40 protein-coding genes and 1 pseudogene (2 of these 41 cut by a window edge) are annotated in these 42,054 nt (G+C 61.5%); 26 read left to right on the top strand and 15 right to left on the bottom strand.

The features are described 5' to 3' along the window. On the top strand, nucleotides 1-198 hold the 3' portion of the coding sequence (locus ACZ89E_RS01850; RefSeq protein ID WP_011335220.1) for a hypothetical protein. It extends 84 nt beyond the left edge of the window; only the last 198 of its 282 coding nucleotides appear in the window; its start codon lies off the left edge, out of view; it ends in the stop codon at nucleotides 196-198. Here the strand turns inward: ACZ89E_RS01850 and ACZ89E_RS01845 are convergent. Continuing rightward, complete coding sequence (locus tag ACZ89E_RS01845) at nucleotides 185-763, bottom strand: TetR/AcrR family transcriptional regulator (RefSeq protein WP_476254709.1); 579 nt, start codon at nucleotides 761-763, stop codon at nucleotides 185-187. The two genes, ACZ89E_RS01850 and ACZ89E_RS01845, sit on opposite strands and share 14 nt — an antisense overlap. Before the next feature lie 92 nt (nucleotides 764-855). Here ACZ89E_RS01845 and ACZ89E_RS01840 point away from each other — a divergent pair, with 92 nt between their 5' ends. Together ACZ89E_RS01840 and ACZ89E_RS01835 are read left to right on the top strand one after the other, a co-directional pair. Then, nucleotides 856-1,584, top strand: coding sequence for an SDR family oxidoreductase (locus ACZ89E_RS01840; protein ID WP_149661770.1), 729 nt, complete (start codon nucleotides 856-858; stop codon nucleotides 1,582-1,584). 39 nt (nucleotides 1,585-1,623) lie between these two features. After that, nucleotides 1,624-2,214 (top strand): 2-hydroxychromene-2-carboxylate isomerase, encoded by a 591-nt coding sequence (locus tag ACZ89E_RS01835; protein ID WP_476254708.1) that lies wholly within the window; start codon nucleotides 1,624-1,626, stop codon nucleotides 2,212-2,214. Nucleotides 2,215-2,259: 45 nt separating this feature from the next. On the opposite strand, the gene ACZ89E_RS01830 is transcribed toward ACZ89E_RS01835, so the two are convergent. The 4 genes from ACZ89E_RS01830 to ACZ89E_RS01815 form a co-directional block, all read right to left on the bottom strand. Beyond that, nucleotides 2,260-4,068, bottom strand: a complete 1,809-nt coding sequence (locus ACZ89E_RS01830) for an aminopeptidase P family protein (protein WP_476254707.1) — start codon at nucleotides 4,066-4,068, stop codon at nucleotides 2,260-2,262. Between the two features lie 65 nt (nucleotides 4,069-4,133). After that, nucleotides 4,134-5,291, bottom strand: coding sequence for a cysteine desulfurase family protein (locus ACZ89E_RS01825; RefSeq protein WP_476254706.1), 1,158 nt, complete (start codon nucleotides 5,289-5,291; stop codon nucleotides 4,134-4,136). Nucleotides 5,292-5,454: 163 nt separating this feature from the next. Further along, on the bottom strand, nucleotides 5,455-6,069 hold the full coding sequence (locus ACZ89E_RS01820) for a LysE family translocator (protein ID WP_149661774.1): 615 nt from the start codon (nucleotides 6,067-6,069) through the stop codon (nucleotides 5,455-5,457). A gap of 101 nt (nucleotides 6,070-6,170) precedes the next feature. Continuing rightward, nucleotides 6,171-6,440 (bottom strand): hypothetical protein, encoded by a 270-nt coding sequence (locus tag ACZ89E_RS01815; RefSeq protein ID WP_476254705.1) that lies wholly within the window; start codon nucleotides 6,438-6,440, stop codon nucleotides 6,171-6,173. Between the two features lie 389 nt (nucleotides 6,441-6,829). Here ACZ89E_RS01815 and msuE point away from each other — a divergent pair, with 389 nt between their 5' ends. The 4 genes from msuE (at nucleotide 6,830) to ACZ89E_RS01795 (ending at nucleotide 11,003) form a co-directional block, all read left to right on the top strand. Next, nucleotides 6,830-7,393 carry an FMN reductase gene (gene msuE / locus ACZ89E_RS01810; protein ID WP_169373807.1) on the top strand — a complete coding sequence of 188 codons (564 nt, stop codon included), beginning with the start codon at nucleotides 6,830-6,832 and terminating at the stop codon, nucleotides 7,391-7,393. A 10-nt stretch (nucleotides 7,394-7,403) separates the two neighbouring features. Further along, nucleotides 7,404-8,549 (top strand): FMNH2-dependent alkanesulfonate monooxygenase, encoded by a 1,146-nt coding sequence (gene ssuD / locus ACZ89E_RS01805; RefSeq protein WP_123409526.1) that lies wholly within the window; start codon nucleotides 7,404-7,406, stop codon nucleotides 8,547-8,549. Between the two features lie 140 nt (nucleotides 8,550-8,689). Then, a complete protein-coding gene (locus tag ACZ89E_RS01800; RefSeq protein ID WP_476254704.1) occupies nucleotides 8,690-9,877 on the top strand; it encodes an acyl-CoA dehydrogenase family protein in 1,188 nt (395 codons plus the stop codon). Nucleotides 9,878-9,899: 22 nt separating this feature from the next. Then, nucleotides 9,900-11,003: a sigma-54 interaction domain-containing protein gene (locus ACZ89E_RS01795; protein WP_123409524.1), complete on the top strand. Its 1,104-nt coding sequence runs from the start codon at nucleotides 9,900-9,902 to the stop codon at nucleotides 11,001-11,003. On the opposite strand, the gene ACZ89E_RS01790 is transcribed toward ACZ89E_RS01795, so the two are convergent. Further along, nucleotides 11,000-11,365: an antibiotic biosynthesis monooxygenase gene (locus ACZ89E_RS01790; protein WP_133840633.1), complete on the bottom strand. Its 366-nt coding sequence runs from the start codon at nucleotides 11,363-11,365 to the stop codon at nucleotides 11,000-11,002. The two genes, ACZ89E_RS01795 and ACZ89E_RS01790, sit on opposite strands and share 4 nt — an antisense overlap. 95 nt (nucleotides 11,366-11,460) lie before the next feature. Between ACZ89E_RS01790 and soxR the strand changes: the two genes are divergently transcribed. The 5 genes from soxR (at nucleotide 11,461) to ACZ89E_RS01765 (ending at nucleotide 16,218) form a co-directional block, all read left to right on the top strand. Then, nucleotides 11,461-11,910, top strand: coding sequence for a redox-sensitive transcriptional activator SoxR (gene soxR, locus ACZ89E_RS01785; RefSeq protein ID WP_149661778.1), 450 nt, complete (start codon nucleotides 11,461-11,463; stop codon nucleotides 11,908-11,910). A gap of 322 nt (nucleotides 11,911-12,232) precedes the next feature. Next, nucleotides 12,233-12,691, top strand: a complete 459-nt coding sequence (locus ACZ89E_RS01780; protein WP_149661779.1) for a VOC family protein — start codon at nucleotides 12,233-12,235, stop codon at nucleotides 12,689-12,691. A gap of 284 nt (nucleotides 12,692-12,975) precedes the next feature. Then, complete coding sequence (locus ACZ89E_RS01775; RefSeq protein ID WP_476254703.1) at nucleotides 12,976-13,851, top strand: alpha/beta fold hydrolase; 876 nt, start codon at nucleotides 12,976-12,978, stop codon at nucleotides 13,849-13,851. Between the two features lie 97 nt (nucleotides 13,852-13,948). After that, nucleotides 13,949-15,247, top strand: coding sequence for a C4-dicarboxylate transporter DctA (dctA, locus tag ACZ89E_RS01770; protein WP_476254702.1), 1,299 nt, complete (start codon nucleotides 13,949-13,951; stop codon nucleotides 15,245-15,247). A gap of 20 nt (nucleotides 15,248-15,267) precedes the next feature. After that, entirely contained in the window at nucleotides 15,268-16,218 is a 951-nt protein-coding gene (locus tag ACZ89E_RS01765; protein WP_149661783.1) for a LysR substrate-binding domain-containing protein, read from the top strand. A gap of 95 nt (nucleotides 16,219-16,313) precedes the next feature. Here ACZ89E_RS01765 and leuD read toward each other — a convergent pair whose 3' ends face one another. Together leuD and leuC are read right to left on the bottom strand one after the other, a co-directional pair. Continuing rightward, nucleotides 16,314-16,928, bottom strand: a complete 615-nt coding sequence (leuD, locus tag ACZ89E_RS01760) for a 3-isopropylmalate dehydratase small subunit (protein WP_476254701.1) — start codon at nucleotides 16,926-16,928, stop codon at nucleotides 16,314-16,316. Then, nucleotides 16,925-18,346 (bottom strand): 3-isopropylmalate dehydratase large subunit, encoded by a 1,422-nt coding sequence (gene leuC, locus ACZ89E_RS01755; protein ID WP_476254700.1) that lies wholly within the window; start codon nucleotides 18,344-18,346, stop codon nucleotides 16,925-16,927. Before leuC ends, leuD begins: the two co-directional genes overlap by 4 nt. A 318-nt stretch (nucleotides 18,347-18,664) precedes the next feature. On the opposite strand from leuC, the gene ACZ89E_RS01750 reads away from it, so the two are divergent. From ACZ89E_RS01750 to ACZ89E_RS01715, 8 genes are read left to right on the top strand one after another with little or no spacing between them, the layout of a single operon-like run. Beyond that, complete coding sequence (locus ACZ89E_RS01750; RefSeq protein WP_476254699.1) at nucleotides 18,665-19,861, top strand: PepSY-associated TM helix domain-containing protein; 1,197 nt, start codon at nucleotides 18,665-18,667, stop codon at nucleotides 19,859-19,861. Beyond that, the gene (locus ACZ89E_RS01745) at nucleotides 19,858-20,400 is read left to right on the top strand and encodes a thiamine pyrophosphate-binding protein (RefSeq protein WP_476254698.1); all 543 of its coding nucleotides are present in this window, start codon (nucleotides 19,858-19,860) and stop codon (nucleotides 20,398-20,400) included. Before ACZ89E_RS01750 ends, ACZ89E_RS01745 begins: the two co-directional genes overlap by 4 nt. Then, complete coding sequence (locus ACZ89E_RS01740; protein ID WP_149661788.1) at nucleotides 20,397-20,726, top strand: hypothetical protein; 330 nt, start codon at nucleotides 20,397-20,399, stop codon at nucleotides 20,724-20,726. Before ACZ89E_RS01745 ends, ACZ89E_RS01740 begins: the two co-directional genes overlap by 4 nt. Before the next feature lie 2 nt (nucleotides 20,727-20,728). Then, the gene (locus tag ACZ89E_RS01735; RefSeq protein WP_149661789.1) at nucleotides 20,729-21,301 is read left to right on the top strand and encodes a DUF6162 family protein; all 573 of its coding nucleotides are present in this window, start codon (nucleotides 20,729-20,731) and stop codon (nucleotides 21,299-21,301) included. 35 nt (nucleotides 21,302-21,336) lie between these two features. Next, nucleotides 21,337-22,263 (top strand): metal ABC transporter substrate-binding protein, encoded by a 927-nt coding sequence (locus tag ACZ89E_RS01730; RefSeq protein WP_149661790.1) that lies wholly within the window; start codon nucleotides 21,337-21,339, stop codon nucleotides 22,261-22,263. Then, the gene (locus tag ACZ89E_RS01725) at nucleotides 22,260-23,003 is read left to right on the top strand and encodes a metal ABC transporter ATP-binding protein (protein WP_149661791.1); all 744 of its coding nucleotides are present in this window, start codon (nucleotides 22,260-22,262) and stop codon (nucleotides 23,001-23,003) included. Before ACZ89E_RS01730 ends, ACZ89E_RS01725 begins: the two co-directional genes overlap by 4 nt. Then, entirely contained in the window at nucleotides 23,003-23,902 is a 900-nt protein-coding gene (locus ACZ89E_RS01720; protein ID WP_133838194.1) for a metal ABC transporter permease, read from the top strand. The genes ACZ89E_RS01725 and ACZ89E_RS01720 overlap by 1 nt, the downstream gene beginning before the upstream one ends. Further along, nucleotides 23,903-24,805 (top strand): metal ABC transporter substrate-binding protein, encoded by a 903-nt coding sequence (locus ACZ89E_RS01715; RefSeq protein WP_476254697.1) that lies wholly within the window; start codon nucleotides 23,903-23,905, stop codon nucleotides 24,803-24,805. Between the two features lie 792 nt (nucleotides 24,806-25,597). On the opposite strand, the gene ACZ89E_RS01710 is transcribed toward ACZ89E_RS01715, so the two are convergent. From ACZ89E_RS01710 to ACZ89E_RS01690, 5 genes are all read right to left on the bottom strand, one after another. Beyond that, nucleotides 25,598-25,825: an MbtH family protein gene (locus ACZ89E_RS01710; protein ID WP_057713869.1), complete on the bottom strand. Its 228-nt coding sequence runs from the start codon at nucleotides 25,823-25,825 to the stop codon at nucleotides 25,598-25,600. A gap of 82 nt (nucleotides 25,826-25,907) precedes the next feature. Further along, nucleotides 25,908-27,320, bottom strand: a complete 1,413-nt coding sequence (locus ACZ89E_RS01705) for a diaminobutyrate--2-oxoglutarate transaminase (RefSeq protein ID WP_476254696.1) — start codon at nucleotides 27,318-27,320, stop codon at nucleotides 25,908-25,910. 143 nt (nucleotides 27,321-27,463) lie between these two features. Beyond that, nucleotides 27,464-27,949, bottom strand: coding sequence for a GNAT family N-acetyltransferase (locus tag ACZ89E_RS01700; protein WP_476254695.1), 486 nt, complete (start codon nucleotides 27,947-27,949; stop codon nucleotides 27,464-27,466). Nucleotides 27,950-28,161: 212 nt separating this feature from the next. Beyond that, the gene (locus tag ACZ89E_RS01695; RefSeq protein ID WP_149661795.1) at nucleotides 28,162-29,487 is read right to left on the bottom strand and encodes an ATP-binding protein; all 1,326 of its coding nucleotides are present in this window, start codon (nucleotides 29,485-29,487) and stop codon (nucleotides 28,162-28,164) included. Beyond that, nucleotides 29,484-30,164: a response regulator gene (locus tag ACZ89E_RS01690; protein ID WP_133838200.1), complete on the bottom strand. Its 681-nt coding sequence runs from the start codon at nucleotides 30,162-30,164 to the stop codon at nucleotides 29,484-29,486. Before ACZ89E_RS01690 ends, ACZ89E_RS01695 begins: the two co-directional genes overlap by 4 nt. A gap of 56 nt (nucleotides 30,165-30,220) precedes the next feature. Between ACZ89E_RS01690 and ACZ89E_RS01685 the strand changes: the two genes are divergently transcribed. The 6 genes from ACZ89E_RS01685 (at nucleotide 30,221) to dsbG (ending at nucleotide 36,382) form a co-directional block, all read left to right on the top strand. Continuing rightward, a complete protein-coding gene (locus ACZ89E_RS01685; protein ID WP_463258053.1) occupies nucleotides 30,221-31,141 on the top strand; it encodes a hypothetical protein in 921 nt (306 codons plus the stop codon). Between the two features lie 32 nt (nucleotides 31,142-31,173). Further along, complete coding sequence (locus ACZ89E_RS01680; protein WP_476254694.1) at nucleotides 31,174-31,890, top strand: hypothetical protein; 717 nt, start codon at nucleotides 31,174-31,176, stop codon at nucleotides 31,888-31,890. 96 nt (nucleotides 31,891-31,986) lie between these two features. Next, nucleotides 31,987-32,928, top strand: a complete 942-nt coding sequence (locus ACZ89E_RS01675) for a tetratricopeptide repeat protein (RefSeq protein ID WP_149661797.1) — start codon at nucleotides 31,987-31,989, stop codon at nucleotides 32,926-32,928. Nucleotides 32,929-33,054: 126 nt separating this feature from the next. Beyond that, complete coding sequence (dsbD, locus tag ACZ89E_RS01670) at nucleotides 33,055-34,785, top strand: protein-disulfide reductase DsbD (protein ID WP_476254693.1); 1,731 nt, start codon at nucleotides 33,055-33,057, stop codon at nucleotides 34,783-34,785. Continuing rightward, on the top strand, nucleotides 34,785-35,636 hold the full coding sequence (locus tag ACZ89E_RS01665) for a TlpA disulfide reductase family protein (protein ID WP_149661799.1): 852 nt from the start codon (nucleotides 34,785-34,787) through the stop codon (nucleotides 35,634-35,636). The genes dsbD and ACZ89E_RS01665 overlap by 1 nt, the downstream gene beginning before the upstream one ends. Next, nucleotides 35,612-36,382 carry a thiol:disulfide interchange protein DsbG gene (gene dsbG / locus ACZ89E_RS01660; protein WP_149661800.1) on the top strand — a complete coding sequence of 257 codons (771 nt, stop codon included), beginning with the start codon at nucleotides 35,612-35,614 and terminating at the stop codon, nucleotides 36,380-36,382. Before ACZ89E_RS01665 ends, dsbG begins: the two co-directional genes overlap by 25 nt. 178 nt (nucleotides 36,383-36,560) lie before the next feature. On the opposite strand, the gene ACZ89E_RS01655 is transcribed toward dsbG, so the two are convergent. Both ACZ89E_RS01655 and ACZ89E_RS01650 read right to left on the bottom strand, forming a co-directional pair. Continuing rightward, the gene (locus ACZ89E_RS01655; protein ID WP_476254692.1) at nucleotides 36,561-37,370 is read right to left on the bottom strand and encodes an alpha/beta fold hydrolase; all 810 of its coding nucleotides are present in this window, start codon (nucleotides 37,368-37,370) and stop codon (nucleotides 36,561-36,563) included. Nucleotides 37,371-37,566: 196 nt separating this feature from the next. Further along, a pseudogene (locus ACZ89E_RS01650) lies at nucleotides 37,567-42,054 on the bottom strand (non-ribosomal peptide synthetase); it runs 8,498 nt beyond the window's last position.

Genomic DNA, 42,054 nt, shown 5'->3' with positions numbered 1-42,054 from the left:
AAAGGGCTGCATATCAACTGTTCAGGGCTCTCGTCCTCTTGGGACAAGTGCTACACCAGCGCCGCCAATTCGTGTGCGCCAAAAGGTTACAAGGTCATCGCCAAATCCGGGGACGCCGTGGAAGAGCCCGGTGACTATCCGTTCGGCCTCAACCCCGCCGGTTACACCAGTCGCAGTATGATCGTCATTTGCAAGTAGCTTGATGCCGCCCGGCAATCTGGCGGCCAATCTCGTCTTGACTGGACTGCAGCACGGTTCGCTGTATATCCGCAGTGGCCAACATTCGCGCCACGACCAGTGCACCGATGCATTGCGACAGAATCGCCCACGCCAGGCTGTCGCTGTCCAGGATCCGTGCCCAAACCTCCTGAAGCCGACAAATCCAGATCTCTGCCTGCTGGCGTACCGCAAGGTCTGAGCGGGCAATCTCCGCCCCCAGCGCCGGCAAAGCACACCCGGACTCAGGCTGCTCGACATGGGCCATGCTCAAGTAATGCTTGAGGCAGCGTTCAAGCCTGGCGTGATCCTGCTCACCATTGCCGCCCAACCGCGCCAGACTTTGGCACAGCTCTCGTTCGACGATCGCTGCGAACAACTCGTCCTTCGACGAAAAGTGACTGTAGAACGCCCCGCCGCTCAAGCCGATCGCCTTCATCAAACTGTCGACGCCGACCATGGCAAAACCAGACTTCTTGGCTGACACCGCACTGCTTTCCAGCAGTTTTTCTTTGGTTTCCAGCTTGTGATTGGGCGAGTAGCGCATTGCCTTGTCCTCGGGATTGATCGCCTTGACGTTCGCCGGATCGTAGCATAACGTTCGTTCAGTTAACGATCGTTTACCAAAGGGATCTACCTATGAATAACAAGAAGGTCGTACTGGTTGTCGGCGCCGGAGATGCTACCGGCGGCGCCATCGCTAAACGTTTTGCCCAGGAAGGCTTCATTGCTTGCGTCACCCGTCGCAGCGCCGACAAACTCCAACCGCTGGTGGATGCCATCAAGGCCAGCGGTGGCGAGGCTCACGGTTTTGCCTGTGACGCACGCAAGGAAGAGGATGTGATTGCACTGGTCGAGCAGATCGAAACCCAGATCGGCCCGATCGAAGCATTCGTCTTCAATATCGGCGCCAACGTGCCGTGCAGCATCCTCGAAGAAACCGCCCGCAAGTATTTCAAGATTTGGGAAATGGCCTGCTTCTCCGGGTTCCTTAACGCTCGGGAAGTGGCCAAGCGCATGGCGAAACGCCAACAAGGGACGATCCTGTTTACTGGTGCCACCGCTGGCCTGCGTGGTGCGGCAGGGTTTGCCGCATTCGCCGGTGCCAAGCACGGCATACGCGCCCTCGCCCAAAGCATGGCCCGGGAACTGGGGCCGATGAACATCCATGTCGCCCACGTCGTGGTCGACGGCGCCATCGACACCGACTTCATCCGCGACAGTTTCCCGGAAAAGTACGCGACCAAGGATCAGGATGGCATTCTCAACCCCGAGCACATCGCCGAAAACTACTGGTACTTGCACAGCCAGCCGAGGGACGCCTGGACGTTCGAACTCGACCTGCGCCCGTGGAACGAACGCTGGTAAGTCCTCCCCCACAACAACAATAAGCAGAGTGCATCAACCATGAGCAAAACCGTGGAGTTCTATTTCGACCTGGGTAGCCCCGCCACCTACCTGGCCTACACCCAACTGCCGAAGATCTGCGCGCAGACCGACAGCCGGCTGACCTACATCCCCATCCTGCTGGGCGGCGTTTTCAAAGCCACCGGCAATGCCTCACCCGCGACCATCCCGGCCAAGGGTCGCTATATGTTTGAGGATCTGGACCGCTACGCCAAACGCTATGGTGTGCCGCTGAAATTCAACCCGCATTTCCCAATCAATACGCTGATGCTGATGCGCGCCGTCATGGGCATGCAACTGCGGCATCCGCAGCGTTTCCAGGCATTTATTGATTGTCTGTTCACTGCGCTGTGGGTCGAAGGTCAGAGCCTCGATGACCCGGCGACCGTCGCGGCCGTGCTGACGCAGAAGGGTTTTGATCCGAACGAGGTGCTGGCCCTGACCGCCGACGAGGAAGTCAAAGCCGCCCTCAAGGACAATACCGAGAAGGCGGTGCAACGCGGCGTGTTCGGTGCGCCGAGCATGTTTATCGATAATCAGCTGTTCTTCGGCCAGGACCGGCTGGACTTCGTCGCTGAAGCCCTGAGCTGAATGGCATGAGCCAGGCGCTCGTTGGAGCGCCTGAACTCACTCCGCTCAGATGGCCGCAGTCCGCGTGTTCAACCACTCCAGCGCGGTACCGTCGAGCAACGGGCTCAAGCGTTCGCGCACTTCAGCGTGATAGGCGTTGAACCACTGTTTCTCGTCCTCGGTCAGCAGCGACGGCTCCAGGCAACGGGTGTCGATCGGGCACAGGGTCAGGGTTTCGAATTTCAGGAATTCACCGAACTCGCTTGTTCCCGCCTCACGGTTCAACACCAGGTTTTCAATCCGCACGCCCCAGCGCCCTGGACGATACGTCCCCGGCTCGATAGAAGTGATCATTCCTGGTTGCATCGCGGTTTGTGGCGCGGCCGCGGCTTGATAGGCAATCACTTGCGGGCCTTCGTGAACGTTGAGGAAGTAGCCGACGCCATGCCCGGTGCCGTGACCATAATCGACGCTTTCCGCCCAGATCGGCGCACGAGCGATGGCGTCCAGCAACGGCGACAAAATCCCTTTTGGAAACTGCGCCCGGGACAAGGCGATCACGCCCTTGAGCACCCGCGTGCAATCGCGTTTCTGCTCGTCGGTTGGCGTACCGACCGGCACCATCCGCGTAATGTCGGTGGTGCCGCCCAGGTATTGGCCGCCGGAGTCGATCAGCAACAGACCGTCGCCCTCGATCACCGCGTGTTCTTCTTCAGTGGCGTGGTAGTGCGGCATCGCGCCATTGGCGTTAAACGCGGCGATGGTGTTGAAACTCAGCGACACATAATCCGGGCGCCGCATACGCGCTGCGGTCAGATGCTCGTCGATGGTCAGTTCGGTGATGCGTTCACGGCCCCAGGCCGACTCCAGCCAGGTGAAGAATTCGCACAGCGCCGCGCCGTCCTGCTCCATGGCCTGGCGGATGTGTTTGGCGTCATCCAGGCTTTTTTTGGATTTGGCCAGGGTGGTCGGGTTCAGCCCTTCCAGCAGCTTCACGCCGCTGTTCAGGTTTTCCAGCAGCCCGGCGGTGACGCGGGCCGGGTCGACCTGCAGGCTCGCCCCGCTTGGCACGGCGCGCAATGCGTCGGCCACTTCGCTGTAATCGCGCAGGGTCACGCCGTCTTGTTCCAGGATTGCGCGCAGTTCGGCGCTGACTTTGCTCAAGGCGACGAACAGGGTGGCCTGCTCCTGGCTAATCAAGGCGAAGGAGACAAACACCGGGTTGAACGACACATCGCCGCCGCGCAAGTTAAACAGCCACGCGATGTCATCCAGGGTGGCAATGAAATGCCAATCGGCACCGCGCTCTTTTAAAACCTCGCGCAACTTGCCGAGTTTCTCGCCACGGCTGACCGTCGCTTGCGGCGGCAAATGTTGATAAATCGGTTCGTTCGGCAGGCTTGGCCGGTCACTCCAGACTTCGCTCAGCAGGTCGATGTCAGTGCGCAGGCGAGCACCGCGCTCTTCGAGCTTGCTCCCCAGCGTACGCGCCGAAGCCACGGCCATCACCGCACCATCAACGGCAACGACGCCACCTTCAGGGGTTTGTTCGGCCAACCAGTCCAGTGGGCTCGGTTGACCCGGTTGCAGCTTGACCAGTTCGATACCGCTGCCCTTGAGCTCCTTGCTCGCTTGCTCCCAGTAACGGCTGTCGGCCCAGACGCCGGCGAAATCCGGCGTAACAATCAGGGTGCCCACCGAGCCGTGAAAGCCCGACAGCCATTGCCGTCCTTGCCAGTAACCCGGCAGGTATTCGGACAAGTGCGGGTCGGCCGACGGCACCAGCAGGGCGTGAATGCCCTCCCGGCTCATCAGCTCACGGGTTTGCGCCAGGCGCTGGGGTACCAATCCATTGGTCAAAGGCTGCGTACTCATCATGTCTCCTGCTAACCACTTCATCATTATTGTTGAGTGCCGATCTGAGTCGGCGCTTTAACGGCTTATTGCCAGAACGCCGGCGCGCTGGCACAGGCCGCTTTAATCAGTTGAACCGCTTGGTCGATATCCTGCTCGGTGGTGAACCGCCCCAGGCTTAAGCGGATGGTGCGACCGGCCGAACGGGCGTCGTGCCCCAAGGCTAGCAGCACATGGGAAGGCGTATTGCTCGCGGAGTTGCAGGCCGAGGTCGCGGAAAACGCGATCGAATGGCCCAGCGTCGCGGCATTGAACTCGCCTTCGCCGAAGGTCAGGCTCAAGGTGTGAGGAATACGCTGGGCCGCGCTGCCGTTAAGGCGCACGCCGGGAATACTCAATAGGTGTTCGAGCAAGCGCTCGCGCAGATGAACGATGGTGGCTTTCTCGTCATCGAACAAGCTCGCCGCCAACGCAAACGCTTCGCCCATGGCCACGATCTGATGCGTGGCCAGGGTGCCGGAACGCAACCCGCCCTCGTGACCGCCGCCGTGGATCTGCGCCTGCAAGCGCTGTTGCGCCCGCGGGCCGACATACAGCGCGCCGATGCCTTTGGGGCCGTAGATCTTGTGCGCGGAAAACGACATCAGGTCCACCGGCCACTCGGCCAGATCGATCACGACTTTACCCGCACCCTGGGCGGCGTCGACGTGAAACAACGCGTCGCGATTACGCACCACCTGACCGATGGCCGGGATGTCGTTGACCGTTCCCAATTCGTTATTGACCAGCATCAGCGACACCAGGAAGGTGTCGTCGCGCATGGCTTCGCTGACCGCTTGCGGAGTAATCAGGCCATCGGCGTCCGGCACCAGATAGGTCACCGCCACACCGGCGTCCTGCAATTGTTTCGCGGTGTCGAGAATCGCCTTGTGTTCAATCTGGCTGGTGATGATGTGACCGCCGGACACACCCCGGGCCTGGGCGACGCCCTTCAACGCCAGGTTATTCGATTCGGTGGCACCGGAAGTCCAGACGATCTGATCGGCCTGGGCACCGACCAGTTCGGCGACTTGCTGGCGCGCTTGCTCGACCGATTGCCGGGCCTGTTGGCCAAACGCATGGGAGCTGGACGCCGGGTTGCCGAAATTGCCGTTGAAACCCAGACACTCGACCATGACCTTGATGACCCGTTCATCCACCGGCGTGGTGGCGGCGTAGTCGAAATACAACGGACGTTTATTCATAAAAAGGCTCGCAGAGCGTGTTCCGGGATCAGGTATGCGGGGTAAGGACACCAGCAATACCTGATCGGATGCTGTTAAAGAAATACGACTTCATTTCAAAGTGCGTAGGAACGCTCCTGAAGTCGAGCTTAACAGGCATCGGGCAACCGGTTGAAGCAATGCGTCAGCTAAAGCTTTCGATCAACAACGGATACAGCGAAGCCACCAGCAGCAAGGCCATGCCCCAGTTGAAGACGCGCAACCAGCGACGATCCTTCAATACATTGCGCAACAACGTGCCGCAACCGGCCCAGACGCCGACGCTCGGCAGGTTGATCAAGGCAAAAACCGCGGCAATCACGATCACATTGGTGAAATAACCCTGCATCGGCGTGTAGGTGCTGATGGCGCCAATGGCCATGATCCAGGCCTTGGGATTGACCCACTGAAACGCCGCGGCGCTGAGGTAACTGATCGGTTTGCTCTCACCCTTATCGCTGTCGGAAACCGGCCCGGAGTGGGCGATTTTCCAGGCCAGGTACAGCAAGTACGCCGCGCCGACGTAACGCAGGACGGTGTAGAGCAACGGATAGGTCTTAAACACCGCGCCCAGGCCAAAACCCACCGCGACCACCAGGACAAAGAAGCCGCAGGTGATGCCAAGCATATGGGGGATGGTGCGGTTAAAGCCGAAGTTCACGCCCGATGCCAACAACATGGTGTTGTTTGGGCCTGGGGTGATGGAGGTCACGAGGGCAAACAGGGCGAAGCCCAGCAGCAGATCGAACGAGAGCGTCATCGGTGGCAGTCCGTCAGGGTCAGTCAGGTATTGACCCTATCGCACACCTACCGGGAAACCCACGGACAGTTGCGTAAAAGTTCGAGCGGTACAGTCGCGGCTTAGCTTGGACGACCGTGCAGGTGTACGGCACGTTCGGCGTTCATCTCGCCCTGGCTATCGAAACCGAATGACTTCTGTGGCTGGCCGAGCAGCGCGGCTTTTTTCGCGTGGTATTCGTCGAAGGACAACCCTTGGCGGTTCAAGGTTTCCAGCGCCAATTCCTTGGTTTCTTCAGCGGTATAGGGCCGCAATTCCGGTGAAACATGGCTGGCACATCCGGCGAGAACAGAAACGGCGAGGAGCAAGGAAACAGTGAGTAAGCGGTTCATGGGGAGCGTCCTGACAAAGTTGTGTTTGGCGATGGGTGAAGGCTACGCCCGGCCAGGGTCTGGCAGAAATCAACGCTCTCGATAGTGGGTATCAGGATCAAACGCCCGCATCTCACATATTCAATAAAGATCTATAAATATCTTTTAATGATCTTTTACGGAATAACAGAGAGCCTTTATAACAACAACATCGCTGCACCCACTGTTGCCCACGCAACTGTTTGCCTGGCAACAGTCATTCAACAAACAGCCCTGCCAATCGCACAGTTTGCGTCGATCACGGCGCTCAAAGCCCCGGAAAACGGGGCTCCGAAGGATTGGTACAGGTCTTGCTCAAGCCCAGTGACTCTTCACTGCTCCCTGAGCAACTGTTTAAAAAGGAACTGATCATGTCGCGTCCATTGAAAGTCGTTGCCCTCTCCGGCGGTACCTGGCGTCCGTCCCGCACCCTGGTGCTGACCCAAGCGCTGTTGGCCGAACTCGGTGAACAGTTGCCGATCGAGAGCAAGCTGATCGAACTGGGCGACATCGCCCGACCACTGGGTGCGGCGCTGGCCCGTCAGGAACTGAGCGCCGAGGTCGAAGCCGAGCTGCAAGCCATCGAAAGCGCTGATTTGCTGATCGTCGCCGCGCCGGTTTACCGCGGTTCCTACCCCGGCCTGCTCAAGCACCTGTTCGACCTCATCGACCTGAATGCGCTGATCAACACCCCGGTGCTGTTGGCGGCTACCGGTGGCAGCGAACGTCACGCGCTGGTGCTCGATCATCAACTGCGTCCGCTGTTCAGTTTCTTCCAGGCCCTGACCTTGCCGATTGGCGTCTACGCCACCGAAGCCGATTTCTCGAATTACCAAATAACCAGTGAGCCCTTGAAGGCCCGCATTCGTCTTGCTGCAGAACGCGCCGCGCCGCTGTTTGGTGTGCACCCCAAAAATCTGCTGAAAATCGCTTAAGGATCTCTTCATGGATGTTTTCTGGTTTCTGCCGACCCACGGCGACGGCCATTACCTGGGCACCACCCAGGGCGCCCGCCCGGTGACGCTCAACTATTTGAAACAAGTGGCCCAGGCCGCCGACAGTCTTGGCTACCACGGTGTACTGATTCCCACCGGCCGCTCCTGCGAAGACTCGTGGGTGATTGCCTCGGCGTTGGTGCCGTTGACTGAACGTCTGAAATATCTAGTGGCGATCCGTCCCGGGATTATCTCGCCGACGGTATCGGCGCGCATGGCTGCCACCCTGGATCGACTGTCCAACGGCCGTTTGCTGATCAACGTGGTGACCGGCGGCGATCCGGATGAAAACCGGGGCGATGGGATCTTCCTCGATCACAGCGAACGCTACGAAGTCACCGATGAGTTCCTGCAGATCTGGCGTCGCGTGCTGCAAGGCGAGTCGGTGGATTTCGAAGGCAAACACCTGCAAGTGCAGAACGCCAAGGCGTTGTATCCGCCGGTGCAGAAGCCTTATCCGCCGCTGTACTTCGGCGGTTCGTCGGAAGCGGCCCATGAACTCGCCGCCGAGCAGGTGGACGTGTACCTGACCTGGGGCGAGCCACCGGCCGCCGTGGCGGAAAAACTCGCCGATGTGCGTGAACGTGCCGCACGCAATGGGCGCACGGTGAAGTTCGGGATTCGCCTGCATGTGATCGTGCGCGAGACCGCCGAAGAGGCATGGAAAGCCGCGGACAAACTGATCGAGCACATCAGCGACGAGACTATCGCCGCCGCGCAGAAATCGTTCTCGCGCTTTGATTCCGAAGGTCAGCGACGCATGGCGGCGTTGCACGACGGGCGTCGCGACAACCTGGAAATCGCGCCCAACCTGTGGGCCGGTGTCGGCCTGGTGCGCGGCGGCGCCGGGACCGCGTTGGTGGGCGATCCGCAGCAAGTGGCGGCGCGGATCAAGGAGTACGCGGACCTGGGGATCGAGAGTTTTATCTTCTCCGGCTATCCACACCTTGAAGAGGCGTATCGCTTTGCCGAGCTGGTGTTCCCGCTGTTGCCGGAACCGTACGCGAGCCTGGCCGGACGCGGTGTGACCAACCTCACCGGGCCGTTTGGCGAAATGATTGCCAATGATGTGCTGCCGACCAAAGCCACGGCCTGACCGCCACGCCTGATCGTTCCCACGCTCTGCGTGGGAATGCAGCCCGTGACGCTCCGCGTCACTGGACGCGGAGCGTCCCCAGAGGCATTCCCACGCAGAGCGTAGGAACGATCGGTCTCCAGAAATAAGGAATCCCCCGCGTGACGGCCAAACCACAAAGCGCCCTGCTCTCCCCCTTGCACACCGCTCGCCAACTGGCAGCTGAGTTTGCCCTGACCGCCGTTGAGCGCGACGAACGTGGCGGCACGCCCAAAGCCGAGCGTGATGCCCTGCGCCACAGCGGTCTGCTCGCGCTGAGCATTCCCACCCAGTACGGCGGCCTCGGCGCCAGCTGGAGTGAAACCCTGACCATCGTGCGCGAGTTCGCCAAGGTCGACAGCTCCATCGCGCATGTCTTCGGTTTTCATCACCTGATGCTCGCCACCGTCCGGCTGTTCGCCAAGCCCGAACAGTGGCAGCCGTGGTTCGAACAAACGGCGCGCAAGAACTGGTTCTGGGGCAACGCCCTCAACCCGCTGGACACCCGCACCGTGGTGAAAAACCTCGGCGGCTGGCGCGAGTTTTCCGGCAAGAAAAGCTTCTGCTCCGGCGCCAGCGATTCACAAATGCTGATCGCCTCGGCGGTGGATGAAAGTGCCGGCGGCAAGCTGTTGATCGCCGCAATCCCCAGCGGTCGCAGCGGCATCACCCTGCACAACGACTGGAACAACATGGGCCAGCGCCAGACCGACAGCGGCAGCGCGACTTTCGAACGGGTGCGGGTCGAAGAGTCGGAATTGCTCCTCGATCCCGGCCCATTGAGCACGCCGTTCGCCTGCCTGCGGCCATTAATCGCCCAGCTGACTTTCACCCATTTGTTCCTCGGCATCGCCGAAGGTGCCTTCGAAGAAGCGCGGCAATACACCCTGACCGAAACCCGGCCCTGGCATAAATCCAGCGCCCAGGATGTGCGCGAAGACCCGTATGTGCTCGCCCATTACGGCGAATTCTGGGTCGCCCTTGAAGGCGTCCGCCTGTTGGTGGAACGCGCCGCCGACCTGCTCGACAAGGCCTGGGCCAAAGGCCCCAATCTCAGCGCCGAAGAGCGCGGGCATCTGGCAACCGCCATCGCCACGGCCAAGGTCGCCGCCACCCGCAATGGCCTGGAACTGTGCAGCCGTCTGTTCGAAGTGACCGGCGCGCGCTCGACTCACGCCTCGCTGCGCCTGGATCGCCACTGGCGCAACCTGCGCACGCAAACCCTGCACGACCCGGTGGATTACAAACTCCATGAACTGGGTGATTGGGCGCTGAACCAGTCCCTGCCGATTCCGACTTTCTATTCCTGACCTTCTCTTCATGGAGCCTGCCATGCAACTGCTGACCCTACCGCCCTCGCCCGCCCTCGCCACGTCGATCCGCGCCACCGCGCAGGTGTTCGAAGACCCGAAATCCCAGGCCTTGCTCGCGCATTTGCAACAGGTCGCACCGAGTGAAGCCAGCGTGCTGATCATCGGTGAAACCGGCACCGGCAAGGAGTTGGTGGCGCGGCATATCCACAACCTCAGCGCCCGGCGCAACCGGCCATTCGTGGCGGTGAACTGCGGTGCGTTCTCCGAATCTCTGGTGGAAGCCGAGTTGTTCGGCCACGAAAAAGGTGCCTTCACCGGAGCCCTGAGTGCCAAGGCTGGATGGTTTGAAGAGGCCGACGGCGGCACCTTGTTCCTCGATGAAATCGGCGATTTGCCGATGGCGATCCAGGTCAAGTTGCTGCGGGTGTTGCAGGAGCGGGAAGTGGTGCGCCTGGGCTCGCGCAAGAGCATTCCCATCGACGTGCGGGTGCTGGCGGCGACCAATGTGCAACTGGAGAAAGCCATCAACGCCGGGCATTTCCGCGAAGACCTGTATTACCGCCTCGACGTGGTCAGCCTGGAGTTGAGCCCCTTGCGCGACCGCCCCGGCGACATCCTGCCCCTGACCCGGCATTTCGTCGAAGCCTACAGCCAGCGCCTCGGCTACGGCACCATCACCATCAGCAAAGAGGCCGAGCTGAAACTGCGCAGCTACAGTTGGCCGGGCAACATCCGCGAACTGGAAAACGTCATTCACCACACCCTGCTGATCTGCCGTAACGGCGTTATCGAACGGGATGACTTGCGCCTGTCGAACATGCGCATCGAGCGTCAGGACGATCACCACGGCACGGTCGACGATTCACCGGAAGCCTTGCTCGACCGGGCGTTTCAAAAGCTTTTCGAGGAACAGGCCGGGGCGCTGCACGAAAAGGTCGAAGACGCCCTGCTGCGCGCGGCGTATCGCTTCAGCCATTACAACCAGGTGCACACCGCCGCATTGTTGGGATTGAGCCGCAACGTGACCCGCACGCGCTTGATCAAGATCGGCGAACTGGCGGTGAACAAGCGCCGCCCCACGGAGAACGTGCAGGGCGAGCGCTTGATGCAGTTGTCGATCTAACTCACTAGGTTGCAGTGCAGCGCGTCGTCATGGCTGCGCTCCAGGCTGTGCAACACCTGGAATGAGCCGAAGGTCACGGTTTTCGCCTGATGGGCGCGGATCAGGTGCCAGAAATCCTGCTCGCCGCTTTCAAAGCGCTGGAACGCGGCTTCCCCGGCCTCCCGGGATTGCCATTGCAAGTAATTGAGCACCCGCCGGCCGTCGTCGCTGGCCTGGATGCTCGCGCTCAAGAAGCCGCTGAAATCCTGGGCCAGGCGCTCGGTCTGAGCGGACAGCGCCGACACCAGCGCGGGTTGTTGATGCGGCTCGATCTCGAATTCGATCAGTTGGGTGAAACTGCGGTTTTTCGCTGACGTTGGCATGAATAGTCCCCACTCACCTTGTAACCGGATCTTGCGATCCGAAGGCCTGCAGGGTAAAACCTCTAGTTAACTAGAGGTCAAGAGGCTTTTTTTAAATGGTTACCCCGGAAAACCTGCACAAGGAACTGACCGTCGGCCAAGTCGCCACCCGCAGCGGCGTGGCCGTGACCGCCCTGCACTTCTATGAAACCAAGGGCTTGATCAAAAGCCATCGCAACCAGGGCAACCAGCGCCGCTATCCGCGGGAAGTGTTGCGCCGAGTGGCGTTGATCAAGGTCGCGCAACGGCTGGGGATTCCGTTGGCGGAGATTGCCGAAGCGCTGCAATCATTGCCGGACAACCGCGCGCCGACGGCGGCGGACTGGCAGGTGTTGTCGGCGCGGTGGAGCCGGGATCTGGATCAGCGGATTCAGCAATTGACCTTGTTGCGGGACCGGCTCAATGGCTGCATTGGCTGTGGGTGTCTGTCGATGGAAGCGTGTCCGTTGCGCAACTTTGGCGATGTGCTCGGGGAGCAAGGACCTGGGGCGCAGCTGCTGGAGTGATCGTTCCCACGCTCCGCGTGGGAATGCAGCCCGGAACGCTCTGCGTCCCTTGAGGCATTCCCACGCAGGCCATGGAAACGATCATTTAGAACCCCGGCGCAATCTGCCCTTTATAGCGGGTCAGAATGAACTGCCGTTCCGGGAGGTTAAACGGCGTTAAAGGTGGCAAACCCTGGCAATCTGCTGCTTCGCTGTTGATGGCTGAACAGTGGCGCTGCTGCTCGTCGGGCACTCGGTATCGGCGGTAGCCCTGACCTATAGTTATCCGACCGGAAACCGGCGAAGGAACACCTTCAACTCACAACAACAAGGGAGAACCGTTATGAGCGTCCAACCCATTCCAGAGGGTTATCACAGCATCACCCCCTACCTCGGCATCCAGAAAGCCGCCGAGGCCATCGAGTTCTACAAAAAAGCCTTCAACGCCATTGAAGTGATGCGCCTGAGCATGCCCGACGGCGGTATCGGCCACGCCGAACTGCGCATCGGCGACTGCCCGATCATGCTCGGCACGCCGTGCGATCAAGGACCGCTGAGCAACCCGGACAGATCACCGTCCGTGGGGCTGCACCTGTATGTGACCGATGTCGACAAGTCCTACAAACAGGCGATTGCCGCCGGGGGCACGGTGGTGTCCGAGGTCAAGGATCAGTTTTATGGCGACCGCTCGGGGACCTTGAAGGATCCCTATGGGCACTTGTGGTTCCTGGCGACGCGCAAGGAGGATCTGACCCAGGAGCAGATTGAGCAACGGGCCAAGGAGATGTTTCAGCAGGGTTGAGCACCATGATCGTTCCCACGCTCTGCGTGGGAATGCCTCCACGGACGCTCCGCGTTCGGCTTTGGAGGGACGCGGAGCGTCCCGGGCTGCATTCCCACGCAGAGCGTGAGAACGATCAACGCATTCGCAGATTTCAGGGCCGCTTCGCAACCCAACGGGGGCAAGCCCCCCCCCGCCACAGGTGGTTCTACACACTTCATGAACAACCGCCCCACGCTTTGCGCCTTGCCGTAGCCGCCGAACAATTTCAGGATGCAGGCAACTACAACAAGGAGTCATTCCCCATGTTCGCCGGATTCCTGAAAGACCAGCGCCACGTCAACGGCGTGGACATCGCCTACCGCATCGGCGGCACCGGCCCGGGCTTGCTGTTGCTGCACGGGCACCCGCAGACCCACGTCATCTGGCACAAGATCGCCGAGCAACTGGCCGAGCATTTCACCGTGGTCGCCGTCGACCTGCGGGGCTACGGCGACAGCGGCAAACCGCCGGCCAACGACCACCACACTAACTATTCCAAACGGGAAATGGCCAAGGACGGCGTCGAACTGATGAAGTCCCTGGGCTTCGAGCAGTTCTCGGTGCTGGCCCACGACCGTGGCGCCCGGGTTGCCCATCGCCTGGCGCTGGATCACCCCGCCGTCGTGCAACGCATGGTGCTGCTGGATATCGCGCCGACCCTATCGATGTACGCCCAAACCAACGAAGCCTTCGCCCGCGCCTACTGGCATTGGTTCTTCCTGATCCGCCCGGCGCCGTTGCCGGAAACCCTGATCGAGGCTGATCCCGAATCCTACCTGCGCAGCGTGATGGGCAGCCGCAGCGCCGGGCTCAAGCCGTTCACCGCCGAGGCGTTCGGCGAATACCTGCGCTGCCTGAAGTTGCCCGGCACCGCCCGGGGGATCTGCGAGGACTACCGCGCCAGCGCCGGCATCGACCTTGATCATGACCGCGCCGACCTCGACGCCGGCCGTCATTTGAACCTGCCCTTGCTGGTGCTGTGGGGCGCCGAAGGCACCGTCGGCCGTGGCTTCGAGCCGCTGAAGGAATGGCAACTCGTCGCCACCGACGTGCGCGGTAAAGCGCTGCCCGCCGGCCATTACATCGCCGAAGAAGCCCCCGAACTGTTGCTCGCCGAGGTCCTGCCTTTCCTGCGCTGACACCCGCCACAGCCTGACCTGAATCCACCTCCCATCGCGGGCCTTAACGGGCCCGCGCGGGATCGTCATGCCCAAAAACCGTCTCGAGATAATAAAAATGACAATCAGAAAACTGCTGGGAACCCTCTATGTGCAGGTGCTTATCGCCATCGCGATGGGCATTGTGATCGGGCATTACTGGCCGCAGATCGGCATCGACCTCAAGCCGTTGGGCGACGGTTTTATCAAGCTGATCAAGATGATCATCGGCCCGATCATCTTCTGCACCGTGGTCTCCGGGATCACCAGCATGCACGACGTGAAACAGGTGGGTCGGGTCGGCGGCAAGGCGCTGTTGTATTTCGAAGTGGTGTCCAGCATCGCGTTGTTGATCGGCTTGCTCGCCGCCCATGCGTTGCATCCGGGCGCGGGTTTCAACATCGACGTGAAGACCCTCGACACCTCGGCCATTGCCGGTTTTGTTGGCCAGGCGCAACACGGCGAAGGCGTGACCGGGTTTCTGCTGCATGTGATTCCCACCACGTTTTTCGAGGCGTTCTCCCAAGGGGAAATCCTGCCAGTGCTGTTCGTTTCGGTGCTGTTCGGCATTGCCCTGGTGATGGTCGGGGAAAAGGCTCGGCCGCTGGTGGGCATCATCAATCAGGCCAGCGAGGTGTTTTTCCGCATCGTCGGCATCATCAGCCGCGTCGCGCCCATCGGTGCATTTGGTGCGATTGCGTTCACCATCGGCAAGTACGGTCTCGGCTCGCTGCTGCCGTTGCTGAAGCTGATCGGCACCTTCTATCTCACCGCGTTTATCTTCGTCGTCTGTGTGCTGGGCAGCATCGCTCGTTATGCCGGGTTCAGCATTTTCAAGTTGCTGGCATACATCAAGGCTGAGTTGTTGATTGTGCTCGGCACCAGTTCTTCGGAATCGGCGCTGCCGCAGTTGATCCAGAAACTGGAAAGCCTCGGTGCGTCGAAAGGCGTGGTGGGGATCGTCGTACCGACCGGCTACACCTTCAACCTCGACGGCACCAACATCTATATGACCCTGGCGGTGTTGTTCCTCGCTCAAGCGACCAATATCGACCTGACGCTGGAGCAGCAACTGACCTTGCTGGCGGTGGCGATGCTCACTTCCAAAGGCGCGGGCGCAGTGGTCGGTGCCGGTTTTGTTGCATTGGCGGCGAGCCTGGCGGTGGTGCCAACGGTACCGGTGGCGGCGATGGTGCTGATCCTCGGCGTGGACCGCTTCATGGCGGAATGCCGATCCCTGACCAACATCATCGGCAACGCCGTGGCAGCCTTGGTGGTCGCCGCGTGGGAAGGTGAACTGGACCGCAGCAAAATGACGCCGATTGCCCTCAAGCGTGGGCGACATGCCCGGGCGGCCGCCAACGTTACCGCTGAATAAATCCTGCAAACGGCGATGCTATGCTGGCGGCTCATGCCGCCAGTGCTCGTTCTGCCATGACCCTCAAGAAAGACACCGTGCCCCTACCCGAAGACCTGCGAGTCCTGCTCACCGTCATCCGCAAAAACGGTTTCGCCGCAGCCGCCGATGAGCTGGGGCTGTCCCCTGCTTATGTCAGCAAGCGCATCCAGATTCTCGAAACCACCCTCGGCACCCGCCTGCTGCATCGCACCAGCCGGCGCATTGCGCTGACCGAGGACGGCGAGCGGGTGCAGCGCTGGGCCTTGCGCATTCTCGATGACTTCCAGCAACTGCAAGACGAACTCTCCGACGCCCACGACAGCCCTCGTGGGCGCCTGCATGTGTGCAGCAGTTTCGGTTTCGGCCGTAACCATGTGGCGCCGGCCGTGTCGCTGTTGGCCGAGCGTTATCCGGAACTGGAGATTCGCCTGGACCTGTTCGACCGGGTGGTGGACATCGTCAGCGAAGGTTTCGACCTGGAGATCCGCGTCGGCGATGACATTCCCGGCCAGCACATCGGTCGGCGGCTGGTGAGCAACCGGCGCGTGTTGTGCGCGGCCCCCGGTTACCTGCAACGCCACGGCACACCGCAGACCCTGGCGGATCTGGAGCAGCATCATTGCCTGGTGATCAAGGAGCGCGACAACGCGTTCGGCATCTGGAACCTGGAGCGCGACGGGGTCCAGGAAAGCGTGCGGGTCAGCGGGCCGTTGTCGTCCAACAACGGCGAGATTGTCTTGCAGTGGGCACTGGATGGGCGCGGGGTGTTGTTGCGCTCATTGTGGGATGTGAAGCCGTTGCTGGAGCAAGGCCGGCTGGTGCAGGTGCTGGCGGATTACACCCAGAGTGCGAATGTGTGGGCGGTGTACCCGACGCGGTTGGCGTATTCCGGGAAGTTACGCGCGTGTGTGGAGTTTTTGCAGGCGCATTTCAAAGAGCTGTCGGTTTGAAGTGCGGTGAATGGGCGGGCCTCTTCGCGGGCAAGCCTCGCTCCAACGGTTCAACGTGGACCGTGTAGGAGCGAGGCTTGCCCGCGAAAACGATGTCAGCCCAACCAGGGATTCGCAGCCAGATGCTCACGCTCAAAGGCTTTGATTTGCTCGCTGCGCTGAAGGGTACTGCCAATGGCATCAAGCCCCAGCAACAACGCGGTCTTGCGCAAGGTATCGATTTCGAACGGGATGACCTGGCCATCGCTCAAGCGAATCTGCTGCGCCTCCAGCTCGATGCTGATTTGCGCACTGTCCGGCTGGCTAACAACCCGCCCCAGCCGCTGCACCACCGCCTCGTCCACGGTAATCAGCAACACCCCGTTGCGCTGGCAATTGTCATAAAAGATCCCGGCAAAGCTTGAGCCGATCAGCGCGCGAATGCCCATCTGTTTCAACCCCCAGACCGCGTGTTCCCGGCTCGATCCGCAGCCGAAATTCGGCCCGACCACCATAAAACTCGCGCCCTGCCACGCCGGCTGGTTCAACACGAACTCAGGATTAGGCGATCCGTCCGGCAAAAACCGCAGGTCGAAAAACAACCCACGATCCAGCCCTGCGCGGTCGATGCCCTTGAGGAATTGCTTGGGCATGATCACGTCGGTGTCGATGTTGGCTGCGAGCATCGGCGCGGCTTTGCCGCTGACGTGGGTGAAGGGTTGCTGGCTCATGTGCGATCTCCAAAATGACGGATGTCGGTCAGGCGCCCGGTGATCGCGGCGGCGGCGACCATCGCCGGGCTCATCAGGTGGGTGCGGGCTCCGGCGCCCTGGCGGCCTTCGAAATTGCGGTTGGTGCTGGAGGCGCAGCGGTCGCCGGGTGCCAGCACGTCGTCGTTCATTGCCAGGCACATCGAGCAACCGGACTGGCGCCATTCGAACCCGGCCTCGATAAAGATCGCCGCCAGCCCTTCAGCTTCGGCCTGATCGCGCACTTCGGTGGAACCGGGCACGATCATCGCCCGCACATGCTCGGCCACGTGTTTGCCGCGCACCACGCTGGCGGCATCGCGCAGATCTTCGATGCGCGCGTTGGTGCAGGAACCGATAAACGCATGGCTGATGACGATCTCGCTCAGGGGCATGCCGGCTTCCAGGCCCATGTAGGTAAGGGCGCGGCGCATGTCCTGGCGCAGGATCAGGTCGCTGACATCCTGCGGGTCCGGGACGCGAGCGCCGATGGGTGAGGCCTGGTCCGGGCTGGTGCCCCAGGTGACCATGGGTTCCAGAGAACTGGCATCGACTGAAACTTCACGGTCGAACTGCGCATCTGCATCGCTGTGCAGGCTTCGCCATTGCTCGACGGCGCGATCCCACAACTCGCCTTTTGGGGCGCGAGGTTTGTCCTTGAGGTAGGCGAAGACTTTTTCGTCCGGGGCCATGAATGCGCCTCGGGCACCCGCCTCTACCGCCATGTTGCAGATGGTCATCCGCGCTTCGACGCTCAAGGCATCGATGGTCGAGCCGCGAAATTCGATGGCGTAGCCGGTGGCACCCGATGCGCCGATCTGGCCGATGAGCGCCATGATCACGTCCTTTGAGGTCAGCCCGGTACCCAATTCGCCTTCGACGCTCACGCGCATGCTTTTCAGGCGTTTGTAGACCAGGGTCTGGGACGCCAGCAGGTGTTCGATCTCCGAGGTGCCGATGCCGAAACCGAAGGCCCCGAGAGCGCCATAGGTGGTGGTGTGGCTGTCGCCGGCGGCGATGACCATGCCCGGCAGGATGAAGCCCTGCTCCGGGGCGATCACGTGCTCGATGCCCTGGCGTTTGTCGAGGATGTCCAGCAACTCGATGCCGAAGTCCCGGCAGTTTTCCGCCAGGTACGACACCTGCCGCGCCCCGCCGGCATCCGGCATCGCAGCGACGCGTACCGGGGCCGTGGGGTTGACGTGATCGACCACGGCCAGCGCGGTGTCCGGGCGCCACACAGCGCGCTTGGCTTCGCGCAAACCGCTGAAGGCTTGGGGGCTGGTGTATTCGTTGATGACCTGGCGATCGATGTACAACAGGACATGGCCCTGGTCATCGAGGCGGCACACCGTGTGGGCGTCGATGTGTTTGTCGTAGAGGGTTCTGGCTCGGGTCATGGAGGTGCTCGCTCGGGGGACGTCTGGGTTCCATCTTAAGGAGCGGGGGTTGGGCATCAATGGCCGCAGAGTGATGGCTTGGAACATGGATCGTGTTGGATGAAGGAGGGCTGCGATCTTTTCCCACGGTCTACCCCACTCCCAAACTGCAATACGAAACATTTACTTTCATATCACCCTTCGGGATTTCCGTTGCTCATCCGTCTTATGTAGATGCAGTCAGGCCGCGTAGGCAAAAGCCACGGCCTGGCCTTTCAGGGGTCACCGTGCGACGAAGCCCGTGGCAGAGGCCCTCTCATCGAAACAAGACCTTTAATCATGTCGAAGAAATCCCGTTCCAAACTCTGGTTTCTGGTGCATAGCTGGCTGGCGCTGCCGATCTGGTTTTTCGTGCTGATCGTCTGCGTGACCGGCACCCTGGCCGTCGTCAGCCAGGAAATCGTCTGGCTGGCCAACCCGCAAATGCGCGCCAGCCCACCGTCGGACGATGCGCCGCTGCTCAGCTACGACCAGATTCTGGCGGCCATGAAAAAAGCCGAGCCGCAAACCCTGGTCCAGGCCATCAGCCGTCCCGATGAATCGCATTTTGCCCTCGACGTTGACGTCAGCTACCCCGACGGGCGCTCGGTGACGGTGTACGTCAACCCGTACAGCGGCGTGATCCAGGGTGTCGCGCCGGAGTTCAACTTCAAGGCCTTCACCCGCGCCTTGCATGGCTGGTGGCTGGTGCCGTTCACCAATGGCTACAGTTGGGGCTGGTACCTGGTGTCGTTCCTCGGCTTGCCGCTGCTGGTTTCACTGATTACGGGGCTGGTGGTCTACAAGAAGTTCTGGAAGGGTTTCCTGCGCCCGACGTTACGCATTCGTCACGGCGCGCGGATTTTCTGGGGCGACTTTCACCGCCTCAGCGGGATCTGGTCGATCTGGTTCATCGCCGTCATTTCCATCACCGGCACCTGGTTCCTGATTGAGGCCATGCTGTTCGACAACCAGGTGTCCATTTCCAGCGCACAAATCATTCCCGCCATGGCCCGTGAAGCCGTGCCGCTCTCGCCGGACGGTACGCCACCCGCGCAGATCGACATTGATCGCGCGATTGAAATCGCCATGCAGAAAATACCGGGGCTGGAGGCCAGTTTTGTCAGCCTGCCGGGCAACGCCTATAGCCACCTGGATGTGGGGGGACGTGGTTGGTATCCGCTGATGTTCCAGACCGCGACCATCAACCCGTACAACGGTGAAATCGCCGCCTCGCGGTTGATCTCGGACCGCAGCACGCTGGAGTTCGTCACCGAATCCATGCGCCCGTTGCACACCGGGGATTTCGGCGGCCTGTGGATCAAGCTGATCTGGTTTTTCTTCGGTCTGGTGCTGAGCATGATGGTGCTCAGCGGCCTGCTGATCTGGACCAAGCGCACCGCCCTCGCTACCGCCAATGCGCTCAAGCGCAGCCACAAGAAACAGCGCAGCGCCACGGCGCCAGTCAACCGCGAAACGTCGGAGGCCAGCCTGTGAGCAAAATCACTGCAGCCCCAACACCCTCGCGCCTGAGCGTGCTGTGGCACAAATGGCGTTTCCACTTGAACATCCTGTTGCTGCTGATCCCGCTGGGTTTCATGCCCAAGTACTTCAGTGACGCCGCGTTGTTTCGCGGTGACAGCGGCCTCGGCGAACGGGAAATCGGCGAAATCCAGGTCGGCCCCTGGAGCCTGCGCCTGGCCGAGTTGCGCAATGAAGCGCCGCGCCGCGATGGCCCGGCCGGCTACATGAAAGGCTTCAATGCCGCGCTGTGCGATGCCTGTATCGAGCCGGTCAAGGCCACCTACCTGCGCATCGGCAAACCCCGCAGCCTGCGCGCCGCCGGGGTGATTTTCTTCGGCACGCCATACCGCATGGGCGCCTCGGTGCCGGTGCCGGAAAAAACCAAAGCCGACGCCGAGCTGTGGATCACCATGGAAGGCTGGGACGGCAGCATGCACCAGGCCTCGATCCCCCTGAGCCAGGCATCCCTGGCCACCATCGCCTGGCTGAACCAACAAGGAGGCAAACCATGATCAACCTTTTTCGACCTCTACGCGTCGCACTGCTGGTACTCGGTGCCGGTTTCAGCGCCCATGCCCTGGCCCACAACCCGATGTGCGAGTGCAAGGCCATCGACGCCGAGCAGATCAAGTGCACCGGCGGTTTCTCCGACGGCAGCGGTGCGCCGGGGGTGACGCTGGATGTGATCGGCTACGACGAAACCATTCTCGTGCCGGGCAAGCTCGGTGCCGATTCGACCGTGGTCTTCAAGAAACCCGCCGCCGAGTTCTACGTGCTGTTCGACGCCGGCCCCGGCCACGTGGTCGAGATCGACCAAGCCGACATTGAGGCACCGTGAACATGAGTACGCCCACCACCCAACTCGTGCGCCCGGCCGGTGCCGGTCATGAAACCCTCTACGTGTTGCTGTTGTGCCTGATGATCCTTGGGGTTGCCGGCTCGGTGGTTGCCTGGCGCCACGAGTCCCAGGAAACGAGCAGCGTCAGCAGCCATCAACTGGATGCGCGCCGCGACCTGAGCGCCTCCGAACAAGGCATCTACGCCGACCTGCGAGTGACCCTGGACGAGATTCACCTGCTGCGCCAGGAGCAAACCACGCTGCCTACTCCCGAAGCCCTGGCCGATGAAGGTTTTGCGCCGTTTGCCCAGGACGCCAGTTCGGTCAGTCGCGGCGGACATGCCTGGCAGTTGCTCGATGCCAAGGCGTATTTCGGCCAGAGCCAGACGCCGACCGTGGCCGGTTCATTCCTGATGCGCCTGACCGCTGACGATGATGCGCCGGACGTCTGGCTCAATCGCGGCGAAGCCCTCACGACGCCGACCGACCTGACTGACGCCGCGCTGGAAAGCGCCGGCTGGCAGCAGATCGTCGCGCAATTCGATGCCGGCGTGACCCGCCAGCACCGGCACTGACCCCTCGCCATCACCCGAGAGAAGACCGCTTTCCCATGCCTATTTCATCGCTTCGTTCTTTCTCGCGCCTGATCGTGGTTGGCGTGCTGGCTTGCCTGCTGACGCCACTGGCCAGCGCCGATCAGGCCAAGCGCCTGCGCATCGGCATCACCCTGCACCCTTATTACAGCTACGTGGCCAATATCGTCGGCGACAAGGCCGAAGTGGTGCCGCTGATTCCGGCCGGTTTCAATCCCCACGCCTACGAACCCCGGGCCGAAGACATCAAGCGCATCAGCGGGCTCGACGTGATCGTGCTCAACGGCGTGGGCCATGACGACTTCGCCGACCGCATGATCGCCGCCAGCGAAACCCCGAACATCCCGGTGATCGAAGCCAACGAAAACGTGCCGCTGCTGGCCGCCACCGGCACCGCCGCCCGGGGTGCCGGCAAGGTAGTCAACCCGCACACCTTCCTGTCGATCAGCGCCTCGATTGCCCAGGTCAACAACATCGCCCGGGAACTGGGCAAGCTCGACCCGGACAACGCCAAGACCTACACCCAGAACGCCCGCGCCTACGGCAAACGCCTGCGGCAGATGCGCGCCGACGCCCTGGCCAAACTGACCCAGGCGCCGAACGCCGAACTGCGAGTGGCCACGGTCCACGCGGCCTACGACTACCTGCTGCGCGAGTTTGGCCTGGAAGTCACCGCCGTGGTCGAGCCGGCCCACGGCATCGAACCGAGCCCGAGCCAGTTGAAAAAGACCATCGATCAACTGCGTGAACTGGACGTGAAGGTGATCTTCTCCGAGATGGATTTCCCCTCCACCTACGTCGAGACCATCCAGCGTGAATCCGGGGTGAAACTGTATCCGCTGTCGCACATTTCCTACGGCGAATACACCGCCGACAAATACGAAAAGGAAATGACCGGCAACCTCAACACCGTGGTACGGGCGATTCAGGAGTCCGGCGCATGACCGCTCAAGAAAACCTGGCGCTACAAAGCGCCGGCCCGACCCTGGATTTCGCCGACGTCAGCCTGACCCTCGGGCGCACGACGATCCTCGACCAGGTGACCTTCCAGGTCCAGCCCGGCAGCGTGCATGCGCTGGTCGGCCCCAACGGCGGCGGCAAGAGCTCGCTGATCAAGACCTTGCTCGGGCAAATGCCCCATCAGGGTCGCTTGAGCCTGCAGTGGCCCGACGCGCCCGGCACCATCGGCTACGTGCCGCAAGCGCTGGAGTTCGACCGGGGCTTGCCGATGACCGTCGACGATTTCATGGCCGCCATGTGTCAGCGGCGCCCGGCATTTCTCGGCTTGAGCAAGCATTACGCGGCAGCGATTGGCGAAGCGCTGGAGCGGGTCGGCATGCAGGACAAACGCAAGCGGCGCATGGGCGCGTTGTCCGGCGGTGAGCGCCAGCGCGTGTTGCTGGCCCAGGGGCTGATCCCGGCGCCGCAATTGCTGGTGCTCGACGAACCGATGTCGGCGCTGGATGAAGCCGGGATTCAGGTGTTTGAACGGCTGCTGGGCGACTGGCGCCAGAGCGGCATCACGGTGCTGTGGATCGAGCACGATCTGGAAGCAGTCGGGCGTCTGGCGGATCGGGTCACCGGGCTCAATCGCCGGGTGCTGTTCGACGCCACGCCGAAACAGGCACTGACCCCGGAGCGTTTGCTGACCCTGTTTTCGACCCATCCACGGAGCGCGGCCTGATGAGTTATGAAGCCTTTCGCTTGATGGTCCAGGGCTGGGCCTCTGCGGGTTATCTGCCGGAGGCGCTGGCCTATGGATTTGTGGTCAACGCGCTGCTCGCCGGGCTGTTGATCGGCCCGGTGCTCGGTGGTCTGGGTACGCTGGTGGTGGTCAAGCGCTTCGCGTTTTTCTCTGAGGCGGTGGGTCACGCGGCGCTGACCGGCGTGGCCATCGGCATCCTGCTCGGCGAACCCTACACCGGGCCGTATGGCAGCCTGTTCGGTTATTGCCTGTTGTTCGGCATCCTGCTCAATTACCTGCGCAACCGTACCGGCCTGGCGCCGGACACGCTGATCGGGGTGTTCCTGTCCGTATCCCTGGCGTTGGGCGCGAGCCTGTTGTTGATTCTGGCGGGCAAGATCAACGTGCACATTCTGGAGAACGTACTGTTCGGTTCGGTGCTGACGGTCAACGGCAATGATTTGCTGGTGCTGGCGATTGTCGGTTCGCTGGTGATGGCCCTGGCCCTGCCGCTGTACAACCGCATCATGCTCGCCAGTTTCAACCCGCAACTGGCGGCGGTGCGTGGGGTGGCGGTCAAGACCCTGGATTACCTGTTCGTGATTCTGGTGACGTTGATCACCGTCGCGGCGGTGAAGGTAATCGGCGCGATTCTGGTCGGTGCGTTGTTGGTGATCCCGGCAGCGGCGGCGCGGTTGCTCAGTCAGTCGTTGAAGGGTTTCTTCTGGTGTTCGGTGGCGATCGCCACGGTCAGCACGTTGTGCGGGATTCTGGCGCCGATTGTGTTCGACCTGCCCATCCCGTCCGGCGCCGCAATCATTCTGGTGGCCGGTATCGCCTTCGCCCTGTCCGCCATTGCGCGCGGCGTCGTTCCAAGCCTGAAAGGGAATCTCGGATAAATGACTTTTAATCTGCGTCAACTGACCCTGGCCATGGCCCTGTGCGGCGTGGTCCACACCGCTTTTTCGGCGGACAGCGCCAAACCGTTGCGGGTGCTGGCGTCCTTGCCAATCACTTACGGCTTGGGCGAAGTCTTGCTCAAAGGCACCGACGTCAGCCTCGAACGGGCCGCACCGGACAATCTGCCCGGCAGCCGCCAGACCGCTTACTTCACCGGACGCGGCGCCCCGGCGCTGGCCAAACTGGCGACCGACGCGGATGCGGTGATCGGCCTGCGCTCGCTGTGGGCGGATGACCCGCTCTACCCCATCGCCCGGCGCAGCAATATCCGCATCGTCGAAGTCGACGCCGCGCGCCCGGTGGACGGTGCCCTGCCCGGCATCGCCGTACAACCGGGTAACAAGGTCGATGGCTTGAACAGTCAGCCATGGTTTTCCAGCAACAACATGGGGCGCATGGCGGACGTGATGGCGGCGGATCTGGTGCGTCTGGCGCCGACGGCCAAACCGAAAATCGAAGCCAACCTCGCCACGCTCAAGCAGCGTTTGCTCAAGCTCAGCGCCGACAGCGAAGCGCGCCTGGCCAGTGCCGATAACCTGACGGTGCTGAGCTTGAGCGATCACGTCAGCTACCTGATCGGCGGGCTCAATCTGGAACTGGTCGGCCTCGATGCCCGGCCGGATGCCGAGTGGACACCCGAAGCGCTCAAGCAACTGGGCGCAACGCTCAAGGGCAATGATGTGGCGGTGGTGTTGCATCATCGCCAACCGTCAGAGGCGTTGAAAGCGGTGATCAGCGAGGCCGGGAGTCGGTTGGTGGTGTTAAGTACCGATGGGGTCGATCCAGTGGCCGAACTGGAAGGGAATGTGGATTTGGTGATCAAAGGATTGAGCGGCGCATAACCCTGCAGGAGCGAGGCTTGCCCGAGAAGGCGGCTTCACAGACAACACAAATCCCGAACCTGAAAAACGGACGCTCCGCGTTCGGCTTTGAAGGGACGCGGAGCGTCCCGGGCTGCATTCCCACGCAGACCATGGGAACGATCATGCGTCCTTCTGTAGGAGCGAGGCTTGCCCGCGAAGGCGGCCTCACAGACAACACAAATCCCGAACCTGAAAATGCCCGCTGACCTTCTCGGTCCAGCGGGCTTCTCGTTCCCACGCTCTGCGTGGGAATGCCTCAACGGACGCTCCGCGTTCGGCTTTGAAGGGACGCGGAGCGTCCCGGGCTGCATTCCCACGCAGAGCGTGGGAACGATCATGCGTCCTTCTGTAGGAGCGAGGCTTGCCCGCGAAGGCGACCTCACAGTCAACATAAATCCCGAACCTGGAAAAGCCCGCTGACCTTCCCGGTCCAGCGGGCTTCTCGTTCCCACGCTCTGCGGGGGAATGCCTCAACGGACGCTCCGCGTTCGGCTTTGAAGGGACGCGGAGCGTCCCGGGCTGCATTCCCACGCAGAGCGTGGGAACGATCATGCGTCCTTCTTTAGGAGCATGGGAACGATCATGCGTCCTTCTGTAGGAGCGAGGCTTGCCCGCGAAGACGGCCTCAAAGACAACACAAATCCCGAACCTGAAAAAGCCCGCTGATCTTCTCGGTCCAGCAGGCTTCTCGTTCCCACGCCGAGCATGGGAACGATCACAAAAAAAACCGCTGACCGTTACCGGTTCAGCGGTTTTTTATGCGCAGTGACTTTAGTGAGCCACAGCCGCTTGCTCATCCATCTTCTGGCGCAAGCTCAGCGGACGCATGTCGGTCCAGGTCTCTTCAATGTAGGCCAGGCACTCTTTCTTCAAACCGCTCTTGCCCACGGTACGCCAGCCTTGTGGCACGGCTTTGTAGTCGGGCCAGATCGAGTATTGCTCTTCGTGGTTGACCACGACCTGAAAGAGGATGTCCTCGCGGTCGAATACTGACGTCATGGTGTGTCTCCATCGCTGTAGGGGTGGGCTGCACGGCGTGTGCAGCCGGTATGTAGAAGGAACGTTCGGGGCCGCGGAAAATTTAGAGCGTGGCGGTGGCCGCCGCCAACGCACGGCCGAAAATCTCTGCGACGCGGTCGATTTCGGCAGCGGTGATCACCAGCGGCGGCAAGAAACGCACCACCGCCCCGTGGCGACCGCCCAGCTCCAGGATCAAGCCGCGCTTGAGGCATTCGCGCTGCACCAGCGGTGCCAGACGCCCGAACGCCGGCGGATGGCCTTGCACGTCCGGGATGCCGCTCGGGTTGACCAACTCGACGCCGAGCATCAAGCCGCGACCGCGAATATCCCCCAGTTGCGGGAAGTCCCGTTGCAGGATGCGCAGGTGTTCGCTCAGGCGTTCGCCCATGGCAGCGGCGTGGGCGCAGACATTGTTGTCTTTCAGGTAACGCATCACCGCGGAGCCGGCGGCCATGGCCATCTGATTACCGCGGAAGGTCCCGGCGTGGGCGCCCGGCAGCCAGGTGTCGAGCCAGTCACGATAGACCACCACCGCCAACGGCAGGCTGCCGCCGATGGCCTTGGACAGCACCACCACGTCCGGAATGATCCCGGCGTGTTCAAAGGCAAACATTTTGCCGGTGCGGCCAAAACCGCTCTGGATTTCATCGACGATCAGCGCCACGCCGGCCTGCTCGGTGATGCGCCGCAAACCGCGCAGCCAGTCGAGATCCGCCGGAATCACCCCGCCCTCGCCCTGCACCACTTCGACGATCACCGCCGCCGGCAATTGCACGCCAGCCTCGGGGTCGTTGAGCAGGTTTTCCAGGTAGTTGAGGTTGACCTGTACACCCTGCGCGCCGCCGAGGCCGAACGGGCAGCGGTAGTCGTAAGGGTACGGCATGAATTGCACGCCGCTGCTGAGCAACGCGCCCAAGGGCTTTTTCGGCCCCAGGCTGCCCATCAGGCTCAGCGCACCCTGGCTCATGCCGTGGTAACCGCCCTGAAATGACAACACGGTGCTGCGTCCGGTGGCGGTGCGCACCAGTTTCAGCGCGGCTTCCACGGCATCGGTGCCGGTGGGGCCACAGAACTGGATCTTCGCTTGGGCGGCCAACGCGGGCGGCAGCAAGCCAAACAGATCCTGAACGAATTGATCCTTGACCGGCGTGGTCAGGTCGAGGGTGTGCAGCGGCAATTCATCGGTCAGCACTCGCTGGATCGCTTCGATCACCACCGGGTGGTTGTGCCCCAACGCCAGCGTGCCGGCACCGGCCAGGCAATCGATAAAACTGCGGCCTTCGACGTCTTCGACGTAAATGCCCTTGGCACGCTTGAGGGCCAGGGGAATCCGTCGCGGGTAGCTGCGGGCGTTGGATTCCTGCTGGCTCTGACGGGCCAGCAACGGCGATTCGTTGAACTGGTAAAGCGTCTCGGCAGGCGTCGGGGCGACCCGGACCGGCTGATCTTCGATAAGGCTGGTAGCGACTGACATCTCTCGACCCCTCAATACGCTGTGAATAGTGACCAAAACTGCACACCGGGCAGGTGCGCGTTCCGGTCACGGGGCGCACTTGCAGGTTTTCCTGTTCTGGAAACGCATCAGGGGCGTGGGGATTTAGACCCGCGATCAGCTTTCTATGAAGGTGGCGTCAGCGCCTTGTGCATGGGAATGGCGTGAAGCCCCGCCACGCTGAAGGTTTCGGCGCTGGCGCGATAACCCAGGCGCCGATAAAAGGCTTCGCTGGTGCGGGTGCTGTTGAGGTGTACCTGGTGCACGCCCTGATTGAGCAACCAGGCTTCGAGGTCGTGAATCAAGGCCTGCCCGGCGCCGCGACGAAACCATTCCGGCTGCACGTAGCAGAAGGCGATTCTGCCGCTGATCGCCGCCATGGCCACGCCGATCGGTTTGTCCTGAAGCAGGGCAATGCTCAGGTAAAACCGTTGGTCGGTAAGCCAGGTGTGGATATGTTCGGCGGTTTTGTTGTGGGTCCAGGCGGCGACGATTTTCGCGTCGTTGCGGTGGTCGAGTGCGCAACCGATACGGATCGAGCGATCAACGATGCGGCTGATGATTCCGGCGTCGGCAGGCGTTGCGTTGCAGATGTGCAGGGCTGTTTCCATGGCGCTGTTACCTCAATCCATTGAGTCAAAGCTGCCGGGAAGATAGCCCCGAGGGCGGCTGGATGGCTAATGGAGAGAAGTTACATTTGATGTGCTACACAGATCCCGTGTAGGAGCAAAGCTTGCTCGCGAAAGCGGTGTGTCAGGCAACGACGTTGTTGAATGACATGCCGCTTTCGCGAGCAAGCTTGGCTCCTACAGGGGTTGTGGTGTCAGACCGTTTGCAGCGGCATCGTCAGTTCAACCCGCAACCCGTCCGGCCGGCTGTCGAAATGCAACGTGCAAGCACAGCGCTGAACAATCGCCTGAACAATCGCCAACCCCAGCCCGCAACCGGTGCTCTGGCCGTTGCGCCAGAAGCGCTGGGTCAGGTGCTGCAGATCATCTTCGGCAATCCCCGGTCCATGGTCGCGGACCACGAAACGCACGCGGTTGCCGGTGGTTTCCAGGCTCAGTTCCACCGCACCGTCGCTCGGGGTATGGCGCAGGGCGTTGTCCAGCAGGTTGCGCAGCGCGGCAATCGACAGCACCGCGGGCATTTGCACCGGGGCGGCCGAGCACTTCGCCGGCGCTTGAAACTTGATGCGCTGGCGATCACCGCTGGCGGCGTCCTGAATCGCCAGTTTCGCCACCTGCTCGGCGCTGCATTGCACGCCGTCATCGAATGACAAACTGCCCTCGACCCGCGCCAGCAACAGCAATTGTTCAAGGGTGCGGTGCAGGCGATCGGCCCCCTCCTCGGCCCGGGCCAGGGATTGATCCCGCGCCGCGCCGTCGGTCATGCGCGCCACTTGCAGGTGGGTCTTGATCGCGGTCAACGGGCTGCGCAGTTCATGGGCGGCGTCGCCGGTCAGGCGACGTTCGCGCTCGATGGTGCGGCCGATGCGCTGGAACAGTTGATTCTGAGTATCGAGCAACGGCTGCAACTCGCTGGGCAACGGTTGGATCTGCAACGGTTCGAGGGAATCGGCGCTGCGGCGCATCAAGGCATCGCGCATGCGATTGAGCGGCGCCAGCCCCTGGCCGATGCCCAGCCAGAGCAGGCACAGGCAACCGAGCAACGCCACACCGACTGGCACCGAAGCGGCCAGCAGGATCGACATGTTCAGGGCTTCGCGCTCGATCTGCCGGTCCGCCGTGGTGATGCGCAAATCACCGCGTGCCAGGGTGAAACTGCGCCACGGCGCGCCATCGATCATCTGGTCGTGGAAGCCCATTTTCTCGGCTTCCAGTTTCTGTTGCGGGTCGGTGTGGCTGCGGGCAAGGATTTCACCGCGCAGCGAGCTGACCTGACAGGCCATGCCACCGGGGACGTTCAATTGTTCGGCACTGAAATGCGTGCCCTCGCCCTTGGTCGGCAGCGCCGGCAATTGCTCCATCAGCCCGGCAACCATCCGCGCCGAGGCCACCAGGCGCTGGTCGAGGGAAAACATCATCTGGTTACGCAGGTCGCTGAGCATCCAGGCCGCCGCCAGCGCCCAGATCAGCGCAAACGCGGCGCCGAGGGTCAGGCTCAGGCGCAAACGCAGGCTCATCACTTCGATTGATCTCCGCCATCGGCTGGCCCGAGGCGATAGCCCAGGCCGCGCACCGTTTCGACGATGCCATTGCCGAGTTTACGCCGCAGGTGATGGATATGAACGTTGAGCGCATTGCTTTCCAGCTCATCGTTGAAGCCGTAGACGCTGTCTTTCAATTGCTCGGTGGACAACACGCGGCCACGGTTGTGTAGCAAGGCTTGCAGCAGCGATTGCTCGCGCCGCGACAAGTCCACCGGCTGGCCGGCGAGCAGGGTTTCGCGGCTGCTCGGGTCGTAGGTCAGCGCACCGTGCTCGATCAGGTTGACGCTGCGCCCGGCCACCCGCCGCAACAAAGTGTGCAGGCGCGCGGCGAGTTCACGCAGGTCGAAGGGTTTGAGCAGGTAATCGTCGGCGCCGGCCTGCAAACCATCGACGCGGTCGGTGACCGAGTCCCGCGCCGTCAGGATCAGCACCGGAATTTCCAGGCCACCATTGCGCAATTGTTGAAGCAACTTGAGGCCATCTTCGTCCGGCAGGCCGAGGTCGAGCACCATGACGTCAAACTCGGCGACCTTGAGCATCGCCCGCGCCGACGATGCGGTGGCGACATGTTCCACGGTCAGGCCCTGGGCGGTGAGGCCGGCGACGATACCGCTGGCGATCAGCTCATCGTCTTCACAAACCAGTACGTGCATGGGAGCTCCATCAGCCAAAAAAGGCGAGTCAAACAGAGAAGGATTAAGCCGCAATTATGGCAGGGCCACAACCGATCGGAATGGAGGGAGGCCAGCGACGCCGCAGCGGTATAGGACGCTATAGCCCCGAACAGCGTTATTCAACAGGGCGTTATTTAAACAATCAAACTTCCAGAAGAAACAATCTTCAATACTTTGCAACTATACAGCGCCCCGACCCACTCACTAACCTGCCCACCCATCGCACTGACAACCACACCTTATTTAAAAGATATTTTTATATGCCCGCACTTAGCAGCTTTGTTGCCGTCGATTGGCGCTCCGGCCCCGACCAGATCTATTTCTTCTTTAAGGAAACCAACACTTATTCACGTTTCAGCATCGCTGACAATCGGGTGCCTTCGGGTTATCCTCGGCCCGTTCCGTCCCACTGGGATACCTTTAACAACGCACAAGATCTTCGCTTCGGATTCAGCACTACGGGAATAAGCCCTGCGCAACCATTCGGGTTTGATTCAGATATCTTATGGCTGTTCTATAAAGAAGACGGCGTTCCCATGGTCTGCAAATATGATCAGGATACGGACAGCGTCAATGGCACCTACCGACTGGTGGACTCCATCTGGTATCAACTGCTGCCCTTTTTCGACAACATCGTTGCAGGTACATGGTGGCAAAGATCACCGCAGCCTCGCTTATTTCGTTTCCTGATGAATAACGGGCACTTCCTGTCCCTTAACCTCGCTATCAATAAACTGAACCAAGAACCCATCACCCATAAAACCTGGCCGGGACTGGAGCCGTACAAGGACCGAATCATCACAGCCGCACAAAATGACCGGACATTCGCCCACAGTTACTTCTATATTTTTCTGAACGATAACGAGTACCTGAGATACGACGTCCAAGGCAACAGATTGGACGCCGGTCCCATTGCCGTGGATGACGTCTCCTGGCCCGGGTTATTGCGCAACTGAACACGTCACTTCAATTTGAAAGGAATCAATAAATGCCAGTGCTTAAAAACGTGGTTGCCGTCGATTGGCGCGCCGGGATGGACCGCTGTTATTTCTTTTTCAAGGACAGCCACACATATTCCCGTTTTGATATCGGTGATAACAAAGTTGCGCAAGGCTACCCCGCCAACGTCAGTGCCAGCAACTGGGATGACTTCCATTCCCATGTCAAGAACCTGCGCTTTGGATTCACCACCACCGGGATACACCCCACTCGCTCGGGAATCAACGGCGTAGATTCAGATATCTTATGGCTCTTCTATTATGAAGAGGGTTTGCCCATGGTCTGCCAATACGATCAGGACACTGACAAAGTACACAGTCTTGCCCGCTTGGAGGATTCACCGTGGAATTCCCTGAGTCCTTACTTCAGTCGCATTGTCGCTGGCACCTGGTGGCAAAATTACCGTGATGTGCAACTGTTCCGGTTTTTATTGAATGACGCAAAGGCGCTCTCCCTTGATCTGCGCACAAACAAACTGACCCTGGAAGCCATTACACACACCACGTGGCCCGGCCTGGAAAACTATAAACATCGCATCATTACCGCTGTACAAAATGATCGAACCTGGGCAGACAGCTATTACTACATCTTTCTGACTGATAACGAATACATCCGATACAACATCCCGAAGAACAAGGCTGAATCAGGCCCGATCAGAGTGGATGACGTAAGCTGGCCCGGATTGTTGCGAGACGGAAATGGTTGAGGGTGCAGAATACGATAAATATGTAACGCACCCCGCCCTGCTTTGCTCAATACCCTGTGTGGACGTTCAATCAACTCACTCACACAGGTATTGACCATGCAAGCCTACCCCGACGATTTAACCGCCCTGTTCAACCTGCTCAACAACGTGACCGCCCTGATCGCCGACTTGAACATCCATCAGGAAAACGCCCGCAAAAAGGGACTGGAACTCTACAACCTCGGCAGTTTCAGGGCGTCGGAGCCCTACCTGACCATCGCGGCCGCCGCCGGTGAACGGGCCTCGCAATATGCCTTGGGCGAAGTGCTCAGGCGCCGTGAAGGCAGCGTCACCGAGGACGCTAAAAAGTGGTACCGACTGGCTGCCGCCCAAGGCGATGTCTACGCCTTGTTACGGCTCGGCGACAGCGACTCGCTGGACACGGCGCGGCAACTCCTGACGCCCCGTATCGAACAGGGTGATGGTGAAGCCATGCTGCAGATGTACGAGCTGACCCGGGAGATCAAGTGGCTGAAAAAATCGGCCAACACCCGATTCCCGGAGGCCATGTACATCCTGGCGTTGGCGTACGACCGGGATAACAGCCTCGTCCCCCAGGGCCAGGATGCCGACACCCTGATTGATGTGTGGCTGCGAAGGGCCGCCCTGGCCAATCTGCCCCTGGCAATGAACTGGTACAGCAATCGCCCGGAGGTGACCCGGTTCCCATCGCTAAGGCGTGAATGGCTGGAAAAGACCGCCAATGCGGGTGATCTCTACGGCATGCTCAAATATGGCTTCGCCGTCGGCCACGGTGAAAGCGGACGCGACCCGGAATACGGCTACGCTAAAAACTATCCCTTCAGCTATATGCTGATCTGGCTGGTGGTAGACGCCGCCAAGGAGTATCAACTTCACAACAGCGCCACTACGTTCCTGACAGAACTGGCCAAGGACATGAGCCAGGAACAAATTGACCAGGCCGTGGGTTTTGCCCACAGCTGGAAGAGCACCCATCCCCCCATGTCGGAGAACCGCCTGACCTATCACGGCGCCTGACCCGTGCCATGACGTTGTGACCCGATCTCGTTGCCGGGCTGGCCCGCCCGGCAACCTTCTATTAATCACCGGTTAATCGCCGCCCACCATTGTGCTTCTCACTTGCACCGGGACAAGGCTTAACCCATGCGTCGATTGTTTTTCCTCTTTGCTCTCTTGATCTCGGGTCTGGCCCAGGCCGGGACCAATCCGTTTGAAACCAAACCCGACTTTCTCCCCGTCGAGCAGGCCTTCATCTTCACCTCCGAACGTCTTGAAAGCGGCGAAACCCAGCTGTTCTGGCAGATTGCCGACGGTTATTACCTGTATCAGAAACGCCTGAAACTCGATGGCCTGGCCCCGCAGCAGATGCCGGTGTTGCCCGAGGGCGAGTCCCACAGCGATGAGTTCTTCGGTGAACAACCGGTGTATCGCCAGGGCCTGGAACTGAAGATCCCGGCCGGTGCCACCGGTCAGATCAAAGTCGGGTTCCAGGGCTGTGCCGATGCCGGCCTGTGTTATCCGCCGCAGACCCAAGTGGTCGATCTGGGTGGCGTGGTGGCAACAGCGATTGCCAACGAAGCCCCGGACCAGGCCCTGGCCAGCAACCTGCAACAGCGGGCGCTGGGCTGGAGTTTGCTGGTGTTCTTTGGTCTGGGCCTGTTGCTGGCGTTCACCCCTTGTACGCTGCCGATGCTGCCGATCCTTGCGGGTTTGATCGTTGGCAGTGGCGCCACGCCCAAACGCGGTTTCGCCCTGGCCAGCAGTTATGTGATCTGCATGGCGCTGGTTTACGCGGCGATGGGGGTGCTGGCGTCGTTGCTCGGCGCGAACCTTCAGGCGCTGCTGCAAAACCCGTGGCTCTTGGGCAGCTTCGCCGCAGTGTTTGTGTTGCTGGCGCTGCCGATGTTCGGCTTCTTCGAGCTGCAATTGCCGGTGGCGTTGCGCGATCGCCTGGAAAATGTCTCGCGCAATCAGCGCGGTGGCAGTCTGATCGGCGCCGGTGTGCTCGGGGCCTTGTCCGGTCTGTTGGTCGGCCCGTGCATGACCGCGCCTCTGGCCGGCGCCCTGCTTTACATCGCCCAGAGCGGCAACGCGGTGCATGGCGGGCTGATTCTGTTCGCCATGGGCATCGGCATGGGGATTCCGCTGTTGCTGCTGGTGACCGTTGGCAACCGTTTCCTGCCCAAGCCCGGCGCCTGGATGAACTTGCTCAAGGGCGTGTTCGGTTTCCTGTTCCTGGCCACTGCGCTGCTGATGTTGCGCCCGGTGCTGGATCAATCGTTGTGGGTCGGCTTGTGCGGCGCCTTGCTGTTGATCGCTGCTTATAGCGCCTGGAAGCAATCCGAAGGGTTTGGTCGAGTGGCCCAAGTGTTCGGCGCCAGTTCGTTGTTGCTGGGGGTGTGGGGCAGTCTGTTGATGGTCGGTGCGGCGGGTGGCAGTGATGATCTGTTCAAGCCGTTGCAGGTGTATAGCGCTGCACGGGCAGACGGCGCCCCGGTCGGCCACGACGCTTTCACGACGATTAAAGATCCCGCCGCGTTGCAACGGGAACTCGACGCCGCCCAGGCCCAGGGTCAATGGGTGCTGCTGGACTACTACGCCGACTGGTGCGTGGCGTGCAAAGTCATGGAAAAACAGGTTTTCGCCAAACCCCAGGTATTGGACGCGCTGAAAGATGTGCGCTTGCTACGGCTGGACGTCACCGCCGACAATGCCGCCAGCCGCGAGCTGCTCGGCCGCTATAAAGTGCCGGGGCCGCCCAGCCTGTTGTGGATCGGTGCCGATGGCAGCGAGCGCCGCAGCCAGCGCATCACCGGCGAGGTGGATGCCGAGACTTTCCTGCAACGCTGGAACACTACCCGAGAAGCCCGTTAATGCTGACCTTTACCCTCGGCACCTTTGCCATCGCGCTTAACCACCTGCTGCTGATCAGTGCCCTGGCGCTGGCGACCTTTGTCGGCTGGCGGGTGGCCAAGCGTGGCGGCGACAACCCCGAGTCGGTGCTGTTCAGCCTGTTCCTGCTGGGCATGCTGGCGGCGCGGGTCAGTTTCGTGGCGGTCTACTGGACCCACTATCGCAACGATCCATGGCAGATCATCGACCTGCGCGACGGCGGTTTCCTCGCCTGGCCCGGGGTGATCGTGCTGGTGCTGGCGGCGTTGTATCGCGGCTGGCGCCGGCCGGGATTGCGGCGGCCATTGGGGTTCGGCGTCGGCAGCGGTTTGCTGTTCTGGCTGCTGGCGACCTTCTCCCTGAGCCTTTACGAACAAGGCACGCGCCTGCCGGAGATCACGCTGCGTAATGCCGCTGGGGAAACCGTGCAACTGACCGACTATCAGGGCGGCCCGCTGGTGATCAACCTCTGGGCCACCTGGTGCCCGCCATGCCGCCGGGAAATGCCGGTGCTGGAAAAGGCCCAGCAACAACGCCCGGACCTGACCTTCCTGTTCGTCAATCAGGCCGAAAGCATGCAAAGCGTCAGCACCTTCCTGGAAACCCAGGGCCTGAGCCTGTCCAACGTGCTGTTCGACGGCAGTGGCCGCCTGGGCCAGGCCGTCGGGTCCATGGCCTTGCCGACTACGCTGTTCTATAGCAACGACGGTCGCCTGCTGGGCAGCCACCTGGGCGAATTGTCGGAAGCCAGCCTGGCCCGCGCCCTGGAAAACTTCGACGCCCCCACTCCCGCCACAAGGAAATTGCCATGCCCCGCCTCCGCCACTTGCTGACCCTGACCCTGGGCGCAGCCCTGCTGCACCTGCCGTCGGCGCAGGCTGTTGAAGAACTGCCCGAGGCGATCAAGAAGATCGAAGCCAAAGGCGCGAAAATCGTCGGCCAGTTCGATGCCCCCGACGGCTTGCGCGGTTATGCGGCGCAATACCAGAACCGTGGCATGGCGCTGTACCTGACCCCGGATGGCAAGCACGTGTTGCTCGGCAACCTGTACGACGCCGACGGCAATGACCTGAGCAGCGCACCGTTGCAGAAACTGGTCTACGCGCCAATGTCCAAGGAAGTCTGGGGCAAGATGGAAGCGAGCAACTGGATCGGCGACGGCAACAAGGACGCCCCGCGCGTCGTCTACCTGTTCAGCGACCCGAACTGCCCTTACTGCAACTTGTTCTGGGAACAGGCGCGGCCGTGGGTCAAGTCCGGCAAAGTGCAGCTGCGGCACATCATGGTCGGCATCATCCGCGAAGACAGCCCGGGCAAATCCGCCGCACTGCTGGCGGCCAAGGACCCGAGCAAAGCCCTGGCAGAACACGAAAAGGCCGGCAAGGAAAGCGCGCTCAAAGCCCTGAAAGACGTGCCCCCGGCGATCCAGGCAAAACTGGCAGCCAACATGCAGTTGATGGAAGACCTGGAGTTGCAGGCCACCCCGGCGATTTTCTACATGGACGACAAGGGCGAGTTGCAGCAACAGCAAGGCGCGCCGTCGCCGGACAAGTTGTTGAAGATCCTGGGGCCGAAGTAATCCCCACCGACGCCTTCGCGGGCAAGCCTCGCTCCTACGGGTTTTGCGTCGGCCGCATATGTTGATCGTTCCCACGCTCTGCGTGGGAATGCATCCTCTGACGCTCTGCGTCACGCCTGCGAAGGGACGCGGAGCGTCCCGGGCGGCATTCCCACGCAGAGCGTGGGAACGATCTTGATCAGCGCTGCGCCAAAAACTTCAACAAAGTCTCGGTGACAAACCCGGCATTCTCCAGATTGGAGATATGCCCCGCCTCCGGCACCAGCACACACGGGCAGCCAATCAACTCAGCCATCTCTCTGGCTTCCGATGGCGGCCGCGGCTTGTCCTGATCGCCGCACATCACCAACGTGGTTTCAGCATCCAGTTCCACCAGACGCGGCAACAAATCATCCCGGCCAAAGGTAATGCGCCCCATCGGCACAATGCTCTCGCGCAAACGCTCCGCCGGCAGCGCCGCCAGGGATGCGCGGAAATCCTGATACAGCGCCGACTGCGGATCGATGCCCGGACGGAAGAAAATCGGCACCACGATATCCAGCAACTGCGGCGCGATCACGCCGCTGTCTTCGATCTGTTTGAACAGCGAAAAATAGTACTGGCGCGTCGGCTCGGGCTCGACACCGACGTAAGTGTCCATCAGCACCAGGCCGTTGAGCCGCTCGGGTGCCGACAGCGCCAGGCGTACGCCCCACATGCCGCCGACCGACAACCCGACCAGGGTGACGCGATCGATGTCCAGATGGTCGAGCAATGCCAAGGCCTGGCGCGCGATGTCATCCAGCGAGGTCGTGCCTTCGGGGAGTTTTCCGGATTGACCGTGGCCCCAGAGGTCCAGGGCGATCACCCGGTACTGCCGGGACAACGCGGCAATCTGCGGCGCCCACATGGCCTGGTCCCACAGATAGCTGCCCGCCAGCAGCACGGCGGGGCCAGTGCCTTGGTCGGTGTAGTGCAGGGGTTGTCCGTCTATTGTTGCGAAGGGCATCAGCTGTCTCCTCACCAAAATGGAGGGGGAAGACTGGGCCGCTGTGGCTTGGCAGTCAACCTTGGGGTGTCTGGGCTGACGCCTTCGCGGGCAAGCCTCGCTCCTACAGGTATGTGTCGATCACAAGGGTTGTGATCACTCGATACCTGTAGGAGCAAGGCTTGCCCGCGAAGAGGCCATAACAGACGCTAGAGAATCAAAGCCCCTCCAACTCCGCCATCAGGTCATTCAACCGATCCACCTTCTCCTCGGTGATGTCACTCGCCGCCAACCCTTCGATGTACTCGGCCAATTCCTCCACCGAACTGCACTCGAACATCGCCCGCAGCGGCACGTTGCGTTGCAGGGCTTTTTGCACCCGCGAGGCAATCTGGGTCGCCAGCAGCGAATGGCCGCCCAGTTCGAAGAAGTTGTCGCGCACGCCGACCTGCTCGACCTTCAGCACCTCAGCCCAGATGTCAGCCAGGGTCTGCTCCAGTTCATTGCGCGGCGCCAGATAGTCCTGGCTCTGCAACTGACCGATCTCCAACGCCGGCAAGGCCTTGCGATCCAGTTTGCCGTTGGCATTGAGCGGCAGTTTGTCCAGCCACAACCAGTGCAGCGGCACCATGTATTCCGGCAGCTCGGTGCGCAGGCGTTGCTTGATGCGTTCCAGGCGTTCGCTCGGGTTGAGCGCCGAATCCGCCGCCACCAGATAGCCGACCAGATGCTTACCGTTGACGCCTTCCTGCACACCGACCGCCCCGTCGCGGACTTCCGGTTGCTCATGCAGACGCGCTTCGATTTCCCCCAACTCGATGCGGTAACCGCGAATTTTCACTTGATGGTCGATGCGTCCCACGTATTCCAGTACGCCATCGCTACGCCGACGGGCCAGGTCGCCGGTGCGATACAAACGGTCCCCGGGTTCGCCAAACGGGTTCGGCACAAACACCTGGGCGGTGCGCAGCGGGTCGCTGACATAACCACGACCGACACCCGTGCCGGCAACACACAACTCCCCCACCGCGCCCAACGGCACCAGTTCCAGCGCGCCATCGAGCAGGTACAAACGGTTGTTGTCGGTCGGCGTGCCAATCGGCAAATAGCTGCCGCGAGTCGAGGCCATGTCGACGCGGAAGAACGCCACGTCATCGGAACATTCCGCCGGGCCATAGGCGTTGACCAGCCCGATGTCCGGGTAGCGCAACAGCCATTGGTGCGCCAGTTCCGGCGGCATCGCTTCACCGGTCGGCAACATCCAGCGCAGACCGTCGAGGCTCATGCGCTCCTGGGCGAGCATGCCCTGGATCAGCGACGGCACGCTTTCCAGCACGGTGATGCCCTGGCTCTGGACGTGGGCCAGCAAACCTTGCGGATCGTGGGCGATGGTGTTCGGCACGATGTCCACCCGCGCCCCGAACAGCGGCGCGGCGAGGAACTGCCAGACCGAAATATCGAAGCTTTGCGACGCGGTTTGCGCGATCACATCGGCGGTGCTGAGGTTCAGGTACGGCACTTTGCTCAACTGGTTATTCAGCATGCCGCGCTGTTCGACCATCACGCCTTTCGGCAACCCGGTGGAGCCCGAGGTGTAGATCACGTAGGCGAGGTTATCCGGGGCGCTGTAGATGCCCGGGTTTTGCACCGACACATCGCCTCGCTTGCACCTCTTCCCAGACCAGCAACTTCGGCCGATTGGCACACCCAAACTCTTCCAGCAATGCCACCGCTTGCTCACGGCAAGCCTGGGTGCAAACCAGCAACGGCGTGCGGCTCAGGTCGATGATGCGGCTCAGGCGCTGACTCGGCAGACCCGGGTCCAGCGGCAGGTAACCGGCACCCGCCTTGAAGCTGCCGATGATCATGCCGAGCAGATCGAGATTACGTTCCGCCAGCAACGCCACCGGTTGATCCAGCCCGACACCCGCTGCGATCAACGCATGACCGAGGCGGTTACTGCGCTGATTCAACTCGACATAACTGTGCAAGCGGTCGAGGCAACTGGCAGCGATGCGCTGCGGATGCTGGGCGACCTGGGCTTCGAACAGCTCGACGTAGCTTTTCTCCAACGGGTAGTCGTGTTCGCTCTGGTTGCAGCCATGGACCAGGAAGTCCTGTTCCTCGGCGCCCAGCAGCGGCAAGTCGGCCATGTCGCCATGGAAGCCTTCGACCAACGCCAGCAACAGTCGCTTGAACTCACCGAGCATGCGCTCGACCGTGGTTTCGTCGAAATAACGCTGGTCGTAGGACAGGTGCAAGCCGAGGTCATCCCCCGGATAGCACACCGCCGTCAGCGGGAAGTTGGTGTGGGTGCGGCCCGAATCCGAGGTGGCATTGAGGCTTTGCGCACGGTCCAGCACCGAGACTTCCACCGGGGCGTTTTCGAACACGAACAGGCTGTCGAACAGCGGCTGGCCTTTGGGCAATTCGCTGTTTTCCTGGATCGTCACCAGCGGCAGGTATTCGTACTCGCGCAGTTGCATGTTGCTGTCGAGCAAGCCGCTGAGCCATTGGCGCACGCTGACACGCTGATTGTCTTGCGGCATCTTCACCCGCAGCGCGATGCTGTTGATGAACAGCCCGACGGCGCGTTGCATCTGCGGCATGTCCACCGGACGCCCGGCCACCGTGACGCCGAACAACACGTCGCGATCACCGCTCAAGCGCCGCAGCACCAGGGCCCACGCCGCTTGGGCGAAGGTGTTGATGGTCAGTTGATGGGCCTGGGCCAGTTCACGCAGTTGCGCACCGTCGCGGGCATCGAGCCGGGTGTAGCGGTCGCCGACGACCATGCCGCCGCTGTCGCCCGCATGTTCACGCAGGAACGGACGGTCGCTCGGGATCGGCGTGGTGCGCTCGAAGCCTTGCAGGTTGGTTTTCCACCACTGCCGCGCCTCGGCCAGGCTCTGGCGTTGCAGCCAGCCGATGTAGTCGCGATAGCGCGGCGGCACGGCCAGTTGCGCGTCCCGGCCTTCGCCCAGAGCCATGTAGATTTCAAAGAAATCGTTCATCAGCAGCGAGCGGCACCAAGCATCGATCAGGATGTGGTGGTTGCTCATCATGAACCAGTAGCGCGCCGCGCCGACCTTGATCAGGCGCAGATGGAACGGTGCCTGGTTGAGCAGATCGAACCCGGCTTCACGCTCGGTTTTCAGCAGTGTTTGCAGCTTCGGTTCTTGCTCGGTTTCGGCGATAGCAGTCCAGTCGAGGTACTCGATCGGCGTGCTGCCCGGTTTGTGGATAACCTGCAACATGTCTTCGCCGACGTTCCAGCAGAACGACGCACGCAGGGCTTCATGACGGGCGATCACCGCTTGCCAGGCCTGGGCGAAACGCTCGGGGTCGAGTTCGCTGTTGATGCGGTAGCGGTCCTGCATGTAGTAGAGGCCGGTGCCCGGTTCCAGCAAGGTGTGCAGCAACATGCCTTCCTGCATCGGGGTCAGCGGGTAGACGTCTTCGATCACGGCCGCCGGGATCGGCAGCGCGTCGAGTTGCGGCTGAGTGAGCTTGGCCAACGGGAAGTCCGAAGGTGTCAGGCCTCCAGCGTCGTCTTGCAGGCAGTGCTCGATCAGGCTTTGCAGCTCGCCCAGGTAGGCGTCCGCCAAGTCGCTGATGGTCTGCGGGTCGTGGCGTTCGGCGCTGAAGGTCCAGCGCAGCACCAGTTCGCCGCCGTAGACCTGACTGTCGACGCTCAGCTCATTCGGCAGCGGCGCATGGGGATCGTGGGCCGCACCGACCGGTTCATCGAGGGGCCGGAACAACGCGTCCGCGCCGAAGCTCTGGTCGAACTGGCCGAGGTAGTTGAAGGTGATCGGCGCCGCCGGCAGTGCGGCCATGGTCTGGCGGCACAGGTCGTCGGCGAGGTAGCGCAGCACGCCATAACCCAAACCTTTGTGGGGCACGGCGCGCAGTTGCTCCTTGATCGCTTTGATCGAGGCGCCCTGCTCCGCCGCTGGCACCAGACGCAGCGGATAAGCGCTGGTGAACCAACCCACGGTGCGGGTCAGGTCGATCTCGTCGAACAGGGTTTCGCGGCCGTGGCCTTCGAGTTGAATCAACGCCGATGCGTGACCGCTCCAGCGGCACATCACCCGAGCCAACGCGGTCAGCAGCAGGTCGTTGACCTGGGTGCGATACGCGCTCGGCGCCTGTTGCAGCAATTGCCGGGTGCACTCGGCATCCAGGCGTACGCTGACGGTTTGCGCATGCCGATTCTGCTGCCCGCCCTGAGGGCGATCACACGGCAGCTCGGCACTTGGCCCGGCCAGTTGCGACTGCCACCAGCTCAGCTCTTCGCGCAGGGATTCGCTGCCGGCGTAGGACTGCAAGCGTGCGCTCCAGTCCTTGAAGGCGCTGGTCTTGGCCGGCAACTTGACCGACTGCTCGGCGTCGAGTTGACGGTAGACCGTTTGCAGATCGTCCAGCAAAACCCGCCACGAAACACCGTCGACCACCAAGTGGTGAATGGCGATGAACAAGCGTTGCTGACCTTCCGGACCATCGACCAGCAAGGCACGGATCAGCGGCCCCTGTTCGAGGTCGAGGCTGCGCTGGGCATCGGCGAACAACGCCGGGCATTTGTCCATGGACGTGACGCGCACCTGCCACAACACCGGGGTGTCGTTGATCGCCTGGTGCTCGGCTTGCCACTGGCCATTCGGCCTCGGTGAAGCGCAGGCGCAAGGCGTCGTGCTGCTCGATC

This window comes from Pseudomonas sp. TE3899 (genome assembly GCF_056279105.1).
Note: the sequence above shows the minus strand (reverse complement) of the source record. Positions and strands in the feature narration are given on the sequence as shown.

Coding starts and splice junctions, on each gene's coding strand:
- ACZ89E_RS01845 (WP_476254709.1), bottom strand. CDS start 763: ATGCGCTACTCGCCCAATCACAAGCTGGAAACCAAAGAAAAACTGCTG.
- ACZ89E_RS01840 (WP_149661770.1), top strand. CDS start 856: ATGAATAACAAGAAGGTCGTACTGGTTGTCGGCGCCGGAGATGCTACC.
- ACZ89E_RS01835 (WP_476254708.1), top strand. CDS start 1,624: ATGAGCAAAACCGTGGAGTTCTATTTCGACCTGGGTAGCCCCGCCACC.
- ACZ89E_RS01830 (WP_476254707.1), bottom strand. CDS start 4,068: ATGAGTACGCAGCCTTTGACCAATGGATTGGTACCCCAGCGCCTGGCG.
- ACZ89E_RS01825 (WP_476254706.1), bottom strand. CDS start 5,291: ATGAATAAACGTCCGTTGTATTTCGACTACGCCGCCACCACGCCGGTG.
- ACZ89E_RS01820 (WP_149661774.1), bottom strand. CDS start 6,069: ATGACGCTCTCGTTCGATCTGCTGCTGGGCTTCGCCCTGTTTGCCCTC.
- ACZ89E_RS01815 (WP_476254705.1), bottom strand. CDS start 6,440: ATGAACCGCTTACTCACTGTTTCCTTGCTCCTCGCCGTTTCTGTTCTC.
- msuE (WP_169373807.1), top strand. CDS start 6,830: ATGTCGCGTCCATTGAAAGTCGTTGCCCTCTCCGGCGGTACCTGGCGT.
- ssuD (WP_123409526.1), top strand. CDS start 7,404: ATGGATGTTTTCTGGTTTCTGCCGACCCACGGCGACGGCCATTACCTG.
- ACZ89E_RS01795 (WP_123409524.1), top strand. CDS start 9,900: ATGCAACTGCTGACCCTACCGCCCTCGCCCGCCCTCGCCACGTCGATC.
- ACZ89E_RS01790 (WP_133840633.1), bottom strand. CDS start 11,365: ATGCCAACGTCAGCGAAAAACCGCAGTTTCACCCAACTGATCGAATTC.
- soxR (WP_149661778.1), top strand. CDS start 11,461: ATGGTTACCCCGGAAAACCTGCACAAGGAACTGACCGTCGGCCAAGTC.
- ACZ89E_RS01780 (WP_149661779.1), top strand. CDS start 12,233: ATGAGCGTCCAACCCATTCCAGAGGGTTATCACAGCATCACCCCCTAC.
- ACZ89E_RS01775 (WP_476254703.1), top strand. CDS start 12,976: ATGTTCGCCGGATTCCTGAAAGACCAGCGCCACGTCAACGGCGTGGAC.
- dctA (WP_476254702.1), top strand. CDS start 13,949: ATGACAATCAGAAAACTGCTGGGAACCCTCTATGTGCAGGTGCTTATC.
- ACZ89E_RS01765 (WP_149661783.1), top strand. CDS start 15,268: ATGCTGGCGGCTCATGCCGCCAGTGCTCGTTCTGCCATGACCCTCAAG.
- leuD (WP_476254701.1), bottom strand. CDS start 16,928: ATGAGCCAGCAACCCTTCACCCACGTCAGCGGCAAAGCCGCGCCGATG.
- leuC (WP_476254700.1), bottom strand. CDS start 18,346: ATGACCCGAGCCAGAACCCTCTACGACAAACACATCGACGCCCACACG.
- ACZ89E_RS01750 (WP_476254699.1), top strand. CDS start 18,665: ATGTCGAAGAAATCCCGTTCCAAACTCTGGTTTCTGGTGCATAGCTGG.
- ACZ89E_RS01740 (WP_149661788.1), top strand. CDS start 20,397: ATGATCAACCTTTTTCGACCTCTACGCGTCGCACTGCTGGTACTCGGT.
- ACZ89E_RS01735 (WP_149661789.1), top strand. CDS start 20,729: ATGAGTACGCCCACCACCCAACTCGTGCGCCCGGCCGGTGCCGGTCAT.
- ACZ89E_RS01730 (WP_149661790.1), top strand. CDS start 21,337: ATGCCTATTTCATCGCTTCGTTCTTTCTCGCGCCTGATCGTGGTTGGC.
- ACZ89E_RS01725 (WP_149661791.1), top strand. CDS start 22,260: ATGACCGCTCAAGAAAACCTGGCGCTACAAAGCGCCGGCCCGACCCTG.
- ACZ89E_RS01720 (WP_133838194.1), top strand. CDS start 23,003: ATGAGTTATGAAGCCTTTCGCTTGATGGTCCAGGGCTGGGCCTCTGCG.
- ACZ89E_RS01715 (WP_476254697.1), top strand. CDS start 23,903: ATGACTTTTAATCTGCGTCAACTGACCCTGGCCATGGCCCTGTGCGGC.
- ACZ89E_RS01710 (WP_057713869.1), bottom strand. CDS start 25,825: ATGACGTCAGTATTCGACCGCGAGGACATCCTCTTTCAGGTCGTGGTC.
- ACZ89E_RS01705 (WP_476254696.1), bottom strand. CDS start 27,320: ATGTCAGTCGCTACCAGCCTTATCGAAGATCAGCCGGTCCGGGTCGCC.
- ACZ89E_RS01700 (WP_476254695.1), bottom strand. CDS start 27,949: ATGGAAACAGCCCTGCACATCTGCAACGCAACGCCTGCCGACGCCGGA.
- ACZ89E_RS01690 (WP_133838200.1), bottom strand. CDS start 30,164: ATGCACGTACTGGTTTGTGAAGACGATGAGCTGATCGCCAGCGGTATC.
- ACZ89E_RS01685 (WP_463258053.1), top strand. CDS start 30,221: ATGGCAGGGCCACAACCGATCGGAATGGAGGGAGGCCAGCGACGCCGC.
- ACZ89E_RS01680 (WP_476254694.1), top strand. CDS start 31,174: ATGCCAGTGCTTAAAAACGTGGTTGCCGTCGATTGGCGCGCCGGGATG.
- ACZ89E_RS01675 (WP_149661797.1), top strand. CDS start 31,987: ATGCAAGCCTACCCCGACGATTTAACCGCCCTGTTCAACCTGCTCAAC.
- dsbD (WP_476254693.1), top strand. CDS start 33,055: ATGCGTCGATTGTTTTTCCTCTTTGCTCTCTTGATCTCGGGTCTGGCC.
- ACZ89E_RS01665 (WP_149661799.1), top strand. CDS start 34,785: ATGCTGACCTTTACCCTCGGCACCTTTGCCATCGCGCTTAACCACCTG.
- dsbG (WP_149661800.1), top strand. CDS start 35,612: ATGCCCCGCCTCCGCCACTTGCTGACCCTGACCCTGGGCGCAGCCCTG.
- ACZ89E_RS01655 (WP_476254692.1), bottom strand. CDS start 37,370: ATGCCCTTCGCAACAATAGACGGACAACCCCTGCACTACACCGACCAA.